Source organism: Desulfobacterales bacterium (assembly GCA_029211065.1).
GTDB lineage: Bacteria > Desulfobacterota > Desulfobacteria > Desulfobacterales > JARGFK01 > JARGFK01.
Genome location: JARGFK010000018.1, coordinates 1 through 55,412 on the forward strand (window position 1 = coordinate 1; position 55,412 = coordinate 55,412).

The 55,412-nt window shown below is 50.6% G+C and carries 47 protein-coding genes; 18 read left to right on the plus strand and 29 right to left on the minus strand.

Annotated elements, in window-relative coordinates:
• Positions 1–61 precede the first annotated feature (61 nt).
• The 14 genes from P1P89_05855 to P1P89_05920 form a co-directional block, all read right to left on the minus strand.
• Positions 62–4,153 (minus strand): DUF6531 domain-containing protein, encoded by a 4,092-nt coding sequence (locus P1P89_05855; GenBank protein ID MDF1591023.1) that lies wholly within the window; start codon positions 4,151–4,153, stop codon positions 62–64.
• A gap of 1,288 nt (positions 4,154–5,441) precedes the next feature.
• A complete protein-coding gene (locus P1P89_05860) occupies positions 5,442–6,479 on the minus strand; it encodes a radical SAM protein (GenBank protein MDF1591024.1) in 1,038 nt (345 codons plus the stop codon).
• Positions 6,480–6,554: 75 nt separating this feature from the next.
• Positions 6,555–7,247 carry a ribonuclease III gene (gene rnc, locus P1P89_05865; protein ID MDF1591025.1) on the minus strand — a complete coding sequence of 231 codons (693 nt, stop codon included), beginning with the start codon at positions 7,245–7,247 and terminating at the stop codon, positions 6,555–6,557.
• 65 nt (positions 7,248–7,312) lie between these two features.
• Positions 7,313–8,173 (minus strand): PHP domain-containing protein, encoded by an 861-nt coding sequence (locus P1P89_05870; GenBank protein MDF1591026.1) that lies wholly within the window; start codon positions 8,171–8,173, stop codon positions 7,313–7,315.
• 7 nt (positions 8,174–8,180) lie between these two features.
• Positions 8,181–8,543 (minus strand): RNA polymerase-binding protein DksA, encoded by a 363-nt coding sequence (gene dksA, locus P1P89_05875; GenBank protein ID MDF1591027.1) that lies wholly within the window; start codon positions 8,541–8,543, stop codon positions 8,181–8,183.
• A gap of 370 nt (positions 8,544–8,913) precedes the next feature.
• Positions 8,914–9,270: a hypothetical protein gene (locus tag P1P89_05880; GenBank protein ID MDF1591028.1), complete on the minus strand. Its 357-nt coding sequence runs from the start codon at positions 9,268–9,270 to the stop codon at positions 8,914–8,916.
• Positions 9,248–9,967: a YkgJ family cysteine cluster protein gene (locus P1P89_05885; protein ID MDF1591029.1), complete on the minus strand. Its 720-nt coding sequence runs from the start codon at positions 9,965–9,967 to the stop codon at positions 9,248–9,250. The genes P1P89_05880 and P1P89_05885 overlap by 23 nt, the downstream gene beginning before the upstream one ends.
• Before the next feature lie 148 nt (positions 9,968–10,115).
• Positions 10,116–11,528, minus strand: a complete 1,413-nt coding sequence (gene mnmE / locus P1P89_05890) for a tRNA uridine-5-carboxymethylaminomethyl(34) synthesis GTPase MnmE (GenBank protein ID MDF1591030.1) — start codon at positions 11,526–11,528, stop codon at positions 10,116–10,118.
• Between the two features lie 9 nt (positions 11,529–11,537).
• Positions 11,538–12,365 (minus strand): Jag N-terminal domain-containing protein, encoded by an 828-nt coding sequence (locus tag P1P89_05895; protein ID MDF1591031.1) that lies wholly within the window; start codon positions 12,363–12,365, stop codon positions 11,538–11,540.
• 15 nt (positions 12,366–12,380) lie between these two features.
• Entirely contained in the window at positions 12,381–14,039 is a 1,659-nt protein-coding gene (gene yidC, locus P1P89_05900) for a membrane protein insertase YidC (GenBank protein MDF1591032.1), read from the minus strand.
• A gap of 193 nt (positions 14,040–14,232) precedes the next feature.
• Positions 14,233–14,460 (minus strand): membrane protein insertion efficiency factor YidD, encoded by a 228-nt coding sequence (gene yidD, locus P1P89_05905; protein ID MDF1591033.1) that lies wholly within the window; start codon positions 14,458–14,460, stop codon positions 14,233–14,235.
• Positions 14,461–15,031: 571 nt separating this feature from the next.
• Entirely contained in the window at positions 15,032–15,166 is a 135-nt protein-coding gene (gene rpmH / locus P1P89_05910; GenBank protein MDF1591034.1) for a 50S ribosomal protein L34, read from the minus strand.
• Positions 15,167–15,329: 163 nt separating this feature from the next.
• Complete coding sequence (locus P1P89_05915; protein MDF1591035.1) at positions 15,330–16,892, minus strand: Rne/Rng family ribonuclease; 1,563 nt, start codon at positions 16,890–16,892, stop codon at positions 15,330–15,332.
• 80 nt (positions 16,893–16,972) lie between these two features.
• Positions 16,973–19,492: a TIGR03960 family B12-binding radical SAM protein gene (locus P1P89_05920; GenBank protein ID MDF1591036.1), complete on the minus strand. Its 2,520-nt coding sequence runs from the start codon at positions 19,490–19,492 to the stop codon at positions 16,973–16,975.
• Between the two features lie 292 nt (positions 19,493–19,784).
• Here P1P89_05920 and P1P89_05925 point away from each other — a divergent pair, with 292 nt between their 5' ends.
• The 3 genes from P1P89_05925 to P1P89_05935 are packed head-to-tail and all read left to right on the plus strand — an operon-like array spanning position 19,785 to position 23,997.
• Positions 19,785–21,281, plus strand: a complete 1,497-nt coding sequence (locus P1P89_05925) for a Do family serine endopeptidase (GenBank protein ID MDF1591037.1) — start codon at positions 19,785–19,787, stop codon at positions 21,279–21,281.
• 49 nt (positions 21,282–21,330) lie between these two features.
• Positions 21,331–22,713 carry an asparagine--tRNA ligase gene (gene asnS / locus P1P89_05930; protein ID MDF1591038.1) on the plus strand — a complete coding sequence of 461 codons (1,383 nt, stop codon included), beginning with the start codon at positions 21,331–21,333 and terminating at the stop codon, positions 22,711–22,713.
• Between the two features lie 9 nt (positions 22,714–22,722).
• The gene (locus tag P1P89_05935) at positions 22,723–23,997 is read left to right on the plus strand and encodes a four-carbon acid sugar kinase family protein (protein MDF1591039.1); all 1,275 of its coding nucleotides are present in this window, start codon (positions 22,723–22,725) and stop codon (positions 23,995–23,997) included.
• Positions 23,998–24,000: 3 nt separating this feature from the next.
• Here the strand turns inward: P1P89_05935 and P1P89_05940 are convergent, their stop codons facing one another.
• The 3 genes from P1P89_05940 to P1P89_05950 all read right to left on the minus strand — a co-directional run bounded on the left by P1P89_05940 (position 24,001) and on the right by P1P89_05950 (position 27,145).
• Positions 24,001–24,603, minus strand: coding sequence for a hypothetical protein (locus tag P1P89_05940; GenBank protein MDF1591040.1), 603 nt, complete (start codon positions 24,601–24,603; stop codon positions 24,001–24,003).
• A 7-nt stretch (positions 24,604–24,610) separates the two neighbouring features.
• A complete protein-coding gene (locus P1P89_05945) occupies positions 24,611–25,654 on the minus strand; it encodes a ParM/StbA family protein (protein MDF1591041.1) in 1,044 nt (347 codons plus the stop codon).
• Between the two features lie 240 nt (positions 25,655–25,894).
• Complete coding sequence (locus P1P89_05950; GenBank protein MDF1591042.1) at positions 25,895–27,145, minus strand: acetyl-CoA C-acyltransferase; 1,251 nt, start codon at positions 27,143–27,145, stop codon at positions 25,895–25,897.
• 306 nt (positions 27,146–27,451) lie between these two features.
• On the opposite strand from P1P89_05950, the gene P1P89_05955 reads away from it, so the two are divergent.
• The 7 genes from P1P89_05955 to P1P89_05985 all read left to right on the plus strand — a co-directional run bounded on the left by P1P89_05955 (position 27,452) and on the right by P1P89_05985 (position 34,519).
• On the plus strand, positions 27,452–28,126 hold the full coding sequence (locus P1P89_05955) for a FadR/GntR family transcriptional regulator (protein MDF1591043.1): 675 nt from the start codon (positions 27,452–27,454) through the stop codon (positions 28,124–28,126).
• Between the two features lie 34 nt (positions 28,127–28,160).
• Positions 28,161–29,327 (plus strand): iron-containing alcohol dehydrogenase, encoded by a 1,167-nt coding sequence (locus tag P1P89_05960; protein MDF1591044.1) that lies wholly within the window; start codon positions 28,161–28,163, stop codon positions 29,325–29,327.
• An 11-nt stretch (positions 29,328–29,338) separates the two neighbouring features.
• Positions 29,339–30,193 carry a 3-methyl-2-oxobutanoate hydroxymethyltransferase gene (panB, locus tag P1P89_05965; protein MDF1591045.1) on the plus strand — a complete coding sequence of 285 codons (855 nt, stop codon included), beginning with the start codon at positions 29,339–29,341 and terminating at the stop codon, positions 30,191–30,193.
• A 107-nt stretch (positions 30,194–30,300) separates the two neighbouring features.
• A complete protein-coding gene (locus P1P89_05970; protein ID MDF1591046.1) occupies positions 30,301–31,290 on the plus strand; it encodes a TAXI family TRAP transporter solute-binding subunit in 990 nt (329 codons plus the stop codon).
• 108 nt (positions 31,291–31,398) lie between these two features.
• Entirely contained in the window at positions 31,399–33,318 is a 1,920-nt protein-coding gene (locus tag P1P89_05975; GenBank protein ID MDF1591047.1) for a TRAP transporter fused permease subunit, read from the plus strand.
• A 605-nt stretch (positions 33,319–33,923) separates the two neighbouring features.
• Complete coding sequence (locus P1P89_05980; GenBank protein MDF1591048.1) at positions 33,924–34,178, plus strand: type II toxin-antitoxin system HicA family toxin; 255 nt, start codon at positions 33,924–33,926, stop codon at positions 34,176–34,178.
• Positions 34,178–34,519 (plus strand): type II toxin-antitoxin system HicB family antitoxin, encoded by a 342-nt coding sequence (locus P1P89_05985; protein ID MDF1591049.1) that lies wholly within the window; start codon positions 34,178–34,180, stop codon positions 34,517–34,519. Before P1P89_05980 ends, P1P89_05985 begins: the two co-directional genes overlap by 1 nt.
• A 128-nt stretch (positions 34,520–34,647) precedes the next feature.
• On the opposite strand, the gene P1P89_05990 is transcribed toward P1P89_05985, so the two are convergent.
• From P1P89_05990 to P1P89_06005, 4 genes are all read right to left on the minus strand, one after another.
• Entirely contained in the window at positions 34,648–35,547 is a 900-nt protein-coding gene (locus tag P1P89_05990; GenBank protein MDF1591050.1) for an NAD(P)-dependent oxidoreductase, read from the minus strand.
• A 376-nt stretch (positions 35,548–35,923) separates the two neighbouring features.
• Complete coding sequence (locus P1P89_05995) at positions 35,924–38,071, minus strand: adenylate/guanylate cyclase domain-containing protein (protein ID MDF1591051.1); 2,148 nt, start codon at positions 38,069–38,071, stop codon at positions 35,924–35,926.
• 5 nt (positions 38,072–38,076) lie between these two features.
• On the minus strand, positions 38,077–39,030 hold the full coding sequence (locus P1P89_06000) for a M48 family metalloprotease (protein ID MDF1591052.1): 954 nt from the start codon (positions 39,028–39,030) through the stop codon (positions 38,077–38,079).
• A complete protein-coding gene (locus P1P89_06005; GenBank protein MDF1591053.1) occupies positions 39,027–39,518 on the minus strand; it encodes an SH3 domain-containing protein in 492 nt (163 codons plus the stop codon). Before P1P89_06005 ends, P1P89_06000 begins: the two co-directional genes overlap by 4 nt.
• Before the next feature lie 254 nt (positions 39,519–39,772).
• On the opposite strand from P1P89_06005, the gene P1P89_06010 reads away from it, so the two are divergent.
• From P1P89_06010 to P1P89_06020, 3 genes are all read left to right on the plus strand, one after another.
• Positions 39,773–40,744, plus strand: coding sequence for a TRAP transporter substrate-binding protein (locus tag P1P89_06010; protein ID MDF1591054.1), 972 nt, complete (start codon positions 39,773–39,775; stop codon positions 40,742–40,744).
• 66 nt (positions 40,745–40,810) lie between these two features.
• Entirely contained in the window at positions 40,811–41,344 is a 534-nt protein-coding gene (locus P1P89_06015) for a TRAP transporter small permease (GenBank protein MDF1591055.1), read from the plus strand.
• Positions 41,341–42,624: a TRAP transporter large permease gene (locus tag P1P89_06020; protein ID MDF1591056.1), complete on the plus strand. Its 1,284-nt coding sequence runs from the start codon at positions 41,341–41,343 to the stop codon at positions 42,622–42,624. The genes P1P89_06015 and P1P89_06020 overlap by 4 nt, the downstream gene beginning before the upstream one ends.
• Positions 42,625–42,701: 77 nt before the next feature.
• Here the strand turns inward: P1P89_06020 and P1P89_06025 are convergent, their stop codons facing one another.
• The 6 genes from P1P89_06025 to P1P89_06050 form a co-directional block, all read right to left on the minus strand.
• Entirely contained in the window at positions 42,702–44,255 is a 1,554-nt protein-coding gene (locus P1P89_06025; protein ID MDF1591057.1) for an FGGY family carbohydrate kinase, read from the minus strand.
• A 59-nt stretch (positions 44,256–44,314) separates the two neighbouring features.
• Positions 44,315–44,974 carry an aspartate/glutamate racemase family protein gene (locus tag P1P89_06030; protein ID MDF1591058.1) on the minus strand — a complete coding sequence of 220 codons (660 nt, stop codon included), beginning with the start codon at positions 44,972–44,974 and terminating at the stop codon, positions 44,315–44,317.
• An 18-nt stretch (positions 44,975–44,992) separates the two neighbouring features.
• The gene (locus tag P1P89_06035; GenBank protein MDF1591059.1) at positions 44,993–45,991 is read right to left on the minus strand and encodes a 4-hydroxythreonine-4-phosphate dehydrogenase PdxA; all 999 of its coding nucleotides are present in this window, start codon (positions 45,989–45,991) and stop codon (positions 44,993–44,995) included.
• A 41-nt stretch (positions 45,992–46,032) separates the two neighbouring features.
• The gene (locus P1P89_06040; protein MDF1591060.1) at positions 46,033–46,857 is read right to left on the minus strand and encodes a sugar phosphate isomerase/epimerase; all 825 of its coding nucleotides are present in this window, start codon (positions 46,855–46,857) and stop codon (positions 46,033–46,035) included.
• The gene (locus P1P89_06045) at positions 46,854–47,522 is read right to left on the minus strand and encodes a GntR family transcriptional regulator (GenBank protein ID MDF1591061.1); all 669 of its coding nucleotides are present in this window, start codon (positions 47,520–47,522) and stop codon (positions 46,854–46,856) included. The genes P1P89_06040 and P1P89_06045 overlap by 4 nt, the downstream gene beginning before the upstream one ends.
• 284 nt (positions 47,523–47,806) lie before the next feature.
• Entirely contained in the window at positions 47,807–48,193 is a 387-nt protein-coding gene (locus P1P89_06050) for a cupin domain-containing protein (protein ID MDF1591062.1), read from the minus strand.
• A gap of 275 nt (positions 48,194–48,468) precedes the next feature.
• On the opposite strand from P1P89_06050, the gene larE reads away from it, so the two are divergent.
• The 4 genes from larE to P1P89_06070 all read left to right on the plus strand — a co-directional run bounded on the left by larE (position 48,469) and on the right by P1P89_06070 (position 51,579).
• Complete coding sequence (larE, locus tag P1P89_06055; GenBank protein MDF1591063.1) at positions 48,469–49,266, plus strand: ATP-dependent sacrificial sulfur transferase LarE; 798 nt, start codon at positions 48,469–48,471, stop codon at positions 49,264–49,266.
• A 292-nt stretch (positions 49,267–49,558) separates the two neighbouring features.
• Positions 49,559–50,332, plus strand: coding sequence for a hydroxypyruvate isomerase (hyi, locus tag P1P89_06060; protein MDF1591064.1), 774 nt, complete (start codon positions 49,559–49,561; stop codon positions 50,330–50,332).
• A gap of 14 nt (positions 50,333–50,346) precedes the next feature.
• The gene (locus P1P89_06065) at positions 50,347–51,243 is read left to right on the plus strand and encodes a 2-hydroxy-3-oxopropionate reductase (protein MDF1591065.1); all 897 of its coding nucleotides are present in this window, start codon (positions 50,347–50,349) and stop codon (positions 51,241–51,243) included.
• Positions 51,244–51,372: 129 nt separating this feature from the next.
• Positions 51,373–51,579 (plus strand): DUF2892 domain-containing protein, encoded by a 207-nt coding sequence (locus P1P89_06070; protein ID MDF1591066.1) that lies wholly within the window; start codon positions 51,373–51,375, stop codon positions 51,577–51,579.
• A 102-nt stretch (positions 51,580–51,681) separates the two neighbouring features.
• Here the strand turns inward: P1P89_06070 and nrdD are convergent, their stop codons facing one another.
• Both nrdD and P1P89_06080 read right to left on the minus strand, forming a co-directional pair.
• Positions 51,682–52,023 (minus strand): anaerobic ribonucleoside-triphosphate reductase, encoded by a 342-nt coding sequence (gene nrdD / locus P1P89_06075; protein ID MDF1591067.1) that lies wholly within the window; start codon positions 52,021–52,023, stop codon positions 51,682–51,684.
• 411 nt (positions 52,024–52,434) lie between these two features.
• Complete coding sequence (locus P1P89_06080) at positions 52,435–52,650, minus strand: dodecin family protein (protein ID MDF1591068.1); 216 nt, start codon at positions 52,648–52,650, stop codon at positions 52,435–52,437.
• A 627-nt stretch (positions 52,651–53,277) separates the two neighbouring features.
• On the opposite strand from P1P89_06080, the gene P1P89_06085 reads away from it, so the two are divergent.
• Positions 53,278–55,329 (plus strand): hypothetical protein, encoded by a 2,052-nt coding sequence (locus P1P89_06085; GenBank protein ID MDF1591069.1) that lies wholly within the window; start codon positions 53,278–53,280, stop codon positions 55,327–55,329.
• Positions 55,330–55,412 lie beyond the last annotated feature (83 nt).

The window sequence follows — 55,412 nt, forward strand, 5'->3', positions numbered from 1 at the left end:
CCCCGAAATCACCGGGTATCATCCAGGAAATTTTATATTTGCTATAAGCCAATCGCTTAAGTTAACGACATTGACTTTGAATTGTTAAATGAAACATGTCCTCTCCGGCCATACACTTAAAAAGTAAGTGCTTTGCAGTCACGCCACCAAAAAAGAGGAAACCTCCGTATTCCGTTCCTGTGAATACATATGAACCTGAAGGGCAAGCGTCATTACATTCGCAAAATAAACCCGCAAAATCTGTAAAGTTGATGGAGTTGTTTTTGACGTAGACAAAAAGATTTGCCCCGCCACCCAGCCCAACCGGATCCGGCGTCAAGTATCTGCCTGTAGCAGGGTTATAGTACCGATGGTAGTTATAGTAGAGGCCTGTTTCATGATCATAATACTGGCCGGGGAATCTAAACTCATTTCCCACTACATTGGCGGTAATATTCACTTCCCCGAACGGCAGATAATCCGCCTGCCAGACCACCTCGGCATTTTCATCGGTCACCACCTGTGGCGTTCCCAGGTGGTCCAGGTGATAAAAGACCAGTCGGCTTGTTTTTGACGCGGTTGAAATGGAAAAAGCCGTCCGGGCTGCCGTTGCAGTGTCCTGCCCCTTCCTGTTTTTTTTGCCCTTGCTGATTACCCGGATGGTGTCAACGCCGCTGATCAGAAATGCATCCGCTTCCCCTTCGACAAGCATCTCAACTCCGTCGCCCGGCTGCAGCGTGCCGGATACCCGGGCGCGGTCAAACTTGGCCATCAGGTTCGGGATGCCGTCGCTGTCAAAATCTTCCACCTGTACCCTGTCCGCATAAACCGTACCATTTAAGGTGAGGGTTGCCGGATCAACTTCGGCCACATCAAAATCTTCCGGCAGCTGGATGAACGCCGTGACCCAGTTGCCGTGACTGTCGAGGTTCAGGGTGTCCGGATCAATGTCAACCAAAGCTTCAACTACCTGTTTACCACTTTTTATCCCGGCCAGCAAGCGGCCGTCCAGCCAGATGTATTCGTTGACGATGTTGCCTTTGCCGTCTGCCTCGGCCATCAGGTTGCCCTGCTGGTCATACAGATAAATGATTTGTTGGCCGACTGCCGTTTTAACCACCCGCTGGCCCAGGGCGTTATAGACATATTCTCCCAAAACAGAACCATTATCCGCAGCTCGGATCAGCCGGTTGTTCTGGTTGTAGGAAAGGCTCCTGGTTCCCATGGCGGTGGGATTACCATTGGCGTCGTAGGTATAGGGCAGGCCGCCGGCGTCGGAAAGCCTGCTGGTTCCGGGAACGTAATTATAAATATCCACCGTGCCGTTGAGGTTTTTGCTGAGGCGGTTTCCCACATTATCGTAAATGTAGCTGATGGAACCATAGATCCCTTCTGCAGTGATCAGGCGGTTTAGCGGATCATAACCGAACGACTGGCTGCGGGCGGGATCCAGCAGGTTGTCAATGTGGATGATATTGCCGCCCGGGTCATAGGTGAGGCTGCGGTTATAAACATTTTCCGTTTGGGCGGTTGTCGGCCGGTAAAGCTGATCAAAGCTGCCTAATAAGCCAAGGCCGTTTCCAAAGCTCAAGGCGGTTATGGGACCAAACGGCAAATGGATGATTTCATTTGCGAGAACGGTTTCCGCCTCTTCAAAGATACTGGCAGCCTCTATGACCTGACCGGCGGCATCATACCGGTAACGGACCCTGCGGTTGTTGGGATAGGTGATTTCGCGAATTCTCCCGGCCGAGCTGTGGGCATAAAGGGTCGTGTGTTCAAATCCGTTTACCGTCCGGGTCTCCCGGATCAGACGTCCTGCAAAATCGTATCCGTATGATACGGCGCCGGACGGATCCCGGATGCCGGTAAGACGCCCCATGCCGTTTTGACCCTGATCATAAGAAAAGAATACGTTCTGGTCTGGATCCGGGTAATAAATGGCGGTCAGGCGATTTAAGGCATCATAGGTGTATTGAACCGTAATGCCCCTGGCATCGGTTTTGGAAATCAGGTTGTCGGCATTGTCATAGGCATAGGTGGCGGCGTTGGTGTCCGGCGAGTCGGTTTTAAGCAACCGGCCCGGATCATCCTGCTCGTAGACGGTGCGGTGGCCTTCGGCGTCCGTAACCGCAGCAAGATTATCGTTTCCGTCATAGTCATAGACCGTTTGAACGCCCCCGGGCCGGGTGACGGCCCTCAGGCGGTTCAGGCTGTCGTGGTTATAAAAGGTGGTTTTTGCAGCCGGGTCGGTGACGGCCTGGATATTGCCGCCGGCATCATAACTGTATTCGGTATAGGTGTTGTCCGGGTTGATCTCCTTCCAGAGCTTGCCGGGGTGCTGCGGTCCCTGGTAGCTAAAACGCCTGAAATAAAGCCGCTCGCCATCAAAAGCATGGATGCTTTGCTCTGCGATGTTTCCCTGCTGATCGTATCCGTAAAACAAATAATTTCCCAGGGGATCCTGGGCATTCGTGAGCCGGCCGTATACACTATCATAGACAAAGGCTGTAGACACACCGTCAGGATCGATGGATTCATGGAGGCTTCCTGCGGTGTCATAGCTAAATTCGGCGACAGCATTGTCTGCTTCCCGGGTGATGGAGGTAATGCGTCCGCGGCCGTCATAGGTCAAAAGGGTGGTATTGCCGTTTTCATCCGTGATACGGCCGGCCTGGCCGGCGCCGTCATAATCGGAATAACTGACGGCGCCGGTCAGGGGCCGGGTCACGGCAAGGAGGTCGCCCGAGGCGGCATTGTAAGAAAAGGCGATGGTGTCCTGGCTGCCGGGCAGGGGGCCGTCAATGGTCAGGACCTGACCCTTGCTGTTATACGTATAGGCGGTGGTGCGATCAAAGAGAACCACATAGCCGGCAGCATCCCGGGTAAACCCGCGCTCGATCAGCCGGTAGACCCGGCGGGTGGGGTTTTCATTCGGTGTTTCGTCGCCGTCACTGTCATAGTCCCAGATGGTGACCTTGCTGCCGCTTCCAAGGAGGCTGGTCTCGGTCCGGCTGAGTCTGGCGTCGATATCCGGGTGATACGTGTAGAAAATGGTTTTTTCATCCGAATTGCCCACGGCTTTTTTGAAGATGCGGGCATTGCCGCGGCTGTCAAAATCGTCAAACTGGTCGATCCGGCCGCCGGCGTATGCCACTTCGATGGCCCGGCCCAGGTTGTCATATTCGATGCGCGTGACTTCATCGCCGCAGTCGGCGCAGCCGGAAGGACCGCTGATATCCGTGACTTTTTTGCGACCGTCGATATCCCAGATGGCGTAGGTGCGGGCAATGCCGTAGGCGTCGGTCACCCGGACTTCGTTATTGCTGACGTAATGGATGCTGACGCCCTTGCCGTCCCGGGTAAAATTGCTAACGGCCCTGTCCTGGCTGTCATAGGTCCAGGAAGACAGCAGATGCCCCAGCTTGTCTTTTTTGGCGGTGAGGTTGTGATTGCCGGGATTTACATATTCATAATTGTAGCCGGAGCCGTCGGCATAGGTGACGGATATCAGGTTGCCGCTGGCGTCATATCCATAGTGCACCCAGATGCCATTGCCTACAGCTGGGGTTGTCGGGCCGGATATGGATTCTATCCTGCCATTACCGTCGTAATTAAAGGTGAGGGTCCGCCCGCCGGCTTCATCGACAACGGATGCCAGGCGGCCTGCGGCATCATAGGTCAGCAATCGATGCTTGCCGGAAGGTTCTTCAATCCGAATAAGATATCGGCCTGAATTCCACATAAATCGGCGCCCATCCAGCCGGTACCAGACAAAGTTGCCGTTTTCCAGCTGCACATGGGATCGTTCCTTGAAAGCGCCGCCATGATCCGTAAAGTAAACGCCGCGGCCGGTCTCATCGATAATTCTCAGGTATGAAACGCCGTTATATACAATCCCTGTATTTAAAATAGCGCGGTAGTTGTGAATCCAGCCGTAGCCGCTGCCAACCAGGGTAGTGGAGCGGCTGTTGTAATATCGTGTAAATTCAAAATGCTGGCCACCCGGGGAGGGAAAACTCAAGTCTGTCTGGGATTCAAAGTTGTTGCCGTTGTATATCGATATGGGATTGCCGACTTTTTCTTTTTCACATACAGGATATTTAGCATCAGGATCTTTGCCGAAGTCAACATTCAGGGGCGCATACTGCTTGGGCGCGTAACTTGAAAGCAACTGTTCAGGACAACAGCCCGCCGCCTTCTGTTCAGGGGTGCGCGAATCGCCGAAGGGACCCCAATTCGTTATACAGCCGGGTTCCGATCCAGAATTAAACAAGGCTATTAACCCATCCGATTGTTGCAAACAAGTTGGGCACATAGGACCACAACAGGCGGTACTTACATTCCAACATATTTGAGAACCAATATAAGTGCCGTCACAACGGTACTTTTGAAAACGGCGTTCTATATTAACACCAAAACCTGCTCGCGTGCCGCAAGGATATTCTTCGCATCTGGGATAGCCGCCAAACGAAACGGCTTTTAGACGATAAGCAGGCTCAATGACTGTGAACGCGGTAACTGATGTCGTATAGGTGTTTATGGCGATTTGAATTGAACCGGTATTGCCATAAGAATCGACCACCTGAATTGTAGGATTGTTTGCACAATTGGGATTAGAAGTCGGTGCGGTATAGGCTGTACTTTGCCCCGAGGCGACACTTAAGGTCCCCCCACCGCTTTCAATGCTCCATGTATAGGTGTTGCCGGTTTGATAGTTCATGATGGACAGAACCTGCTGTTCACCCGGGGTCATTTTTGTTTGGCCGCTGATGATGGGTGCTTCTACGGCGATGGCGACTTGTCCAGGAAGGATTAAAATTAAAAGGGTGGCGAACAGGAAGGAAAGCGCACGTTTGCAGAAATGTTTTTCGAGTTTAAAATGATCCATGGTTCTCACCATCCTCCTTTTAAACTAAAAATGTTAACTGCTAATTAAAAGTAATGGTGGTGAAGGAGAGGGGTACAGATACGTCCACAAATATTAGCAAGGTTCGGGCCAAAATTTGACTACCCATTAACAATTCATCAAACAAACGATATAACTCGTTTAAAAAATAAAACATAATGTACTTTTAGAAAACGGCGGCATCCGGTTGTGATAGCTTGAATATCGGGAAAATTGAGAATTAGGCCCATGTTATGCACAAAAAAATGTGCACGCCATGCACATAATTTTGTGCATAATCATTTTTGACCGCCTGTATCAGTTTTCTGGATGTAATGATGTAATTTGGTGGGGACGTCTGTGGGGAAAAAGCTTTGTATGCTTATAACGTTTAGAATTATTAATAAAGCATATTTTAACCCGTGCGATGAAGATTCATAAGATTCCTCTTTGGGTGAATGTTGAAATGTTTCACGTGAAACAGGCAAAAGCCGAAAATGGATTGGGCAATTTTATATGGCAGGGCGCACAATTTTTTGTGCAACTATAAAGGCGTGCTTTAAGCGGCGCTATCCTAAACGACCTTTAATTCATTTTCGGCCAGGGAATTGTCCGTAACCATAGCGATGGACTGCAAACCAAACTCTTTTTTAAGCGTCATAATATTCTGGTTGCGAATCCCCTGAAGACGGGACAGGCTGCGGGGGTGAATCTGTATGCTAATGGATTCGGGACTGTTTTTTAAATTTTGCAGCAGCGACCGGGCTTTGTCCAGAAAAAAGTCGGCATATACAAGCTGGCCGAAGGCCGGGTGATAGGGGCCGGCCAGGATATTTGTGCCGGCGTCAAGCTCTTCCGAAGACTGCAGACCCATGCGGATGACCGGAATACCGCGGGCTTCAAAAATCCGGTAGAATTTTTTGGCGAGGGAAACAGCCGCTTCCAGTGATAGGGGTTGATATTCCCCCCTTTGGAACAGCCGGGCCAGGGGGCTGTTTTTAAGGACCACGGTGGGATAGATGCGGACAAAGTCGGGTGAGAGATCAACTGTTTTTTGTGCACTTTTGACGGCGCGGGCTTCATTGTCACCGGGAAGGCCCAACATGAGCTGCAGGCCGATTTGGTATTTTTTCTCCTTCAGCAGCTCCACCGCCTTTTGCGTGTTTTTTGCCGTGTGCCCACGGTTGGAAAGTGTCAGCACGCTGTCATCCATGGACTGGACCCCGAGCTCGATGGCGGAGATGGGAAAAGCTTTCAGCCAGTTGAGCCGGACGGCATCAATGGTGTCCGGCCGGGTGGAAAAACGGATGCTGTCCACTTTGCCGGCCCGGACAAATGCGGCGGCTTCTTCCAGCAACATCCGGACATTTTTTTCCGCAAGGCCCAGAAAATTTCCACCGTAAAAGGCGATTTGAACGTTTTTTCGCGTTTTGTTCTTATAGGCGACAAACGAATTCACCTGTTCGCAAAGGGATTCCGCACTCGGCAGAGATGGTTTTTCACCAGTGATGGCTGTCTGATCGCAGAACACGCAGCGGTTGGGGCAGCCGGCATGGGGCAAAAAAACAGGGATGATAAATGGTTTTTTAGTTTTGCGGCTGCCGGTATTCATTTTCGTTTCTCTTGAACCCTGGACCCCTCGGCGCTTTGAATCCTTTCAGGGTCATCCACTCTTTTGGGTGTGATCCTAACTGGTTAACATTTCCAGGGCCAGCCGCGCGGCTTCCTGTTCGGCCGCCTTTTTGCTCTTGCCGATGCCGTCGGCCTGCAGGGAAGCAAATGCCACCCGGGCGGTGAAGGTTTTGTCATGATCCGGGCCGTTTTCATCAACCAAATGGTAGGTGGGGGTTTCGCTGTGGATTTGCTGCACCAATTCCTGGAGCCGGGTTTTAAAATCAGGAATGGCGGTCGGCCGGGCGATGGTTTCAAACAGATCGGCGAAGCGGGCTTCAATGATTTGAAATGCGGCTGAAAATCCGCCGTCCAGGTAGATTGCGGCCAGCAGGGCCTCAAAGGCGTTGGCCAGGATCGATTTTTTCTTGCGGCCCAGGGTCTGCAGCTCGCCCTTTCCAAGCTGAATATAATTTCCCAGGTTTATGGCAACGGCAAAGGCCGCCAGGCGGGACTCGTTGACAATCCCGGCCCGCAGGCGCGAAAGTTCGCCTTCTTTCAGCTCCGGATTGCGCTGCATGAGGATATGCCCCACCACCAGGTTCAGAACTGCATCTCCTAAAAACTCCAGCCGTTCGTTATCGCGCAGGCCTGTATCAGGCTGTTCATTGGCATAGGAGCTGTGCCGCAGGGCCTCTTGGAGCAGATTCTTGTCCTTGAATTCATAGGAAATTGTCTGTTCAATCAGGTGTAGATCGCTCTCTTCCATAGTACCGCACATACGTTTATTTTGTGAATACAGGCATCAGGGGGAAACGGTTAAATCAAAAAGCGTTATCGATGGAGATTTTGCTGCAGTTTTTCGTAAATCTCATAAGGTACGAAAAAATCACCCCTTCCGATGCCCATTTGAATTTCGGGTTTGAGGCTGCCATGAAAGTCCGTGCCGCCGGTCATGAGCAGACCGTGCTTTTGGGCCAGCTCCATACACTGGGCGGTATATTCCGGCGGATGGTCCGGATAATACACTTCCAGCCCTTTGAGTCCCATGGCTTTCATCATGATCACCAGATCTTCAAGTTCTTTTTCGCTTTCGGTCTCCAGCAGATAAGGATGCGCTAAAACCGGAAGGCCGCCGGCGCTGCTTATGAGCGAGATGGCCTGGGACGTATCGACCCGGAATTTGTCTACATAAGCGGGTCTCCCTTTTCCCAGATAATTGTCAAAAGCATCGTTAATGGAGCGGGCGTATCCTTTTTTTACCATCAGGCGGGCAATATGGGGCCTTCCCAATAGTCCGTCTCCGGCGATGCGGTTCACTTCCTCAAGGGTAATATCCAGGCCGAGCTTGTTCAGGCGTTCGATGATGCGTGGATTTCGGTTGTTGCGGGCATCCTGCAATTGAAAGAGTATCTGGTTTAAAAGCGGATCCTCGGGGCGAACGCCGTAACCCAGAATATGAAAACTTCCGGGGCAACGGAATGGCGGGGGTGGGGTTGCACTGATTTCAACTCCGGTCAGGAATCGAACCGAGGGCGGAATGCCGATGCGAAACGATTCCTTGACACCGTCCAGGGTGTCATGATCGGTAATGGCGATTGCACCAAGTTCGAGTTCGTGGGCCAGTGTAAGGATTTGGGCCGGGGTCGACGTGCCATCGGATACAGTGGTGTGAATATGAAGGTCAATCCTCACACAGTGGTTACAATCCAAGGGCTTTCTCTAACGCCTCCTCTTTGGTTTTGCAATCAATGCACTGTGTCGTGACCGATCTGGCCTTAAGCCGCTTTACGGTAATTTCTTCACCACAGGATTCGCACATACCAAAGGTGCCGTCGTCAATCCGTTCAAGGGCCTTTTTGATTTTTTTGATCAACTTGCTTTCACGGTCTCTGATGCGCAGCATGAAATTGCGGTCCGCCTCGAGGGAAGCGCGATCGGTGGGATCCGGGAAATTTTCCTTGGGGGCCGTCATTCCGGAAACCGTATCATCCGCCTGACTCAATAGTTGTTCCAGCTGATGGGTTAAAAGTTTTTTAAAGTAGTTTAAATCTTTCTTTTTCATAAGCAGCCTTTTCAAAAATGAGAATTATCTGATTGACGCGTTGGTGTCGGCATTTCTCAGCTGATGCGCCTGCCCAAAACAACCTTTAAGATACATGATGCATTTGCCGACCAAAGCATACAGCCGGGACGCCAAGATTAAATTTGAAAAAGGATCATTACATATTAGCACCAAAAGTAAAAATTTGTAACATATGTTAAATTTTATGTAAAGGATTAAATAGCCTATCATCAAGGTCAAGGCCGATCTCAAAAATTTTCTTTTGGAAAGGATTCAAGACCCCTGCAGTCCCGTCAGGGCGAGGCAGGGTTTGCGTTCGCTGTTGCGGTTCAGGGTCTGTGTCCGGCACCGGTCCCGTCAGCCGTTAATGTCAGCGGGGTTTTTCCAAATGCCCTTCTTTTCGCAGCAGATCCTGATACCAGCAGCTAAATTCGAACATTCCCACGAACCGTTCGTCGCTGTTGATGATTCCCAGACAGATCTCCAGAACACCCCGACCATATGCATTGCTGTATTGCTCAAGGGGTCGCGATTGTAAAAATTCTCTGACCAGCATTTGAGACGTTCGCTTGGTGGGGTCACGACGGATATCGATGGGGTCTTTGGGCTCCTGAAAAGGATCCCAGCGGTCATATCCCTTTTTGAGGATGTGCTGCTGGCGCCGGGGGGACATGCTGTTAAAAATGGCCTTTTTTCTCTCCTCCTCATCCGGATTGTGCGGGGTCATTGTTTCCTCCTTTTTTCCGGCTGTTTCCATCCGTTTCTGGTGTTTCTATCGGCGAAAGGCCTAAATAGTCCTCATCAAAAACCGTCAGCAGTGCCATGGAAACCGGCAGGAGCATGTCGGCCATTTTTATATGCCGGGAACCGAGCGCTTTAACCAGTGCTGCCGAGATATCAAAAAGCTTGCGGTGTATAACGTCCAGATTGACGGTCGGATACGCGGACCCCTTGACAAAGCCGGACTTGCCGCAGGTGTGACCGGTTCCCTGGATGGAAGTGGGGATGCCGTAAAGCCGGCATGTAATCGGCCGGAACGCATACAGGCCGCACCGGTTTTTTTCGTCCAGCAAGGGGCAGCGGATCCGTTCTTCAGCCACCTGGGTCAAAACGTCGGCTTCAGCCGCTCCCCTTTCCAGGGCCTGGAGCGCCCGTCGTTTGATCTGATAAACGGAGCGATCGGCCCGGTTGGCGATTTCCAGGAGGGTGTCTTTTTCCGGACCACTGAATATTCGATTAAAGTGATGATTCAGATATAACGCCTCGATCAGCGTCAGATCAAAAAGCGCATGGCAGCAGTCGGCGCATTCTATCTTGCAGGTCACACAATCGCTGTGTTCCTTCTTGACACGGCTGAATGTGCTGTCAGTCATTTCAACAAGGGTTTCATATTGGTTAAAAAAGGGCTGTAACGTTTTACGCATAAAAGAAAAACCTCGCTTTCTGATAATTCGCCGGAGTCGTTATCTTTATAAATATAGCTCAAGGATATCGGAATGCAAGTTCCCGGCGGGTTTTAATTGAGATAAGATGTTAGATGTAAACGGAACCCTGAATGTTTCACGTGAAACATCACTTGCCGATGCAAAAACGGCTGAAAATTTGATCCAGAATGTCCTCTTTAACATTGATCCCGATTATATCGGCCAGGGCATCTGCTGCTTCCTGAAGATCAATGACAACAAGCTCCAGAGGGGTGTCTGCCTTGAGGGCTTCCAAAGCATTGCGGATCGCCAGCAGGCCTTTGTCCAGAAGCTGCTTATGACGCAGGTTGGGGATCATCTTTATTCGAAGATCCAGACGAGCGTCCCCCATGGAAACCGATGCAATCAAATCTTTAAGGCGGTCAATGCCTTGATTGTAAAGGGCTGAAATCCGGACCCGGGGCAGGAACTGCCAGCTTTCCGGCAGGCGGGCCGGATCAGGGTCCGTAACCAGATCCTGTTTGTTTAAAACCAGAATGACATTTTTGGTTTTAACAGACTCAAATATCTGAAGGTCTTCACTTTTCAGTGGTACGCTGGCGTCGACCATAAATAGGACCAGGTCGCTCTTGCTGATATAGTCACGGGTTTTTTGAATCCCAAGCACTTCCACCGGGTCCAGGGTTTCATGCAGGCCGGCGGTATCGGCAATTATTACCGGAATGCCATGAATGTTGAGGGTTTCTTCGATAAAATCGCGGGTTGTACCAGGAATCGGGCTGACAATAACCCGGTCTTTTTGAATCAGGCGGTTCATCAGGCTGGATTTGCCCACATTGGGCCGGCCGGCCACCGCCAGATTCAAACCGTCCCTGAGGATATGCGCGTGGCGGTAATGTGCCACCAGTTCTGATAGCGGTTTTACAACGGCTCCCTGCAAGGTTTCAATTACAATACGGATTTCAACCGGTTCGACATCATCTGGAAAATCGATGGCCGCTTCCATCAAAGTCATGACGCCCAGCAGCGCGTTTCTTGCAGCCCCAATACATTCCTTGAATTCACCCTTAATATGGGCGGAAGCGATTTCAAGGGCATCTTCGGTACGGGCATTGATGATATCAATGACAGCTTCGGCCTGGGTCAGATCGATGCGGCCGTTAAGAAATGCCCGTCTGGTAAATTCGCCCGGCTCGGCAAGGCGGACGCCTTGGCGCAAAAGCAGTTCCATAATAGCACGAAAAACAGTCATGCCGGAATGGGTATTGATTTCAGCCACATCCTCTCCGGTATATGAGCGGGGGGCGCGCATGACGGACAGGAGAACTTCATCCAGGGTACGCCCTGTTTCGGGATCTACAATATGGCCAAGATAGAGTCGATGGGATTCCAATATAGCCGGATTGTCAAAGGACGATCCGGCAGATCGGGCTGCATTTTTGCCAGTTTTAACAAAAATGGTCGAAGTTATGGATACAGCATCCGGTCCAGAGATTTTAATAATACCGATACCGGCGCTGCCCGGCGGGGTAGCAATGGCAGCAATGGTGGAAGGGTCCATGGTTTCGGTTTAGGTCGATTTTTTCTTTTGAGTGTTTTTCTTGGGAAAAATCATCAGCTTGCGATATAAGCCCTCTCCGATACTCTGGGTCCGAACCGCCATGTCGTCTTTTAGGGCCACATGGACGATTCTGCGATCATGGGCGTTCATCTGACCGGCAGAAGCGGCTTTGCCGGTGTGCTTCACTTTTTCTGCCAGGCGACCGGCCAGCTGTATCAGATTGTTTTTTCGATTTTTCAAATAGTCTTCAATATCTACCTGGACGCGAATGCGGTCATCGTTTTGCCGGTTGACGATTTTTTCAACCAGATATTGCATGGCGTCAAGTGTCTGGCCGCGTTTGCCGATCAGTATGGCTGAATTGCCGCCGCTGATATTAAACAGGGTGTGTTCGGGATCCGTTTCAATGGAAATGGAGGCCCCTGTGGTGATGGTGTCGACGATCTGCTGAAGTGCGTCCTTGCCTGCCTGCAGGGCGGCTTCATCCGGCGGCGAAGGGGTTTTATCCAGCGGCGGGGTGGTTATATCCGGTTCAATTTCGGCAGCAATTTCAATGGGTGGAGGCGCAGCCGTTATTTCAGGGTCTGGGTTATCTTTTGGAATATCCTTCTGATCCGACGGTGGCGGTGTGCGCACCTTTTTGGGTTTGTTTGGTGCGCTGTCCGGTACTGTGACGCGAATACGCGCTTTTTTGGCGCCCACCAGGCCGAAGATCCCGGTGGATCCATAGGAAATTACACTGTATTTAAGCTTATCTGCAGGGATGCTCAGATTTTTGCTTGCATTCTTAATAGCGATTTCAAGATCTTTACCTTCAAATTCCATCTGTGAGGGCATGCTATTCCTCCCTGATTAAGCAGTTTTTTTGGTGATGTAATATTGCTGCGCCATTGAAAGGATGTTGTTGATAAGCCAGTACAACACCAGCCCCGATGAAAAGTTAATAAAAATAAAAGTAAAAATGACCGGCATGAACATCATCATTTTGGCCTGCATCGGATCGCCCGGCGTGGGTGTCATTTTCTGCTGCAGCAGCATGGAGGCCCCCATTACTATGGTTAAAACCGGAATCCCGTATGGCGGCTCCATAAAAGGAATTGAAAAGCTGAAACTGAACAACCGGTCTGGTGCGGACAGATCGTTGATCCAGCCCACAAAAGGGGCATGTCGCAGTTCAATGGCCTCGTATAGCATCCGGTACAGGGCAAAAAATACCGGAATCTGGGCCACCATCGGCAAGCAGCCGCCCATGGGGTTGATCTTGTAGACCCGGTAAAGCGCCATAACCTCTTCGTTCATCTTTTTTTTGTCGTGCTTGTATTTTTCCCTGAGTTCGGTCATCAACGGTTGAAGTTTTTTCATTTCATTCATGGACTTGTAGCTTTTGGTTCCCAGGGGCCAGAGGAGGATTTTGATGAATAACGTCAGGATGATGATGTCAACGCCGTAATTGGGAATCAGTCGGTACAATTGATTCATCAGCCACAGGCAGGGTTTGGCGATAAAGTCAAACCAGCCGAAGTTAACGGCCTTGTCCAGGTCGAAACCAAACTGTCTTAAAATGCGCATGCTTTTGGGGCCCAGAAAGAGCTGGTATTCGAACCGCTGTTGGGTTCCGGATGGTATTACGCTGACCGGCTGACGGTACTGGGTTTCCAGCAGGTTATTTTCTTTTTGAATAAGATGCATACCGGCCTCAACATCGGTGATCTGGGGGATAATGCTTTCCATGAAATAGCGGTCCTGGACAGCCACCCACTTTAGCTTACCGGTATAAGTGTTTTTGTCTTTGATTTTTTTAATTGCGATATTTTCAAGCTTGTTGTTGATCAGTGCGCTGGGGCCGCTGAAGCCGTAGCGCTCTTCTTTTTCAGGCAGCAGCGTCATCAGGGAAAGCGTCAGGCTGTCTGTGATGGTCCGGGGGGAAGCGTTCTGGATCGTAACCGTCAGCCCGATGCGATAGGTCTCCGGTGAAAACAGGTAGGTCTTTTCAACAGTGATTCCCTCATCCGTTACATATACAAATGAAACGCTCTGGGGGCTGCTGGTGGCATCTATCATTTCAGCCGGGGTTTGGGCGGCAAAAATGGCGTGATCAATACCCCCCAGACTTTTTCCGGCAAACCCGGTCAGGATCGTGCCGGATTCCAGCCCGGCTGGAACCAGGTTCATGTAGGGAGAATCTTCCTCAACCCGCTTCCGATAGTTTTTCAAAACAAAGCTTTTAAAAGCAGCCCCTTTTTCGGAAATCTCAACGGCATAGAAAGGCGATTGAACCGTGATTGTTTTGGCTTGGGAACGGGGTGTAAGCTCGGCCGGTTTTGCCGCGGGAACCGCGGGGGTGATGATCGGCTCAACCGCTGGTGCGGCGGGTGTGGCGGGGGCGGATTGATCCGACGGAGCCGTCGTTTTCTGCTGCTGCGGTGCTTCTTTATCTACAAAAAGGGCCTGCCAGGCAAAAAAAACAAGAAAAGAAAGTGCTATGGCGATTAACAAACGTGATTGTTCCATGATTTTCTCCTGCTATTCAGAAGGAATATAAAAATTACATCTGGTATATATTAAAATTAGGGCTTAGCAAAGGGGGATAATTCTTTTGCGGGGTGTAACACATCCGATTGCAGGATTTTTAAACTGCTGCAATTTTCGGCGTTGCGGTCGCACCGTTCAAAGGATATGGATTAACACCGGGCCTGGCTGCCGGTTAAGGAATCGGGTCGATTCCGCCGGAATGAAAAGGGTGGCACCTCAAAAGCCGTTTAAGGGCAAGGTAGCCCCCCCTGGCCAGACCATACTGCGCCAGCGCTTCGTAAGCATAATTTGAACAGGTCGGGTAAAAACGACAGGCAGGCGTCAGGACAGGCGACACGATGTACTGATAGGCTTTTATGAGCAATAAAAACAGCCTGACGATGATTTTGTTAATTACCAAGGTTCCTCGGTATCCTGTCGAAGACATTCTGCAGGGACGAAACCGCCTGGCCGGAAGTTAGATCGACGGCTTCTTTTTTGGCGATAATAACGATATCCCAGCCACCTTTTAATTTATGCCTGTTTAGCCGAAAGAATGCACGCGACATCCGTTTGATTCTGTTGCGCGTCGCAGCGTTGCCAACCTTTTTTGTTACGGTGATGCCAAGACGGGACCTGTTAGAGCGTCCGGGACCATACGAAGCAATGAAGTGATTATTCTGAATTTTCGTTCCTGTCTGCTGCAACCGAAGAAAATCGGATCGCTTTAAAATCCTGTCCGTCTTGGTAAAAAAAAAGCGCAAAAGATTTTAGCCCGCTGTACCCCTATAGTTAAAGTTTTATCCCGCTCTGCCGCCCGGTTCAGCCACTGAATTGGGGGAAAGTCCCAAAAATTAATTTGATTGCTCAAATAAAACAGGTACCTTCTGTTTTAGTGCAAAGCAGAGTGGTATCCCACATACTCAAAATGATGATATTTCGTGTTAACGAACCGAAATAACTAAATATTTTCGCTATAGCGACAAAGCTATTTATACCGCTAACCGCATCCGGCCTTTGGCCCGGCGACGGCTAATGACCCGCCTGCCCCCTTTGGTGGACATCCGTTTTAGGAAGCCATGGGTTCGGGCACGCTTTATTTTGCTTGGCTGATAGGTTTGTTTCATATCTAAATCCCCTTACGAGCGTATGTTTATACTTAAGTCATAAAATTTTTTATAGTGTTCTCCGGAACACCGTTTCAGTCAAACCGTGGAAATAAAGCATAAACGATTTATGATGTCAAGGAACAAATTATGGGTTCTTATGGTTTCCGGCCGGCCGTCATTATTAAGAAAGGGTCATCTCCATGATATCAAATTCTTCCATATGAAACTGGGGTTCGGGAAAGATAACGATCTGTTTGCCGGTCTTTTGCTCCAGGGCCGTGATGGCATGGTTTTCTTCCCTCAGCATCAGCTCCGCAATATTGGGATTGACGCGCAGCGTCAGCCGGGCGCCGAGCGATTCCATGGCCTCGCGGCGGAGTTCCCGGTAAATATTGTAAGAAATCGATTCTTTGGAAATCAAATATCCCTCGCCTTCGCAGTAAAAACAGGGCTCGCACAGCAGCCGGTTGAGGGGCTTGCGGATCCGTTTTCGGGTCATCTGAATCAGGCCCAGCTCCGACATGGGCAGTACGTTGGTTTTGCTGCGATCCTTTTTCAATGCTTCGATCAGGGATTGAAAGACTTTTTCCTGGTTGCTTTTTTTGCTCATGTCAATGAAATCGATAATAATTATACCGCCGATATCGCGCAGACGGATTTGATAGGCAATTTCCTTAACAGCCTCCAGATTGGTCTTTAATATGGTTTCATCGAGGTTGTGCTTGCCGACATATCTGCCGGTATTCACGTCAATGGCCACCAGCGCCTCGGTTTGTTCAATCATGAGATACCCACCGGACTTCAGCCAGACCTTTCTTTTCAGCGCCCTGGAAATATCCCCTTCAATATTGTAAACATCAAATATCGGTTCTGTGCCTTCATATAACTCAACGGAATCTTTCAGGCTGGGGCTGAACTCATCCAGAAAGGCGAGCACGGATTCATATCCCTGCCGCGAATCTATAACCAACCGTTCGGCTTCATGTATCAGCAAATCCCTTACCGCCCGCAGAATCACATTTAGCTCTGAGTGCATAAGGGCTTGCGCCGGCGCGGTTTTATATTTTTTTTGGATGTTTTTCCACAGGTTGTTGAGAAACTCCATTTCATACGCCAGTTTTTCGGCCTGAATTCCTTCACTGGCGGTTCTGACTATGTAGCCGAGATTATCCTTTCGCAGGGTCTGAGTCAGATCTTTTAAACGGAGCCGTTCGGTTTCATAAATAATTCGCCGGGAAATCCCGATGTGGTCCGAGTCCGGTACCAGCACCAGATAGCGACCCGGAAGCGACACATAAGACGTGACCCGGGCCCCTTTGGTTCCCAGGGGCGCCTTGGCGACTTGAACCAGGATTTCCTGTCCCTCTTTAATCAGATCTTCAATGGAAAAATCCTTTTTATCAAAGCCGCCCGGGGAGGGCTCTGGCGAAATCTCTACAGCAGAGGAATCATTGGCCGAAGGCGCTTCCTCCGTTGTTTCGGATGTGAATAATTGTTCCTCCATCCGGTTAAAGTGATGGCCGTTGATATCATTTACATACAGAAACGCGGCCTGATTTAGTCCGATATCCACAAAAGCGGCCTGCATTCCCGGAAGAACCCGCTGAACCCTGCCCTTATAAAAATTCCCGGCGATATTGGACTCATCTTTCCGCTCGATAAAAAGTTCCACAATCGTTCCATCCTCCAGGAGGGCAACACGGGTTTCATGCGGGGCAACATTAATTACAATTTTTTTATACATACGGATCGGGTCCCTTTTGTAAAAGCCAATCGGATACATTATACGTCAAATACCCCATCGTTTGCAATTAATTTTATGATCTAATTCGTGACAATCTTGACGCATCTGGCCAGTTTAATGGCTTCCGGGGTGATGGTGAAAATTTCAGAAACAGCTTCAAAGGGCCGGATTGTTTTACCGGGTTCCGATTTAAGCGTCAGCTGGAGTTTAACGTCTGAAAGGAACTCAACCTTTACAACCGTTTTTTTCAGATCGATTTGTATCCGGTTTCCTTTCCGGTTCAGCCGTTCAAGGATAACTTCGGGCTTATCATTAAAATATTGTAATTTCGCTCTATCAAAAGAACCCTCTTTTAATGTCAGCTGATATGTGATCGATTGAATAGCGGCCCGGTCGGCTTTTGCAGGGGCCGGCCGGCAGCCCAGGGCCTCAAGCCCCTCGGGAAGATGTGAATTCAGAGCGGTTGGTATCTCATCCGGTTTTACAGGTGCTCGAACCGTTACGGACATGATTTCTGCAAGACTTTCAAGGCCGATGGGAAGCGGGTCTTCAAAAGAAACTTTCGGCATGGGGTGAAACCCCTGGGAGTATTTCAGCGGCAGGTTGACCCGGCGGATAGCGCGCAGAAAGATGTTGACCATCTCGAGATGTCCGAAATATCTGGCCGGTCCCTTTTTGGCGTAGGTCAACTGGAAAGTTTGAAACGCCGGCTCTTCGAAGGGGGCGGCCGGAGCAGGCAGCGCCGGGGGCGTCGGGCAGCTTGTAAAAACGATCGGGGCCACCCGGTCAAAATCGCAGACGCCGCAGCTGTTACAGGCTCCCTTGCGGCAGTCCGGGGTCGGCTCGGCTGCAAGCGCCTTTTGCCACTCCGCTTTTAAATAATCCTTTGAAGGGCCGCAATCTATATGATCCCAGGGAAGGGGTTCGTCAATGTCCCTTGTACGGGTGGTGTAAAAATCGGCATCCACCTGGGCATCCTCAATAGCCTTCTGCCAGGAATGAAATTGAAACAAATCGCTCCAGCCGTCAAACCGACATCCCCGCCGGTAGGCGGCTGTCAACAGCCGGGAAAGTCGCCGGTCGCCCCGGGACCAGAGCCCCTCGATGGCGCTGACCTCCGGATTCTGCCATTTAAAATGGATGCCGGATAAGTGGAGCTGGTCCTTGAGCATACGGATTTTTTCGTTGGACTCCGTCAGAGAAAGCTGGGTTGACCATTGAAACGGGGTGTGGGGCTTGGGTATAAATGTGGTGATGCTGACGTTGATGGCGCCCTTCCTCAGCTTCGCGCCTGTGGGCGATTTAATTAGGCGCAGCGCCTTTACCAGTTCCACCAGTTCGCGCAGATCCCCTGGGGTTTCGGTGGGAAGCCCGATCATGAAATATAATTTAATGACCCGCCATCCCAGACCGAAGGCGTCCTTTACCGTACGGATGATTTCATCGTTTAGAATGTTCTTGTTGATGACGTCTCTGAGCCGTTGGCTGCCGGCTTCCGGCGCTATGGTAAATCCGGTTTTGCGGACCCGCTTGATCAGTTTCATCAACTCCGGCGTCAAGGTGCCTGCCCGAATCGACGGAAGGGAGACAGCCGTATGATTCTGCTCGCAGCGGTCCATCAGGTGCTGCAATAGGGCTTGGATACAGCTGTGGTCGCCGGTACTCAAGGAGAGTAGCGATAAATCCTCATACCCGGTGGCAGCCAGCGATGCCTCGGAAAGCGCTACCAGCGTTTCGGTCTTTCTTTCGCGAACCGGGCGATAGGTCATTCCGGCCTGGCAAAAGCGGCAGCCCCGGGTGCAGCCCCGGGAAATTTCCAGCCGCAAGCGGTCATGAACCGGCCGTCCGAAGGGGAGGATCGGCTTTTGGGGAAATGCGGCGCTATCTAGGTCCGATACAATGGCGCGACGGACTTTTGTATAGTCCGGAAACCTGGCTATCAGGGTCTGAAACCCGGATGCGTCATATACCGGTGAGAAAAAAGAAGGAATATAGACGCCTTCGATGGCAGACCACATTTTTAAAAGGGTTTGTTTGTCACCGGACCCATCTTCTTTCCATAAAAGCCAGGCCTCGGCCATTTCTAAAACAGCTTCTTCTCCATCTCCCACCAGAATGGCATCAAAAAAGTCGGCCACCGGTTCCGGGTTCACCATGCTGGGGCCGCCGGCAATAATTAACGGATAGGAAAGGTCCCGCTGGTCTGCATTAAAGGGAATTCCGGCAAGGTCAAGCATGGCGAGCATATTGGTGTAGTTCAGCTCATAGAGAAGGCTGAAGCCGATGATATTAAACCGGCGCAGCGGCCACCCGCTTTCAAGGGTTTGCAGCGCAGCGCCGGATGATTTTAAAAGCGCCGCCATGTCCGGGGCCGGCGCAAAAACCCGTTCAGCTGCAATCTGGGGCTGCCGGTTCAAGATGTGGTAAAGGATCTGGAGACCGAAGTGGGAGGTGCCGATTTCATACATGTCCGGAAAAGCCAGCGCAATTTTTAGCTTTATACCGGCGAGATCTTTATGGATGCTGTTTACTTCCGATCCTAAATACCGGCTGGGCCGTTCCACCAGGGGCAGAATATCTTCTATACGGTTGTTGTTCATACTATTATTTCTTTTCAATCTGTATTTGTTTTAAGGGGCTGCCCATTAATTCCCCCCAAAAGGGAATTGGGCGCCTTGAAACGGAATTGTCCGGCGGCTGAATCTGAATGTAGTTTTGACAACCGCTCTAACCCGCTTCTGTTTTTATTAACTTTAGGCTCGAATAACAGGGATTCAAGTTAAAATAAAGAATTTGATATTTTTTCTGACATTCAATTGCAGTTGCGATAATCGCTTTGATGATTTATGGTTCATAAAAGCAGCAAAAATTGAAGAACCCTGCAGTCCCGCCATGGCGGGACGGGGAATGCGCTCGCTGCTGCGGTTCAAGTCGATATGCATCAAATACAGACGGAAACATAATGACATTAAAGAAATCGTTTATCGTATGAAATCGCAAAACATATATACACAGATCATTTTGGCGCTGATGATCGTCATGGTGCTCTTTATGGCCAGGCCGTCCATCGGCAGCGGCACGGAATATCAGCGTGAAACCCCTGTAGTCAATGCCGTACGCAAGGTCAGCCCGGCGGTTGTAAACATAAGCTCCCGGTACGAAGTACGCAAGCGCGCCAATCCTTTTTCCGGATTCGGGATGGACCCTTTTTTTGATTCTTTTTTCAAGGATTTTTTTGATCCCGGCTTTGAGCAGCGCTACCAGCGCAGCAGCCTGGGATCGGGCGTCATCATTGACGGCAAAAGGGGTTTTATCCTGACCAATGCCCATGTCATTGAAAAAACCGGGACGATCAAGGTGGTGTTAAATGATGAACGGGAGTTTGAGGCGCAAATTATCGGTGCAGATCCCGACTCTGATCTGGCGGTCCTGCGGATTGAGTCAAAAACGCCGCTGCCGGCCATTGAAATGGGAAACTCGGATGATTTAATGATCGGCGAGACCGTGATTGCCATCGGCAATCCGTTTGGGTTTTCCCACACCGTCACAACAGGCGTCATCAGCGCCCTGAGTCGAAGCATCCGAACGGACGACCGCGTATTTCAGGACTTTATCCAAACAGATGCATCCATCAATCCGGGAAACAGCGGCGGGCCCCTGCTGAACATCAACGGGGACCTAATCGGAATCAACACGGCCATCTATGCCAAGGCCCAGGGGATCGGCTTTGCCATACCCATCAACAAGGCCAGACGGATTATCTCCGACCTGATCCGGCACGGCGAAGTGATCCCGGCCTGGATCGGCATCGTTGTCCAGGATATCGACAATAAGCTTGCAAAATACCTCAACATTCCGGTAAGCAAAGGCGTGCTTGTCAAGGAAGTGGAAAAAAACAGCCCGGCCGGGGAGGCGGGAATCCGGGAAGGTGATATTATCCTTTCGTTGGGAAACAAAAAACTCCAGAGTAGTCAGGATTTTCAGTCGGCCATGAACGATTTTGCCAGCGGCGACACCCTTCAGATAGATCTGCAGCGCGGCGGCAAGGAGCAGCGTGTTTCCGTCAAAGCGGCTGTTTTTCCCATGGGTCAGGCAAAGGCCCTGATCGGCAAGCTGCTGGGTGTGGCCGTGGAAAATATAGGCACCGGCCGTCGCCACCCAAACCGGACAACAGCTACGGAAGGGGTTGTGATTTCAGAGCTGCAGCCGCAGTCGTATCTGGCCCGGATCGGGGCCCGGCCGGGGGATGTCATTCGCCGGCTGGACGATATCCCCATCAAGGACATCAAGGACTTTGAAAAAGCGATGATAAAATATCGGAACAAATCATCTGTTGTGATGCTGCTGCAAAGGGATAGCGAACTTTATTATATAACGGTTAAGCTGTAATATAAAAGAGAAGGTAATAGAACACGACGTTATTTAAAAGGAGACAGGTATGCAGCGAACTAAAATATCCCAATTGCTTCAGGCGAAAGACCCTGCCACAGATGTTCTGATCAAGGGCTGGGTCAGAACCCGGCGGGATTCAAAAGCGTTTTCTTTTATTGAACTCAATGACGGCTCCTGCTTGAAAAACATGCAGGTAATTGCCGGCAGCGCTCTGGAAAATTATAATGAGGTTGTTAAACTGACAACCGGCTCGGCTGTCGCGGTCAAGGGCAAACTGGTGGCGTCCCAGGGGGCAGGGCAGCGTTGGGAAATTCAAGCCGACGGGGTGGAGGTCTTGAGCCTGGCCCCGGAGTCGTTCCCGCTCCAGAAAAAGCGTCACAGTGACGAGTTTTTAAGAAATATTGCGCATTTACGCCCCCGGACCAATAAGTACGGGGCCACCTTCCGCATTCGCTCGGCCTTGTCCCATGCCATTCATCGCTTTTTTCAGGACAGAGGCTTTTCCTATATTCATACCCCCATCCTTACCGGTTCGGACTGCGAAGGGGCCGGTGAACTGTTTAAGGTGACGACCCTGGATTTGGTCCACCCACCCCTTAAAGACGGACAAACCGACTTTTCCCGTGATTTTTTCGGCCGGCCGGCCAATTTGACGGTTTCCGGCCAGCTGTCGGCGGAGATGTTTGCGCTGGCCCTGGGCGATGTATATACCTTTGGCCCGACGTTTCGGGCTGAAAATTCCAATACCCGGCGGCATGTGGCTGAATTTTGGATGGTGGAGCCGGAAATGGCCTTTTGCGATCTACAGGGAAACATGGACCTGGGCGAAGAAATGATAAAAGAATTGACGGCCGCCATCCTGGAGACATGTTCAGAAGATTTGGATCTTTTTGCCAGGTTCGTTGATAAAGAGCTGATGAAGATCCTGGAAAATATTGTTTCTTCAGAATTTGTCCGGCTGCCCTATCGTGAGGCAATCGATATTTTAACCGGCGCCAAGGAGAAATTTGAATTTGAAATATCCTATGGAAAGGACCTGCAGTCGGAGCATGAAAACTTTCTGACGGAGCGGCAGTTTAAAAAACCGGTGATCATTTATGATTATCCCAAAGAGATCAAACCGTTTTACATGCGCCTGAACAGCGACAATGCCACTGTGGCGGCAATGGATGTGCTGGTCCCGTCTGTGGGTGAGATCATCGGCGGCAGCCAGCGTGAAGAACGTCTGGATGTTCTGGAGGCCCGCATGGATAGCGCCGGCCTTCCCAAAGCGGACTACTGGTGGTATCTGGACTCGCGTCGCTACGGGACGGTTGAACACAGCGGCTTCGGCATGGGGTTTGAACGGCTGCTGATGCTCTTGACGGGCATCCGCAATATTCGCGATGTGATACCCTTTCCCCGAACGCCCAGCAGTATCGAATTCTGAGAGGAAGTTATGCCAATTCTTTTAGGCGCCATCGGCGACGATTTTACCGGGTCTACGGATCTGGCCCTGATGCTGTCCAAAAACGGCATGCCGGCCGTTCAATACATCGGCGTGCCCGCCGATGCAATTGCGGCAGGGGATATGCCGGCAGCGGTCATCGCCTTGAAATCCCGAACCGTTCCGAAGGCGGAAGCCGTCTCCCAATCGTTGGCAGCCTGCAGCTGGCTTCTGGCGCAGGGCGCCCGGCAAATATTTTTTAAATACTGCTCGACTTTTGATTCCACTGAAAAGGGAAATATCGGACCGGTGGCCGAGGCCCTGTTAAATTTTTTAGGCGACAAAGCCACTATCGTCTGCCCCGCTTTTCCGGCCAATCACCGCACGGTTTACCAGGGCCATCTTTTTGTGGGAGATCGGCTTCTGAGCGAATCCAGCATGCGGGATCACCCCCTGACCCCCATGACGGATGCCAACCTGGTTCGATTCCTGGGCCGACAGCTGGGACGGCCGGAGTCGGCCGGGTTGATTTCCATTCAAACCGTGGAAGCGGGCCCAGCGGCCATTCAGGAGAAATTAACGGTTTTAGCTGATCAAGGAACCCGGTTTGCCGTTGCGGATGCGATATCAGAGAAACATCTGATGGATATCGGAGCGGCCTGCGCAAACTTAAAGCTGATTACCGGCGGATCGGGTGTGGCCTTGGGACTGCCCGACAATTTCCGCAAAGCAGGACTATTAAGGGATATGCGCGGGCTGGCGGCGCTGCCCCGGATAGAAGGACCCGCGGTCGTTATCGCCGGCAGCTGTTCGTCCGCCACCCGGGGGCAGGTCCGCCGCATGGCCCGCACATGTCCTGCCTTTAAAATAGATCCCGTGAGATTGGCCCAGGGGAAACAGCGGGTGGAATCGGTGCTTGCCTGGGCCTCGGAGGCCATGGTCAAGGGACCGGTCTTGATTTATTCGTCAGCTGAACCGGATGAGGTTGCCGACGCCCAGAAACGTTTGGGAACGGAGCGGGCCGGAGAGCTTATCGAGCGGGCATTCGCGGAAATAGCCCGGCAGTTGGCGGCGGGGAGTGTTCAGAAACTGATTGTTGCCGGCGGCGAGACCGCCGGGGCGGTGGTGGCGGCCCTGGGCATTCAAGCGCTTTATATTGGACCGGAAATCGAACCGGGTGTGCCCTGGACTTTTTGCAAAGCACCCGAGACAATTTGTCTGGCATTAAAATCCGGCAATTTCGGCGGAGAGAATTTTTTTGAAAAGGCGCTGGGAATGCTGCCCTGAATATCAGTCTGGTTCGTGGATGCCGTTGATGTCCCGGCAAAGCGTCCCTTTGGGTGTAATTACATGAATGTATCGATTGCGGGCGGTTATGAGGTTTTCTGGTCGCATCAGAAAGTTTTTGGCCGCCACGAAACTGGAAGCTTCAAAAATCTGATAAAATAGTGTGTCGGTCAGGGTTACCTCATAATACTCCTTTTTGAAGACAACCTGATCGGCCTGTGACTGACTTTTGAACCGTTCGTAGGTTTCCGGCTTGAGTTGGTTTCGGTACTGGCCGCGATGTAGAGAGAATTTTTCCGTGGCCTCAGACCATGTCGTGTAGGTAAGCTTTTCCCCGGACAGAAAAACTTCATAACGGCCGTCTATCACCCGGTAGCATCCCATGGTGATGGGCTCGGTACAGATCAGATGGCCCGTATCCTCGGCCTCATGAACACAGGTAACGGACAGCAGCGCCTCCATGGCTTGCAGCTGGGTATTGAAAACATAACGCAGAAAAGGTGTCGTTGGACGCCATGTTTCATAGTCGGACCAAAAGTCTTTGGCCTGACTGAGCCGGTGGATACGGACCGCCTGGTTGTCTTTTTCATAAAATGATCCGGACATTCTATTCCTAGTCGATCTTATCTGATTTGGCGGGCGGGTCTATATTTCCCCACAGGTACTGCGCATATTTGAAGTAGCCCTGGACGTTGTTCAGGCGGGCATCGATATGGGTTTCTACGGGCATAATGTTGCCGGCAATCAGCGGCTGTAAAAATTTAGCCAGCTCCATGGCGCCGCCGCCGCTGATAATGATGGCATCAATATCCCAGTCATCGGCCCATAGTCGGGAGACGTCGCTGGCAATGATGCTGGCCGCGTGGGAAAACACCGAATCTTTGAGTTTTGAGATATTATATTCCTTTCCCCGGATTTTGATGAAACCCGTTCCGATGGCATCGTAAAGGCGATACAGCTCGATGTTCACCTTGCTTTCTTCCCGGAGCTTTTTGGCGATCACGCCAAAGCTTTTGGCAATCCCGGTATCGGTTGTGCTGCTGCCCCGTTCGACATACTGCAGACCGTCAAAAATACAAAAATCGGTGGTTCGGAACCCGATGTCGATGACGCCGATTTTTTGTTTGGCCAGTTCACGATTGGTAATCTTTCCGCTTTCGTTCATCAGCACGTTAAAAATACTGCCAAGCGGCTGGGGAATTATCCGTAAATTGTTGATATTGAGGCGCCTGGATTCACTGGCGCCATCGTTCTTTTGATAGCTGATTTCGTGGTTCCCCTTGAGCATTTTGGCAAAACGCTGGTGATACTCGCGGTAATAACCCACCGGCAGCCCGGTAACAATGTTCACAGGGGCATAGGTATCAAACAGATAGCCCATAGCGGTCAGGGCCAGGACCTTACAAAAGTCGGTGAGAAGCTTTTCCTGGTCCAGTGTGAATTGCCGCGTGTTGGAATGATGCTCGGCAAAATCCCCCACAAAGTAACTCTGTCCGTCCAGCAAGACATGCATGCAGGGCCCGGCCTCGCTTTTTACGATGGGCAAACTGAACTGGATATCCGTGGCCTCCCCCAGTATGGATTTGAATAGGACAAATTCCTTACCATCCGTGGCCTTGGTAAAACCGAATCCGATATCAATCCCTGCGACTTCCATTTTAAACTTCCCCCGTTAGATTTAATGGATTAGAATTTACACCCCTCACATGGTGTAATAACCAAAGACAGGCATCATATTGAGAGGCAACCGGTTACGGTGATTTTAAAGAAGAAATATCAAGAGTAGGGTGGAGTGTCAATCGACATTTTCAACGGATTGTTCAGCATCCCCTCCCGATTCAACTTCTTCAATAAACAGAAATTGAAATGATTTCTATGCGCCGGACCCGGTTGGGTGCTAGAGCATCTCGATGGCACAGGCCATGGAGACGCCGCCGCCGCCGCAAAGTGTTGCCAGGCCCAACGACTTGTTCCTTTTTTTCAAGGCATACATCAATGTGACGATGATGCGGGCGCCGGTTGCGCCCACCGGATGGCCCAAACCGATGCCGGACCCGTTGACATTGGTGAGGCTGCGATTTAAGCTCAGCTCCCGCTCGCAGCCGATGTACTGGGCGGCAAAGGCCTCGTTGAGCTCGATCAGTTCAAAATCGTTTATTTGAAGTTTGCCGGCGGCAAGCATCTGTTTGACGGCCGGCACCGGCGACAGCCCCATGACCGACGGGTGGCAGGCGCCCCGGCCGACAGCCTTTATTTTGGCCAGCGGTGTGATGTTCAGGTCTTTCGCTTTTTGGGCCGACAGAATGATGAGTCCGGCTGAGCCGTCGTTGATGCCGCTGGAATTTCCGGCCGTCACCTTTCCGATTTTCGGCACAAAGGCCGGCGGCAGTTTTTCAAGCTGCTCCAGGGTGAGCCCCGGCCGGAAGTGTTCGTCTTTGTCAAACACAATCGGTTCTTTTCTTTTTTGGGGTATCATAACCGGTACAATCTCATCCTTAAAAGATCCGTCCCGGGTCGCTCTTTCAGCTTCATTGTTGCTTCGCAGGGCGAAAAGGTCCATTTCCCGGCGGCTGATGTTCATGTACTGGGCGATAAATTCCGCCGTGTGCCCCATGAGATAGGGCTTTCCTTTAAAAAGACTCAACGGCGGCTCATTTGCATTGACCGGCCCGTCCTCGGGATGGGGAATGATGTGCGAGCCGCAGTGCAGGGCATGGATCATGGCGTCCACCAAGACCTGGTCCTGGAGCCGGCAGCCCCAGCGGGCGGCCGGCACCGTGTAAGGCGCACCGGACATATGTTCAACGCCGCCGGCCAGAATGACATCGGCCATTTCCGCCCGGATCATGGCCATGCCTGAAATGACCGCTTCCATGCCGGAGATGCATACCCGGTTGATGGTTGCCGCTGTAACCGTATCCGGAATGCCTGCCAGAAGCGCGCCGACACGGGCCACGTTCAGGGAGTCGGCCGGTTCCATGCAGCAGCCGTAGCGGACATCATCGATCAGGGCCGGATCGATTCCTGCCCGCTCAACCGCTGCTTTCATGGTGACACTGGCCAGGGTCGCGGCGTTGCTGTCGCGCAGGGTTCCGCCAAAGGCGCCGATGGCGGTCCGGCAGGCCGATGCAATGACGATGTCTTTCATGGATCACTCCTTTAAAAAAGGTAAAGGGTCGTTTGGTCTTTCTCACACCAGACAGGTATTGATTATATATTCAAACACCTAAAGCGATTATCAGAAAATCGGATGCAGGTGTCAAGCCATAAAATACTAAAATATCTTGAACCAATTTGTAAATTGGTATCAAATAAATCTTGGCAAAATTTTAGTTGACATACGATTTATATGGAGATATCTGAAATGAACCAATTTAAAATTGGTATGTAAAAAACGATTGACTTGATCTGTTGAATGAATGGTAACAGCCTTTGAATGACCGGGATGACGGACATGAAAAGCAGAAATAATGAGCAGTCAGTTCAGCGTCTGCGGGAGTTGCTGCAGAGCGGGCGATACCCGCAAGAGGGCCGCCTGCCCCCGGAACGGGAGCTGTCGGTGGAGCTGGGCATTTCACGGGCTGCCTTGCGAAAAGCGTTGTCGGTTCTGGAAGCGGAAAATTTGATCTGGCGGCATGTGGGGCGGGGAACATTTGTCGGCTCCCGAACCACGGGGAAGCACGAGGCCCGGTTCATGGTCGCCGAGATTACCAACCCGGCAGAAATCATGGAAGTCAGAATGGTTTTTGAGCCCAAAACGGCTGCTATCGCAGCGCTGCGGGCGACCCCCGGCAACCTTGAAAAGATCACCAATGCGCTGATTAAGTCCGAGGCGGCAACAGACCCGCTCTCTTTTGAGGTGTGGGACGGCGCCCTGCACCGGGCGATTGCCGCATCAACCGGAAATTCGCTTTTGGTTTCACTGTTTGAAGCGATCAACAGTTTGCGCGAAGACAAACTCTGGGGGCGGCTGAAAGAAGCCAGCTTTAATCGCGAGCGGCATCAATTCTATTGCCGGCAGCACCGCAAGATGGTGGCGGCCATTGCCGACCGCGATGCGGCTGAAGCCGAACGGATGATGCGCATGCACCTGGAAGCCGTTCAGAAAAATTTACTGGGAAACCTTTAAACAAATTTGAGCCTATTGATAACTAAGGAGAAGCATGATGTTTGAAACAATACCATTTAAAACACCGTCGACTTTTTTCGGGATGGATACGATCCATCAGATCGGCGGTGAAGCAAAAAAACTGGGCGCGGGGAAAGTCTTGATCGTTACCGGTCCGTCGGTCAAAAAAGCCGGAATTTTAGATAAAGTCCTGTCGTTTTTGAACAAAGAAAGCCTGGCGGTGGAAGTCAATATACAGGAACGCGATACACCCGAGCCGGCCACCGATGTGGTTGAAGGGACGGCTGAACTTGCTAAAAAAGGAAATTTTGACGTGATTATCGGCCTGGGCGGCGGCAGTATTCTGGATGTGGCTAAAATGGCTTCCGCATTAATGACCAATCCGGGCAAAACCAGAGATTATTTCGGCAAGGAAAAGGTTTCGATGCGGGGAAAGCCGACGATCATGGTTCCCACAACAGCCGGAACCGGGGCCGAGATGACCAAGCACGCTATTTTTCTGGATAGGGAGAGCGACGTCAAAAAGGCGGTGGCCTCCAATAATCTGCTGCCGAATGTCGCCATTATCGACCCGATGCTGACAGTATCCTGCCCGGCGCATGTTACCGCCAGTTCCGGCATCGACGCCTTCATCCATGCGGCCGAACCGTTCATATCCAAAAACGCCAATGCGGTTACGGAGATCATTGCCCTGGAAGCCGTCCGGATCATCACCCGGTGGCTGGGACCGGCTTACGCCGATGGAAAGGATCTTGATGCCCGCTATTACATGTCTCTGGGGAGTATGATGTCCGGCATGGTCCTTAACAACTCCGGCACCAGTCTGGTGCATGCCCTGTCCTATCCCATCGGCGGCGAATACCACAGCCCCCACGGTGTGACCTTGAGTGCGCTGCTGGCCACCTGTTTTGAATATGCCATTGTCGCCCGGCAGGATAAAATGGTCCGGCTGGCCGAAGCCATGGGAGAAAACGTGGAAGGGCTTTCCGCGCGGGAAGCCGCAATGCTGGCCCCGGAAGCCATCCGCGAACTCGTGGCCAGTGTCCGGCTGCCCAATTCGCTGACGGAACTGGGCGTAAAGGACCGGTCCAACCTGCAGTACTGGGCCGAGGAAGCCCACAAGGAGCAGCGGCTCTTGTCGCGCTCGCCGATCAATCTGTCGGTGGAAGATATCAAGGAAATTTACGAAAAAGCTTTTTAAAGGAGAATAAGATGAGCAAGAAGAAAAAATCAGTTCATGATTTTTTAAAGATGAAACAGTCCGGAGAGAAAATAACCTTTCTGACCGCCTATGATTACCCCACGGCCCAGTTTGCCGAAGCAGCCGGATTGGACATGCTGTTGGTGGGCGATTCCCTGGGGATGTGCGTCTATGGCTATAAGGGAACCGTTCCGGTGGTAATGGATCAGATGGTCCGGCATGCCGATGCCGTCCGGCGCGGCGCGCCCAATACGTTTGTGATCGGCGACATGCCGTTTATGAGCTATCAGAGCTCGACGGATAAAGCCGTTGAAAATGCCGGACGTTTTTTGAAAGAGGCTGACTGCGACGCCATCAAACTGGAGGGCGGGGTTCGGATCGCCTCAAAAATCCAGGCGATTGTAGATGCCGGCATTGTGGTAATGGGTCACATCGGCCTGACGCCGCAAAGCTCCGGGCAGCTGGGGGGCCACAAGGCCCAGGGACGCACGGCCGAGGCTGCGAAACTGGTGGTGGAGGATGCCCTGGCGGTTGAAGCGGCCGGCGCCCAGATGATCCTGCTGGAAGCCGTTCCGCCGGAACTGGGCGCGTACATTACAAAAAGGCTGAAAATCCCGGCGCTGTCCATCGGGGCCGGGCCGGACTGCGACGGCCAGCTGCTGATCGTGTCGGACATGATCGGGCAGTTCCAGGCCTTTACACCGAAATTTGTCAAGAAATACGGCCAGGTGGCGGAGATGGTCACCGGCGCTATGAAAGTCTACTGTGAAGAGGTGCGCGCTGGAAAGTTCCCGGCCGAGGAGCACTGCTACCGCATGCTGGCGGGCGAAGATGAGAAGTTTTTTAAATTAGTGGGAAAAGAATAGATAAGTACCAACCCTTGGCGGTCATTTCACGCCGGACGGGCGTCACGTGCGGCCGGTGGATGCAAATGGCTAAACCGAAAAATCTTTATCTAAAGGAGGAAAGACATATGAAGTGGCTATCAGGCAAAAGCAAACAACACAAAGGTCTGTTGCTGGTCGCGGTTCTGGCCATGGTTCTCTTGCTGGCCGGACCGGTTGCAGCCCAGGAAAAAATGAACATTTCCTTTGGCGGATCGACCCCCGGCGGCATGATGTATTATCTTGTGGGGGGTGCCGGGACCATCATCACACGGGAGCTTCCCCAGTACAACATTACCCAGGTTTCCACGGGCGGTTCCACCGAGAACTGTAAGCGCCTGGTGAAGGGGGAGCTGGATATGGGGATTGTCTATGGACCCCATGTCTATATGGCGCTGAACAATCAGGGGCCGTTTGAAAAAGATCCCAAAGGCACCATGCTGCGAGGTGTTGCCAAGATTTATGCCGGTGCATCTTATGCCGTAACACTGCCGGGTTCCGGAATTAAAAGCATGAATGACCTCATCGGCAAGACGGTTGCACTGGGACCGCCGGGCTCCGGTACGGTTTTTAACAGCGAGAATGTCCTGCGGGCCCTGGGGTTGCTGGAAAAAATCAAGCCGCGCATGATGTCTTTTGCCGATGCCGGCCGTGCAGTTGAAAACAGACAGATTGATGCCTTCTTCCAGTCCTCGGCGCCGGCGGGCGCCGTAACGACGCTGGCGGAGACAAAGGGCGCCTATGTGATTCCGTTTACGGACGCGGAAATGGCAAAAATTATTAAGGACTATCCGTTTTACTACACCGGCATCATGAAAAAAGGGGTCTATAAAAATGTCCCGGAAACACAGATGCCCTATCTGACCGTCTATTGGGTAGCCCATGAGCGGGTGCCGGAAAAGGCCATCTATGACATCACCAACCTGGTCTTCCAGCCGAAGATCTTTAAGGAATTGGGCGATGCCCACAAGGGCTGGAAACAGATGGAGCCGGATACCAAACTGTTCCTCAAGCTGGGTGCGCCCATGCATCCGGGTGCTGAAAAATATTACAAAGAAAAAGGTCAGTGGCAGGAATAATCATAACCGCCACGAAGACGCTGCCGCAGCACCTGCTGCGGCAGTGTTTTTGTTACTGTTGAACAGGCCGGGGTTCTGTATCAATATCTTAGTTCTGGAGATCTATTCATGTTAACGTTGGACTGGATGACTGAGGTCAGGGGAAAAAATCGAACGATCAAGGGGGTCTGGGCTGTTTTATATTCAAGCGCAGCCATATTCATGGCTGTCTGGTATATGTATACGTCCGGTTTTGGTGTGATATCTACGGAAACCAATCGGGGTTTCTATCTGCTGTTCACATCGGTACTCGTTTACCTGCTGTTTCCGGCATCCCGCTGGGCGCCGAAGAACAGACCCAGCGTTTATGATATCGTTTGTGTGATACTGGTTTCGGTTTCCATCGGCTACTGGATCGATCAGTACATGCCCTACGCCATGTTCCGGGTAACCAATCCCAGTTTCTGGGATTTAACCATGGGGGTGATTGCCATCGTCATGATCCTTGAAACGGCCCGCCGCGCCCTGGGGATTGTCATGGTGATTCTGTCCGTTATTTTCCTGTCGCAGATCTATTTTGGCCCCTATCTTCCGGGAAAGTTGAGCCATGCCGGCATGTCCCCGGGCCGGATCATTGAATTCACGTTCAGTACCCAGGAGGCCATGTTTGGGGTGATCACCGCGACCTTTGCAACGTTTGTGTTCCCCTTTATGATTTTCGGCGCGTTTCTGGAAAGAAGCGGCGCCGGCGGGTTCTTTATGGAACTGGCCAAGGCGCTGACCGGCAAATGGAGAGGCGGGCCAGCCAAGATCGCGACCGTCACCTCGGCTTTATTTGGTTCCATTTCCGGGTCTTCGGTGGCGAATGTAGTGGCCACCGGTACGTTTACCATTCCCATGATGAAACGGATCGGGTTTCGGCCTAAGGTGGCCGGCGCCATCGAAGCCATTGCCTCCACCGGCGGACAGTTTATGCCGCCGATCATGGGGGCCGGGGTATTTATTCTGGCCACCCTGATCGAAGTTGATTATTTAAAAATTGCCCTGATAAATGTTATCCCGGCCCTGCTGTATTTTATTTTTGTCTTATATATGGTGGACCTGGAAGCCCTGCGTTCGGGACTGCAAGGGCTGCCGGCAAAGGAAATTCCCAAAGTGGCGGCGGTGCTAAAGGCGGGGTGGCATTTTTTTATGCCCATCGTTATTGTGCTGGGGCTTTTATTTTACGGATTCTCACCGGAAGTCGGCGCATTCTGGGGGACCGCATCGGCCCTTATTCTCTCTTGGCGACGGAAAGACACCCGGATGGGCGCCGGCGATATTCTGCTGGCGCTCCGTTCCGGCGCTTCCGCCAATAATTCGGCCGGTGCGGCCATCGGCGCCTTGGGGATTATCATCGGCGGGATTGTGCTGTCCGGCTTGGGATTGAAATTTTCGGCGATACTGGTTGAGGCGGCCGGAGGGAGCCTGTTGCTGTGCGTGATCATGGTGATGATTATTTCCATCATTATCGGGATGGGCAGCAGCACCACCGGCTCTTATATCATTCTTTCGGTCGTGGCTGCGCCGGCATTGATTCAATTGGATGTACCGCCCATTGCCGCCCATCTGGTGGTTTTTTACGCAGCCTGCCTTTCCAACATCACACCGCCGGTATGTGTGTCGGCTTTTGCGGCTGCCGCACTTGCCAAAGCCGACCCCATGGAAACCGGTTTTGCCGCGTTGAAATTCGGATTTGCCCTGATTTTTCTACCCTTCGGTTTTGTGTATCTTCCCCCTCTTTTGCTGGGGGGATCCGCGTTTGATGTCGTTTATGTTTCGGTGATGCTGCTGGTGGGTTTCATGTCGCTTGCCATGGCGCTTCAGGGTGCTGATTTTATTGAATCAAAGATAAAGCCATGGCGGCGCGTGGTGTTCGGGGTCGTTGCCATATGCCTGCTGCTGCCGCTGCCCAAATGGGTCAATCTCGTGGGGTTGATTCTGCTGGCGGCGGCATGGTTGCCGGGGTTTAAGGTTTACCGAAAACGTTTGTCAGAAGCAAAGGTGTAGATTGCCGACTGAGGTGACTACCAACAGTTGTCAAAATTGCATTCGGTGGAGTTCACATCTTTATTTTTTCCAGGCAAACGGGTCTATTAAAGATCTTTGCAATGCCTTTGCCGAGACCGCGAATTTAAAGCTGATGCATCTATTTGGGGGAGATGATTTGAAACCACGATCAGTCACCTTGGTGAAACAGCCTGAATTTATGATTGAAGGCAGTAAGCGTGAATCGCGCTACTTCAACGATTTCGCGACAATATCAATGATGAAATAGTTGAAAATTCTACTGTAACCTCGACCAGGGTCTCTTTATATACAAAAGGATCTGACTGCGTTTAAAGAACCAACACATAAGATTTTACAACTATTTGAAATCATAAATTACTTGCCTGAATCGATCCCCGGTTGAAATGATTTTTTTTGATGATTTGATTCCCGCGTCAGAATTATTTGCCCAGCCGGCCTTGTCAATCCTATCCGTATTGCAGTAAGGGTTGTGTCCGTTTTTGAGTCTTCGGTCAGGGAATTTGCTTTATCCAGGACTGTTCCGTTAGGTTTCAAATATTTAATCCAACCCTTGACATGATATCAATTTATGATACTATATAGCCATGAATAAAAAACAACGGCAGACACTGGCGAAAATATTCGAAAAACCTGAACGCTCAGATATTTCTTGGAATGATATCGAGGGATTATTCAAGGCGCTGGGAGCCGAAGTGTCCGAAGGCAGAGGTTCTCGGGTCAGGGTAGCGCTAAAGGAGATAAGAGCTATTTTCCATAGACCTCATCCGCAACGAGTGTCCAACAAATCGACTATTCGGTCTGTCCGTAGATTCCTCATAGAAACGGGGGTGAATCAATAATGGAATATAAAGGTTATTTTGCTAAAGTGGAATTCGATGACGAAGCTAATATTTTTCACGGCGAAGTCATCAATTTAAGAGATGTTATCACTTTTGAAGGCGGAACAGTTGATGAACTGAGAAAAGCCTTTCATGATTCAGTTGATGATTATTTAGAATTTTGTGCCGAACGTGGAGAAGACCCTGATAAACCATACTCCGGTAAATTTGTGGTCCGTGTCGAACCTGAACTACACAAGTGTATTGCAATAGAAGCAAGGAGAAAAGGCGCAAGTATAAATTCATTAGTTAGTGAAGCGTTGACAAAGGCTTTAGAAGAAACCACTCAAGATCCGCTTTAATATTTTCGGAACTAATATTGCGGATACAAACCGTAAGGCGTTTAAAGGGTCTGATTCAAATTAAGAATGACCAAAACAAGTATGTCGCGGTGGAAGGGACTCACATCTCTAAGGAGATGACAACACCATTAAACCTGCTCATTTGATTTGACTTCTGTTTGCGCCAGGGCTTCCAGCACGGTCATGACGCAGCAGGAATCCATATCGCCTTTTCCCTGGGTTTTGGCTGCCCGCAGGATGTCCCAGGTGATGGCCGTGGCCGGCAGCGAGACGCCGCACTCATCCGCCAGCTTCATGACGCTGCTTAAATCCTTGTACATGTTGCTGGTTGAAAAGCCGGGGGAAAAATCCCGGCGAACCATGCGCGGACCCCTTGTTTCCATGGCCCCGGTTCTGGCCCCGCCGACGGAGGTAATGTCAATCACCTTCTGGGGATCGATCCCGGCTTTGGCCGCCAGGACCAGGGCTTCTGAAACCGCTTCAATGGCCACCCCCAGAATCAGGTTGTTGATCAGTTTAAGCGTGGTGCCCATGCCGTTTTCCCCGGCATATACAATCTTGGCCGCCATTTTTTCAAATATCGGCAGAGAGGCATTAAACGTTTCCATCGGCCCCCCCACCATGATTCCCAGTTTGCCGCCGGCTGCCACCTTGGGGTTGCCGGTGACCGGCGCATCCAGCATGCGAACGCCTTTGGCGCGGGCCCGTTCGGCGATCAGGCGGGACATTTCCGGGGCGATGCTGCCCATATCAATGAGTATCAGTCCTGCATGGGCGCCTTCCAGGATGCCGTTCGGCCCACAAGAAACCGCTTCCGATGCGGCTGAATCCGTTACCATGGTAATAACGACGTCGGAATTTTGAGCCAATGCTTTGGGGGAATCGGCCCAGGTCGCGCCGGTCGACAACAGCGCCTGCGCTTTTTCTTTTGTTCGATTCCAAACCATCAACGGATGCCCGGCCTCCAGTAAAAGCCGGGCCATATGCTGCCCCATGAGACCGATGCCGACAAATCCGATGCGTTTCATTTTAGATTTCTCCTTAGATAAAATTGTGAAGTCAGGGGACTATAAAAAAGTGCGGGCCGCCTGTCAAGCTGCTATCTATGATTCCGCATAGAGAAACTGATTATCAGGGTCCGGTCAGAACTATACGCTTTTTCGTCCTCTATTATTTTAGAAAATACAAATTTCAAATACCAAATTTCGAACAATTCCCCAAAATTCAATCTTCAATGACCAAAACTTTCAAGGACAGACATTGTTTTGGTTTTCGAATTTTGGTCATTGGAGATTATTTGATATTTGGAATTTGGTGTTTGGAATTTCAAGAAGTGAGTGAAATACCATCAAAGCAAATCCCCTCCGGACTTATACCAAGGTCAGTCTCTTTGGGGTCGGCTATTTACTTGGCGGTCATCACCCAGACCCCCTGCCAGTTTTCGGGTTCGGCCGCCAGCAGTTCCTCGCATTTTTTGTAATAGGCGGCTGCCGGGGGATCTGAATCCTGAATGGCATGAAAAACCGCGCGGGCCTCTCTAAAACGGCCCTGGTAAAAAAAATCGAGGCCCCTGGCAAATTCATCCAATAGGGCTTTCCTGGGAGGGTATGCATCGGGAAACATGGGCTCGTAAACCGTCACAGACCCTTTACGCCCCACAACGGCAACCCGGGCAAGCTCTCTAACGGCAAAGGTATTGCCGATCAGCTCCCGGGTGGCATGGGAAATCATGGTGTACGTTCCGAATTCTTTGTTGGTTCCTTCCAGTCGTGCGGCCAGGTTGACGGCATCGCCCAGCATGGTGTAGTCAAAGCGGGTTCGTGATCCCATGTTGCCCACAACGACCTGGCCGGTGTTGATGCCGATGCGCATGTGCATATCTTTGCCGATCCGTTCTCTAAATTCCGGGCGCAGTTCCGCCAGCCGGGCCTGACAGCGAAGGGCGGTCTGGATGACGCGAACAGCGTGGTCCGGCACGTCGAGCGGCGCATTCCAGAAGGCAATGATGGCGTCGCCTTCGTACTTGTCCACCGTGCCGCCCTCTTCATGAATAATATCGGTCATGGCCGAAAGGTAGTCGTTCAGCAGCTGGGTCAGGGCTTCCGGCTCCAAGCCTTCCGAAATAGAGGTAAACCCCTGCAGGTCGGAAAAAAAGATGGACAGCCTTTTTCGCTCGCCGCCCAGTTTCAAGCGGTCAGGGTTCTGGAGCAGCTGTTCAATAACGGTCGGGCTGAGGTACTGCTGAAAAGCATTTTTTATAAACCGCTTCTGGCGTCCTTCCGTGACATAATTAAGGACCAGCGCCAGAACAATCGCCAGAATCACGGCCGTTTCCGGGGCAATTATCGGAAGCCAGAAGTCATAAGTATAAGCGCCCAGGGATAAACCGATGGGCGCGGCCAGAAACAGGATGCCGACCGTTACCATGCCGCGCAAACTGGAGAAAGCCGATGTCAACCCCGCGCTGGATAAGGCGAGGATGATAATAAAAATTGAAACCAGAACCGGCGAAGTTGTTCGAATAAAATCGCCGGACAGAAAGTTGTCGAGCATGGTGGCATGAATTTCCACGCCGCTATAGACACCGCCGACGGCTGCCGAGCGAAGATCGTATAGACCGGGGGCCGTAAATCCAAAAAGGACATATTTATCCTTAAGAGCGTGCGGGTCCTGAATGGTCGGCGCTTCGCCATTTATAATTCGAATTTCGGACTGCAAAACCGCGGCGGCGCTGTAGGCCTGGTGGGTACCGGAAGGGCCGCGAAAGCGCAAAATGGCATTACCCTTATCGTCGATGGGAATGGACTTTTTTGCAATTGTGAGGCGGCCGGGTTGAATGGATGAGGCTGTTTGGGGATTGGCTGCCAGATAGGGGCTGATTCCCAGTGCGGGGAGGATATGGTTATCGAAAATGGCGAAGGGCTTAACCCGACGGTAAATGCCGTCCGGATCGGGTTCTGACTGGATATTGCCCAATATCGCTGCGCTCTTTGCCAGTTCAGGAATCGGAAAGGATGCCCGAAAAAAAGATATTTTTTCAGGCCGGTTGGTCTTGAGCCAGTCCTGCAGTCCGTTGATATTCCAGATCGGCGCGGGAATCTCCGGCGGCCAACTGGTCATGCTCCCTGAGGATTGACCCAGAAAAACCGCGCCTGCAAACCGGCCGAACCCTTTCGCTGCATCGCTAAAGGCGTTGTCGTCCGATACCCCGTATTTGGAAGGTTCGGTAAATTGCACATCAAATGCGACTGCTTTGGCGCCGCTGCGTCTACAGTAGTTGACAATGGCGCTGTAGAGCTCCCGGGGCCAGGGCCACGTGAGCCCGTTTTCGCGAAAAGCCCAGTCCAGACTGTTCTGGTCCAATAAAATCAGGCGGATATCATCGGTGGCCGTACCGGGTTCGGCCAAAAGGCGACTGCGCCAATCCCAGGTTTTGGCTTCCCAGGAGTTCAGCCAGCCAACGGCCCAAAAGGCAAGCGTTATCATTGCGGCAACCAGGCCGACGGCCAGACTCTGCAAATGTTTGGGGCCGACGGTGATGTGTTGTGCCATTTATGTCAGATGCCTCCCAGGGATTCGGAAAAGCGCTGCTGTCTCGCACCGGAATTCGCAACCGTCCGGTAAGGTCCGATACTTTTCTGGATGTCGGCCATGCGGCTGACCGGCGAAGGATGGGTCTTGGCAAAATCTGACCCCCCTGGGCGGAGTCTGTCCTGCATGATTTTAAGCATTTCCACCAGTCCGTTGGGATCGTATCCCACCCGCTGAAGAATTGTTACCGCGGCTTGATCCGCCTGTTGTTCGAATTCGCGCGAGTAGCCGTTATTGATCAGGGTCGTGGTAATATCCGTGATGGAGCCTTCAAACGTACCGACCAGATCGGCAAGATCCTGACCACTGAAAGTTTTGGTTCCCTCAACGGCAAGGGTTGTCAGGGCGGCCGTGACCCTGGATTTTTTGATCGCCTGGAGTCCATGCCTGGATTGAACATGGCCGATTTCATGTGCCAATACCGCAGCCACCGCATCTTCATCCCGGCAGCACCTGAGCAGACCGCGCGTAATAAAAATAAAACCCCCGGAGGTTGCAAAGGCATTGATTTCATCGGAATCCAGAACTAAAAAATGATAACCGCCGAAAGTTTCCGGAAGGTCTGAAGCCCGTGCCAGGGTCTGCCCCAGCAAATTGACATAGCGGGTGGCCGCGAGATTATGATAGGGCTTGTATTTGTTGACGATAACCGCACCGACGGTCCGGCCGATATAATATTCCTGTTCCGGGGTGAAGTCCTGAAAACTGCGGGCAACGGCCTTGGCGCTTTTTTGTATGGATGCCGCCTGGGACTGGTCAATTGTGCCGGTGGCAACCCCGACGGCTGTGCCGATCTGGGCGACGGTATCCAGGCTTTCACAGCCGGCAAGCAAGAGGGCGGTTAAAACGATTATAACCAGACCGACAAGACCGATCTGGTTAATAGCGTTTAAACGCCTGGAGCTATAGATGGATTTCATTTGACACCTCCTTTGGGAGACAACTTGCCGTCAATAAGAAATTGTTCGATCTGGTTCTGGGAAACCACCATTTGTTCCATCTGGTTTATCAAGGCATAATCTAATTGCGGGTTTTTGGTTTTAAATTCTCCTTCAACCTGTTCGCTGAACCCTTTACCGGCCAGGGCCAGTTCGCTGCTGCTGGCGGCCTGGGAAACATCGGCAGCGCCGGGTTTGAGGATGATTTTTTTAAACGTCAGGGCGGACGAATGCAGCCAGCCCTCAACTTTTTTTGCAGATGAACGGACTTTGATCCAGGCTTCCGTTTTTTCAAGAACGGCAACCTTCTCGGCGTAATTAAGCTCGGCTACAATTTTCCCTAAAAACGACGGCGAATTGCGTAACTGTCCTTTTTTAATCTGAATGCTCATCAGGTTGGCCGCGGTTGCAATGGCCGAAGTCAGGCAGATAACCAAAGCGACAATCCATGCGTTTTTGCATCGATTCATTTTATTTAAGACCTCCCTTTCTCATGGAATTCAGCATCAGTTTATCGTGGTTTAAGGTCATTGTCAAAGCGATGTTGCATCCCTATTCAAAGGATGAAAAATTAAATCCAGCATCGTTATAAAAAAGCTTGACATATTGTGTTTGGTATACAATATTCCAAACAACAATGGGTTTTATCTTGGGGTATGATATAGGGATAGATACCAATGCAAGACATGGGGTTTGACTATTAACCAAAAGGAGGTAAATCATCATGAAAAAAGGTTTAATAATACTGTGTGTGGCAGTTCTGGCGTTGGGTCTGGTTCAAACCGCCAGCGCCCTGGAAATTGTTTTTGCCATCAGTGCTGCACCGGGATCGACTCAGTATATTACGGCCGAAGAGTTTACGCGTCGGGCAAATGACCTGCTCGGTGACAAGGCCAAGGTGACATTTTACGGCTCAGGCCAGCTGGGTGATGATAAAGACCTGATGCAGAAACTGAAACTCGGTACCGTCCATCTGTCCATGCCTTCCTCGATCATGTCTTCGATTGCCGGTGAAGCAGGCCTTTTTGACATGCCGTTTCTAATCAAAGATCGTGCGCATCTGAACCGTATTGAACATAAGGTTTTCTGGCCGATGATTGCGCCGGCCATTGAAAAGAAAGGTTACAAGGTTCTCGGTTTCTGGGAAAACGGCATCCGGCACATTACCAACAATGTCAGGCCTATTGTAACGCCGGAAGACCTAAAAGGGGTAAAGATCCGAACCCCCAAAAGCACCTGGCGTGTCAAAATGTTCACGGCCTGGGGGGCAAATCCGACGCCGATGGCCTTTTCAGAAGTCTTTGTGGGGCTGCAGACCGGTGTCATCGACGGCCAGGAAAACCCGTTTACCAATATCTATGCGGCTAAGTTTCAGGAAGTACAAAAATATCTGTCAGTCACCGCGCATGTTTACACCCCTTCTTTTTTAACAACGGGCGCCGGACCGTGGGCCAAGCTTCCGGCGAATGTGCGTACGATTCTCGAAAAAACCGCACGGGATGTCCAGGGCTGGATGTACGCCATGGGAGCCCAGGACGATCAAACCCTCCTGGAAAAACTGGGGGCCAACATGAAGGTGAACACAGCCGATCGCGCTGCCTTTGTCAAGGCCAGCATGCCCATCTATGATGAATTCGCCAAAGAGATTTCTTCCGGCAAGGCGATGATCGACCTGGCACTCAAACTGGCCGACTGATTAAGAATCCCCATTAGCCGCCGGCCTCCGATCCCGGAGGCCGGTAAACTCACAGGGATGTAGGGTATGTTTAACAAGCTGAACCGATGGTTTGGGCGGCTCCTGGAGGCTGTGTCAATCACTATACTGATCAGCCTTGCGTTTATTGTGGTGCTGGCCGTAGTGTTCCGATACAGCGGTTCTTCGCTGGTCTGGTACGACGAAGTCGCCTCGGTTCAGTTGGCCTGGCTGACGTATTACGGGGCGGCCCTGGCAGCTCTTAAACGCGGACACCTGGGCTTTTCTGGCTTGTTCCTGAAACTGCCGGTAGGAATCAGGTCCATCTGTTTTGTAATTGCCGAGATGTTCGTCATCGGTTTTTTTTGTGTAATCGGCTGGGCAGGATGGCATCTGCTGGGAGTCTTTGGAGAAGAAACCCTGGTCAGTATTGCATGGGTTCCCTTGAAATTTACCCAATCCGTCATCCCCATTGGTGCGGCTCTGTTTATCCTGGCTGAACTTTTCAGCATCCCGGATGCCTGGCGAAATGCCATGGCCGGCACCGATTATGAGCAGCGGGCGATCGAAACGGCTGTTAAAGAAGCGGAGAATGCATCATGATCGTTACGCTGTTGATTATTGGCATGTTGTTTCTCGTGATGATCAATGTGCCCATTGCGGTCGCTCTCGGAATCACGGCAATAGCCGGCATGGTAATTTCTAAAGGGTTTGACAGCATCTTCAACGCCGGCCTGACGATGTTTGCCGGGGCCACCAATTTTCCCCTGCTGGCTATACCCTTGTTTATTCTGGCCGGTGCGCTCATGAATACCACCAGCATCTCGCGGCGGCTTATCAACCTGACGTCTGCACTGATCGGTTTTGTCCGGGGCGGTCTGGCAATGGTCAATGTCGGCGTATCCATGTTCTTTGCGGAAATTTCAGGATCGGCCGTTGCCGACGTTGCCGCTCTGGGGTCGGTGTTGATTCCCGCGATGAAACGACGGGGATACACCGCAAAATTTTCAGCAGCGGTAACCTCATCGTCGGCATCCATAGCTATTATTATCCCGCCGTCGATTGCCATGATTATATACGGCGCCCTGTCAGACACGTCCATCGTTCAGCTGTTTGTTGCCGGCATCATTCCCGGAGTCATCGGCGGTTTTTCAATGATGGGATATTGCTACTGGTATGCGCTGCGCCACGATCTCCCCCGTGAAGAAGCGTTTAGTCTTGCCCGCTTGTGGAAAGCATTTAAAGAGGCCGGATGGGCTCTGATGCTGCCGGTTATTATCCTCGGCGGGATCTTCGGCGGCATCGTAACGGCCACTGAAGGTGCCGGTCTGGCGGTGATTGCGGCGCTTTTCATTGGGGGGGTGCTTTACCGGGAGCTTAACCTGGAGCATCTATGGAAAGCCATGATAGAAGGGGTCATGCAGACAGCAGTAGTGATGCTCCTAGTGGCCACATCGGCCGTGCTCGGCCTTTATCTAACGGAAGCCCAGGTTCCTCAAGCATTTGCCCGGTGGGTGATCAGTATCAGCGGTAATAAATATGCCGTGCTGGCATTGCTAAACTGCATGCTCTTTGTGGTCGGAATGTTTTTACACGGTGCTGCGGCGATTATTCTGGTGGTTCCGATTGTGATGCCGCTGATTAACCAGATCGGGGTCGATCCGGTTCAATTCGGACTGATCATGACGCTCAATATTGCTATTGGACAGCAGACGCCGCCGGTGGCCAGTGTTCTGGTAACCGCATGTTCCATCGCCAAGACCGACATCTGGAAGACGACCAAAGTCAATATCCCCTTTATCGGTGTTCTGCTGATTGTTCTGCTGCTCGTAACCTATGTGCCGGCCGTACCGCTGACGCTGGTTGAGTTCTTTTATCGCTGACACCTGGTACATGATCCAAAAGGGGCAGGCGCAAGCATTGCTAAAAGGACATGTTGGATCTACCGGCCGAGTCGGATTTAACCCCCCTTGTTTATCCATACCTGGGGCAGGTCCATCCTGGCAAGCTCCGCAAAATGATGCTGCACTTCGGTGTAGAGTTTTTTGTACATTGGAAACAGGCGGCTGTATGCATCGTGAGCTTTGGGATTCGGGCGGAACTCATTTCCCGGCACCACTGTTTTATTGATGGCCGTTTTAAAATCCGAATAAACATTGATACTGATTCCAGCCAACACAGCCGCACCCAGAACTTCGGTGTGGCTTTGGGTCAGGCTGACCACATGTTTTCCCAGCACATCCGCAATAATCTGATTCCAGACACCGCTGGTGGCCGCAGCGCCGCCAATCCGCAGCGTCTGGATATCAAGCCCGCAATCGGTTTCAAGGATTTCAATCACGTGCCGGATCGCAAAAGCCGGTCCTTCCAGTACGGAGCGTAAAAAGTCATTGCGGTTATGGCCTAACGTAATGCCGAAGAAAACCCCACGGGCGTATGGGTCCCAAATAGGGGTCCGCTCTCCGGATATATATGGCAAAAACAACAGGCCCTTACTTCCCGGCGGCGACAAGGCGGCCTGGGCCGTCAGCAAATCGTATACATCCCGGCCGGAGGCGGCAGCGGCGGCCTGCTCCATCTGTCCAAATGTATCCCTGACCCATCGCAGCGATGAACCCACACCGTTAATGGCGCCGATGGAAAGCCAGCGCTGTGGAAGGACATGGGCGCAGTTCATGAAACGGTTGTCAAAACGGGGTTCTCCCAGAGGTGATGATACCCGGGCAGCGGTTCCCATGATGACAAAACAGTCACCGGGCTGCATTACACCGGAACCGATAGAGGCGCCGATGGTATCCATGCATCCCGCCGTAACGGGGGTACCAGGCCTCAAGCCGGTCAGGGCGGCGGCGGCACTTACGTTGCCGGCGATTTCCTGGGACGGCAGGGGGGTGGGGAGCTTATCGACTGATATTTCCAGTGCTTCTAAAAAAGGTTCATGCCATTTCATCTTGCGGATGTCAAAAAGAAGGGTCGTGCAGGCCCGGGAGTAGTCTATGGTGAATTCACCGGTTAATCGCGCCACCAGATACCCCCCCGGCACCATGAGTTTATGGGCCTTTTCAAATGTTTCAGGCTCATGGTGCTTTAACCACAAAATGGTCGGCAGCGAGTAGGCGCCCGGCGCCACAGGGTTGCCGGTAACGCTGAACACCTGATCAGGGTCAAGTGTCTGGCGAATCCGTTCCACTTCAGGCAGAGCGCGTTGATCCCACAGCATGATGGCCGATCGCAGCGGCCGACCGATACGGTCAACCGCAATCAGGCCGTTGGTGCAGCCGACACCCACCGCAAGGATATCATCGGCTGAAATGCCACTGATGGCCTTGCGAATTGCCTGGATCGTTGCCTGCCACCAGGCTTCAGCATCTTGTTCAGCCTGTCCCGGCAGGGTGTTGATCATTTTATATTCACTATATCCCGTTCCCACCAGTTTTCCATCAAGGGTAAACACTCCTGCTTTGGATCCGGTTCCGCCGATATCGATCCCCAGTAAGAACGGTCCTTGTATCATAAATGCGTCATTCCTCAGTTTATAAAAGGATCAAAACATTGCAGCAATAAAGCGCTTCATCATGAGTGGTTTAAAATTTGGTTTATTTTAGGGGCAATAAAATCCAGGCTGGAAAAGACGCGGTTTTTAACGGACTCTTCCATACGCTCCCTGACCCGCAGAATGGAAATCTGAGCCAGCAAGACCCCATCCGTTTCGATCAAGAGTTTTTTGACCGTATTCACCACTTCGGTATCATGACCCTGAATATCGCCCCTATCGAGCTTTTTAAAAGCATCCGGACACAGGCGGGGAATCAGGGTGACGTTCCTGCCCAGCTTTTGGCAGACTTCTTCAAACAGGAGCCTGGAGGGCTTTTCGGTGGTGGGATTGGTCATGAGCAGGCCGATACGTTTATAATTTTTTACGGCATATGCCATCATGGGCTCATCGATTTTCAAGACCGGAATATGCACCTTTTTGCGCACGTCGTTGACGCCAGGCGAAAGGGATGAACAACTTACCACCGCCAGAGAGGCGCCGGCTTTTTCGGTGGAAAGCACCATGGCTGTCAGCCAGTCGAGAATTTCCGGGCTTATCTTGCCGGCAGCGGTCAGTTCACGCAGAATGCCTTCGTCCAGCACATGGACAATTTCGGCATCCGGGCATTGCGTGGCAACTACTGTCTGAATGGCATCAATCACCAGGCGGGTCGAATGGACAAGTCCTACCAGGGGCATCGTTTAGCCTCGCTCATATTATTGTTTTTCTGCCAGCTGACAAGCAATTTTAAAGGCCCTGATCATTGCCTCCGGGTTGGCCCTACCCTCACCGGCTCTGCCGAAAGCCGTACCGTGCGCCGGGGTGGTAATCGGCACCGGCATCCCCCCATGAAGCGTCACGCCCTTATCAAAACCCAGCAGTTTCGTGGCGATTTGGCCCTGGTCGTGATACATTGAAACAACACCGCGAAAACCCTCCCGTTTAACCCTTAAAAAAATCGTATCCGCCGGAAACGGTCCCGCAACATCCATTCCGTTTTCACGGGCCGTTTGAATGGCCGGAACAATGATCTCGATCTCTTCCCTTCCGCACTTTCCATTTTCGCCGGCATGGGGGTTTAACGCCGTTACGGCAATGCGCGGGGCTTCGATCCCGAACCGCTTCAACTGATCATTCAGCAAACTGATGGTTTCAATAATACGCTTGCCGGTGATCAGAGAGCTGACATCTTTCAGCGGCACGTGGGACGTCACCCGAGTCGTCCACATGTCTTCCAAGACATTGATCTCCCCATGGATATGAGGCCGGTTAAAGCGGTCTTTGAACAGCTCGATTTCAGCGTGATAAGGACAGCCCCCCAACCCCATGGCTTCCTTGTGAAACGGCCCAAAGACAAATCCATCAATTTTTTTGTCCCGAGCGAGTTTTAAGGTAAAATCGAGGGTCTCATAAACAGATTTGCCGGCGGTGGCGCTTATTTTTTTGTAAGTGACCGCTTCCGGTGAAATGGTGGGAAAGTCCAGGACGACCGGCTGTTCTCTATCCCTGGGCAAATCGTCTATCTGTTTGATGATAGGAAATGTAAATTCAGCACCGATTACCTGTTGACCCATTTTGAAAATCCGCTGATCTCCGATGAGCACAATCCGGGCCAATCCATACAATTGCTTTTCAGAGAGAAGTTTTGCAACAATTTCAGGGCCAATGCCGGTCGGATCTCCCAGCAGCAGGCCGATAACAGGTTTTTGTTTCATGAATATTCTCCTTGTGCAGATGGTATTGAAATATTAGCAATTCAGTTGAAATTATATTTTTCGATTAGCGGCAGGATATAATCCGCAGCTTGCCTGGCAGCGGTATCGGCATCCGGCAGGGGGAGGATTTCAATGGCGGCCCAGCCTTTGAATCCGGCTTTTTTCAGGCCGTCAAAAACATTATCAAAATCCAGATGCCCCTGGCCGGGTGCGTGGCGGTTGGAATCGGCCAGGTGGACATATTTTATCTGGGAGCCAAGCCGGGCGAGGGTAGCCCCGATTTTTGCGTCCTCGATATTCATGTGAAAAACGTCGGGCATCAGCCCTGTGTTTGGTCGTTTCACTTTTTTGATTAATTCAGCGCCATCCTCCGACGAATTAATAAAATTAATTTCGTATCGATTCACCGGTTCAACAACAATTGTGACTGCATCTTTAGCCGCGATATCACATAACTGCTGCATGGTTTCGAGAAAAAGTATTTCCGCTTCAGCAGCCTTTTGTCCCGCGCCGATAAACCCCCTCGCTCTTCCCACATTAATCAGTCGACCGAAATTTTTGGCCAGATAGATCAGCCCGGTAAATACCTCAATGACCCGCCGGCGGGCGGCAGGGTCCGGGTGGGTAAAATAAAGGTTCGATTCGGCAAAGACAAGGCCGGTACTGATAGCGCTGACCTCCATCCGGTTTGCTGAAAGCCAGCGAGATAATTTTTCCGGATCGATATCGTCAGCAGATTTTAATGCCAGCTCAACACCGTGATATCCGAAATCTGAGGCCTTTTGAATCGATTCCTCGAAGCCACGCCATACGACAAATGCCGAGGGCGGGGCGTCCGCCCCGGCAATGACTACGGAAAGTTTCACGAACGCCCGACCTTTTCGTAATCATCCAGCTGGTTTAAAATATGTTTTTTCATCAGTGTTTCGGCTAAAGCTTTATCTCTGGTTTTCATGGTATTGATAATTTCAGCATGCTGGCCGACGTAGGACTTCAGCTTGTTCAGCGGCAGACGTAAAATCAGACGCAGGAGTTGAACTTTCGCATCAAGTTTTTCGACAATTTCATATAAATGACGGTTGCCGGTCCGCCGGGCAATTTCAAGGTGGAGCAGGCTGTCTTTTTCAAACAAAGCACCCACGTCGCCGGCGCCGATCAATTCATCACATTCGACAGCCAAGGCTTCCAGTTCCTTAAAATCAGCTTCGGTTGCGCGTTCTGTCAAAAGGCTCACCGCGAGTATTTCCAGCTGTGCGCGGATACATGCGATTTGTTCGGCCTCTTGCGGTTCAAGGGCAACAACCGTTGCATAGCTTCTCGGTTTTATACGGATAAGACCGTATTCCTCTAATCGTTTCAGAGCTTCCCGGATGGGTGTTCGGCTGACACCAAATTGCTGGGCAACCTTTTCTTCCGGGATTTTTTCGCCGCCGCGAATTTCACCCGATAAAATCAGACGTTTAATATACTGATAAACCTGTTCCGACAGGCTTTGACGCTGGATCGCATAGATGGTTTTATCGATCTTCATGTTGTTTTAAGTCCTCATCCATGATCGGGAACACAAATAGCTTTAATAAAAAAATATCGTTTAGAATATTGTATACCAAACACAATATGTCAAGCTTTTTAAATCAATTTACATGCTTTTAAAAGATATAATTTAAGTTTTCAATCAATATGCAGGGCTAAGCTGCGCTCAAGGATATGTTTAGGCAAAAAGAAATTGCGGGTGCGTTGCGGTTCCGGGAGACCACCGGTACATTTAAGCCTGGACGCTATCTCCGGCGCCTTAAAGGATATCAGCGAAACTGTTTACTCGGAAAAGGCATCTTCTTCATAGATAACATAAGAGTCGGGACCAGTCGGTTTTGAAAAAATGGATGCCGTTACCAAATCCGTTTCACCGGTGTTTCGGACCTGGTGCTTGGAATTTGCCGGGAACAGGACGGCATCCCCCTTTTTAAATGTTGTCGAATGTCCATCAACCCAGGCCTCGCCTTGACCATCAAGGATTAGTATCACTTCTTCAATATCTTTATGGCTGTGAAGCGGTTTTACAACAGATTTAGGAAAGCAGTTCATTATCGCGATACTCAACGATTCAGCCCCGATGGTTTCCGGGGTGACGATCCAGCGGAGATCGCGACCGCTTAAATGCATGGGTTCGATGTCATCCAGACTGGCTTTTCTTACGGCCATCACATTTCCCTCCTATCAGATTTAACGGATATAGGTCCTTTAGCGTTTGTGAAAAGTTTAAACAAAATGGACGTATTTCTTAAAAGGCCGAGCATTCTGAAATGGTTCAACCTGATGTTTCAGTAAAACTATCTGCAGCAAACTTTTTTTTCAACATTAAATTGAAAAGATCGTTAGCCCGGCTATGGGAATGATTTCATCTGTACATTTCAGATCCACTGTGTTAATTTTTTTATAATTTACTTTGTTTGGGTATAGACAACAAAGGACACAGAATGAACAAATATCAAAACCTGCAAAAGCTGTTGAAGGATATGGGGCGGGTCATGATCGCTTATTCCGGCGGCGTGGACAGCACCCTGCTTTTAAGGGTCGCCAAAGACGTATTGGGTGAAAATGTTTTGGCCGTAACGGCGCTGTCGGCAACCACTCCGGAAATAGAACGCAAAGACGCTGTCCGGCTTGCCCGGTTCATGGGGGTGGAGCACATTTTGCTGGAATCAAAGGAGCTGGATATTTCTGATTTTAAGAAAAATCCGCTGGACAAGTGTTATATCTGCAAAAATCACCGTTTCGGCGCCTTGGTTACTTTGGCCAGGAAAAGAAAAATTAACTATGTCCTGGACGGGGCCAATCTGGATGACCACAAAGATTTTCGTCCCGGCATGCGGGCGACCCGGGAACTGGGGATCCGGAGCCCTTTAAGCGAGGTCAAGCTTACCAAGGCGGAAATCCGCCGAATCTCAAAAAAATTAAAACTTCCCACCTGGGATAAACCCTCGCTGGCGTGTCTGGCGTCCCGGATTCCCTATGGCCAGCCCATTAGCGCTGAGAAGCTCAAGCAGGTGGATGCCGGGGAAAACTATATACGCAAACTGGGGCTGTCCAGAGAGGTAAGGGTGCGACACGAAGGTGAAACCGCCCGGATCGAGGTGGCAGCGGGAGACATTGCCCGAATTGCAACCCCCGGCGTAAGAAAGCGCGTGGGGGTCTATTTTAAAAAGCTGGGGTTTAAATTTGTTGCCCTGGACCTTAGCGGCTATCGTATGGGAAGCCTGAATCCCAAAAAATAGATGTATGATTTGCCGGCAATCCCTTCGGCCCGGCGCTTTATGCTGAAGGGCTCAAATGGAGCTGTTGATGAGTCGTCCCGGGGAGGGTTCACTTGCCGTAGATGTGAATTGTTCTTTTAAGCACGGATTGAATCCGTTTACCCCTTACCCGAAAAACGTATCCGACTTTCAGCCATGTTTCAATGTCGGCTTGTGCTTTGACAAATAAAAGCGTTTCACATATAGAGAAAACATCGAGCAAAAAGTCCAGCACTTCATCTTTTCAATTCTTGTCCCTTTGGAGGACGTTTCAATGCCCCGATTCAGCGCAAATTTGAGCATGCTGTTCACGGAAGTTGATTTTATGGATCGCTTTAAATTGGCTGCCAAAGCCGGTTTTAAAGCCGTGGAATATTTGTTTCCTTATGCCTGGCCGTCCGAACAGCTGGCGGATGCGTTAAAGCAAAATGGGTTAAAACAGGTGCTTTACAATCTGCCCGCCGGTAAGTGGGAGGCCGGCGAGCGGGGGATTGCGGGCTTTCCGGATCGGATTGATGAATTCAAATCCGGCGTTGAGCAGGCAATCCCTTATGCCAAGGCGCTCGGATGCCCACGGCTGAATTGTCTGGTCGGCATTGTTCCTTCCGGGGTTCGCCCGGAGGTATTTCGTGAGACGCTGGTTAAGAACTTAAGGTTTGCCGCAGCAGCACTTGAAAAGGAGAAGATTCAGCTGCTGGTGGAGATGCTCAATACTAAGGACGTGCCCGGTTTTTATCTGTCTCGGACAGCAGATGCGCTGGCATTGGTGGACGAGGTCGATCATCCCAATCTCTGGCTGCAGTATGATATCTATCACATGCAAATCATGGAGGGCAACCTGACCCAAACGATCAAGTCGCATCTTGAGCGGATTGCGCACATGCAGCTGGCAGATGTTCCGGGGCGACATGAACCCGGCACCGGCGAAATTAATTTTACAAAGCTGTTTCTGTCGATTGATCAGGCCGGTTATGCGGGCTGGATCGGGTGTGAATATATCCCCAGTCGGCAAACAGAGGAGACGCTCACATTTATAAAAAATAGGTAGCAAAGGAGGAAAAAATGGCGGATATCGGATTTATTGGACTGGGAATAATGGGAAAACCGATGGCAGGACATCTGGTTGCGGCCGGCCATACGGTTCGGGTTTATGATCATCATAATCCACCGGTTAAGGAGCTGTCTGGAAAAGGTGCGGTGGCTTGCGGCAGTTCCGCTGAAGTTGCGGAAAAAGCGGATATCATCATTATCATCGTCCCGGACACCCCCGATGTGGAGGCGGTTCTGTTCGGACCCAAGGGTGTGGCTGAGACGGTCAGAAAAGGTTCAATCGTTGTGGATATGAGCTCCATTTCGCCGATTGCCACAAAGGAGTTTGCCGAAAAGCTTGCAGCCAAAGGCGTTGAAATGCTGGATGCGCCGGTGTCCGGAGGACAGGTCGGCGCTGAAAATGCGACCCTGTCCATTATGGTCGGCGGGAAAGCGGACGTGTTTGCCAAAATTAAACCATACTTTGAACTGATGGGTAAAAATATTGTTCACATCGGCCCCAGCGGCGACGGTCAGACCTGTAAAGTGGCCAATCAGATCGTGGTGGCTTTGACCATTGAGGCCGTGGGTGAAGCGCTGCTCCTGGCGGCTAAAGCCGGGGCCGACCCGGCCAAAGTAAGGGAAGCGCTTTTAGGGGGGTTTGCCCAAAGCCGCATCCTTGACCTGCATGGTCAGCGTATGATCGCGCGCACGTTTAAACCGGGATTCAGGATCCGTTTGCACCAGAAAGATTTAAACCTGGCGCTGCAGACGGCACGAAGCCTGGGACTGAGCCTGCCGAATACCGCCACGGCCCAGGAGCTGTTTAATGCCGTGGCTGCGCAGGAGAAGGGCGCAGACTTGGATCATTCCGCCATGGTGCTGGCGCTGGAAAAGCTTGCCAACTATGCGGTTGACGGTTCGAAGTGACTGGATCTGTAACTTTTTAAAATTTTCGGGTTCTATATATCAATAAACAGTGACAAGGAGCGTTCCAATACCGATATATGAATATCAGTGTGGATCCTGTCAGCATTCTTTTGAAAAAAGGAGTCTGCGATGATGACGATAGATCGTTTGGTAATGATGGTTGCGGGTATCTTTATACTGATCAGCTTACTGCTGTCTCTAATTCACAGCCATAACTGGCTGTGGTTTACGGCGTTTGTCGGCGCAAATCTGATTCAGGCGTCTATTACCGGGTTTTGTCCGATGGCCAAAATTTTAAAGGCGCTGGGCGTAAAAACCGGTACAGCTTTCAACTAAAATTTGAGACCTTTGCAAAACGCCCTCATTTCCTCAATTTCGGAGCCTTCCTTGTGGAATGCAAAACCTACTATTCCAAAGGGTAAAACTCAAATTTTAATCCTATTTGGCAATATCAAAGGTTTTCCGATTGTTAAACTCTGCCTGCTTTCCTTCATTCCATTGCGAAACCGGCCTTAAATAACCGACTACCCGGCTGTAGACCTCACATTTTTGATAATTTGTCAAAATGGGATTTTTTTCATGGCAGGCATCGCACTTGGTAAAATACTGCTCCGGTTGGGGTTCGTATACTGCGCCGCCTAAAACCATAAAACCTTCCGGCACCAGGGATACGTCAACTTTTACATCACGACTGCAATCGTGGCATTTACCCTCAAAACCGATAACGGACTTGTCGGGATTTTCGTCAAACAGTTTGTGTAATTTTTCTGCATCAATCATAACTTTTCCCCTCCTTCAGCTAATGGCAACGCAAGCTTTCTGATGATGAAGTTGAATGGGTTGCACGGTGCAATTGCGATCTGATCCAAATTAGAACGACCTGTCTTTTGGGCAAAACGCCTCACAAAATTTTCGATAAGACTAAAAAAATGAATATAAGAAACAACCAAGTTATATATAAGTAATACAACATATCCTACTCGTCAAGAATAAAAATACAATATATAGTACTTAAGGCCGACATCCAGCGGTTTCAGGGAGGCATTCCAATGGGAAAAAATGAATCGGAAAATATTTATAAAAACGGCGATAATCTATTGGGAAGGGAGTGATGGTATCCGGGAGGGAACTCTGGCAGCCGCCGCTTAAAACTCCCAGCGACGACTGCCAGAGCGTGTTGTTCATAACAAACTATTTATCTGATCCATACTTAAACGACAGTTTTACTCTGGCGCGGTAGGCAATAACCTTACCCTTTTCGACTTTCATATCCAACTTGGTGACTTCAGCAATCCGCAATTCTCTCAAACTTTTTGACGCTGTTTCGACAGCATTCTTTGCGGCGTCCTCCCACGATTTTGCGCTCGTTCCTACCAGATCGACAATCTTGTATACACTGTCAGTCATGTTATCCTCCTTTCATTCTGGGTTATCATAAGAATCTTCCGGTTATATGGGCCTGATCCCCACTTTATGTATGATGGCACTATAGGTGCGCATTCAGTGCCGGTGTTAATGGGTGGCGTCTATATATACCAACCCAAAATTTTTAGGATATGGGAAACGATTCTAAATCAGCCGGTCATTTTTTCAGTTAAAAATAGAAAAAAACCGATATCCAGAAACAAGTGTGGAGTGGCAGTTGAAACAGAAACTGATAATTATACAGCTTGAACCCAAAATGAACGCGAATAGAAGACATCAAAAGGATATACAAAACTATAACGGAACAGCCCCTAAAGTCAAGTTCCAACTTCTGGTCCGATTTATTCCCCTGCGTTAAGAATTGCCCGGCAAAAGAAAGCACCCGGTGCGTTCAAGTTCAAGGTTTGATTTGTAAATTACTTTCGAAAAATCGGGGCAAAGACACCCGGCTCCGTAAAAGGTGTTGAAGCGCATTTTTTCTTTATATTGTTGTGTCAGCCTGTTGGGTATGCTATATATTGTGCATAATTCTTTTTAGCGATATGTACAGATTAGGCCAGCATCCTTTTGTCCATGCTCTACTAATAAAGAAAGGAATGTTATAGGGCGATGGAGAATGTTCATCAATTTCCACCTCTAATAGACCGTATTACCCAAAGAGAAGACCTTTGCGACGGGAAAAAGGTCAAAAAAAAACGCCTGATCAACAAGCTGAACGCCATTAATTTTAAAGGCGGCACTCTCCTGGTTAATCTGCGCCATATAAAGTACAACCACACGATAATCCGAATTGCCATGCCGCTGCCATGTCTGGGAGATGAACTGGTATGTGCCTGGGCGGAAACAGCTGGAAACGAACATGATTCGGGGTCCTATCAACTTTTGGACATTCTTGTGCCGGACGGTCCCAAAGTAATACTGGTAAAATCAGAATCGGCAAGTATTAATAATGAAGGCGTCCGGATGCTTCTGCCGGATACCAGCCGCTCAATCGGTTTGCGAAAAGTGAAACGACACCCGTGCATAGATGTCAAAGCGCAGCTGATACAGAACAGTGCCTGCTTCACCGGGGAATTGCTTGAATTCAGCCCGATGTCCTTTAACGTCGAAATCGATACCTCGCCGCTTCAAACGTTTCAGTGGATTAACCCGGAACTGCCGCTAAATGTGATGTTTTTTGACGAATGCCAAACCTTTTATACCGGCAGTTGCCGTATTATCAATCAGATCGATGGGCGTACAACTAAAAGTTTTATACTGGAACCGACTGAAAATGAAATCCGTCGATTCAAGCCGAAAGAATTTCGCAGCACCCGTCAGCAATTAGTCCCTTTGCCGAATATGATATTCCGGCACCCCATGACCCAAAAGCTGGAAAACCTGAAAGTCTTTGATATTTCCGGTTCCGGCTTTGCCGTTGAAGAAAACAGAGACCATTCGGTTCTGCTGCCGGGGATGATTATAACCGAAGCAAAACTGGATTTTGCCGGCAGTTTTACGATCACCTGTAAAGCCCAGGTTGTTTACCGAAAGAAAAATGAAGAAGCGAAAGAAAAAGACCATCTTCTGAGATGCGGTCTGGCCCTTCTGGATATGGATATTGAAGAACACCGCAAACTTCTATCGCTTTTGCACCAGGCGGCCGACAGACGTTCTTATCTGAGCGGCTTCATCGACATGGATGCTCTCTGGGATTTCTTTTTTGAATCAGGTTTTATTTATCCCCAAAAATATAACTTTTTTAAGGAAAATAGAGACAACATAAAGGAAACCTACCAAAGGCTGTATACGTCCAATCCTACGATTGCCCGGCATTTCACCTATCAGGATAAAGGACGTATTATGGGGCATATGGCGATGCTCCGGTTCTATAACAAGTCCTGGTTGATTCAGCACCATGCCGCCAGTGTTTCAGCCTCCCCCAGGGCAGGGCTTTCAGTATTAAACCAGATCGGTCGTTTTATAAATGATTCTCATCGGCTATGCTCAGCAAATATGAATTTTGTATTCTGTTACTTCAGACCTGAAAACAAGTTTCCGGAAAGAATTTTCGGAGGGGTCAGCAGGGGCATCAACGATCCCAAAGGGTGTTCAGTGGATACGTTTGCCTATTTTCATTACCGCAATACGGAAAATCATGGCTTTGAAGAAGGCGATGGATGGACCCTGACAAGAACCGAACCCGGCGATTTAAAGGAACTGGCGCATTATTATGAATTTACATCCGGCGGCCTGATGCTGGCGGGATTGGAACTTGAAGCCAACCTGGTGGACATGGGTGAGCTTAGCGAGGAATACAGAAAGCTGGGGTTTAAAAGGGAGCGGGTTCTTTATTCTTTAAAAAAAGGGAGCAGTCTCAAAGCGGTTATCATGGTCAATATTTCCGATATCGGTCTGAATCTTTCTGATTTGACACGCTGTATCCAGGTGTTTGTCATCGATTCGGATCAACTTCCCAGAGATATTTTCTACCGGGTATTATCCGAACTTTCCTCAAATTTTGGGACGGAAGAAATACCCGTGCTGGTCTATCCGGTTTCTTATGCTGAAAATCAGTCCATTCTTTTTGAAAAACGCTATAATCTCTGGGTTTTGAATATGAAAAATACGGATGATTATTTTAGGCAATTAAAAAAAATATTTAGTAACATTCAGTGTTAAAAAAGAGAAGGGTTGATGTGAAACCGGCTTAATTATTCTGTGATATTATTAGCTGTTTGATTGAAAACTAAATGGGTATTTTT

Coding starts and splice junctions, on each gene's coding strand:
- P1P89_05880 (MDF1591028.1), bottom strand. CDS start 9,270: ATGACCCCGCACAATCCGGATGAGGAGGAGAGAAAAAAGGCCATTTTT.
- rpmH (MDF1591034.1), bottom strand. CDS start 15,166: ATGAAACAAACCTATCAGCCAAGCAAAATAAAGCGTGCCCGAACCCAT.
- nrdD (MDF1591067.1), bottom strand. CDS start 52,023: ATGATTGATGCAGAAAAATTACACAAACTGTTTGACGAAAATCCCGAC.
- panB (MDF1591045.1), top strand. CDS start 29,339: ATGAGCAAGAAGAAAAAATCAGTTCATGATTTTTTAAAGATGAAACAG.
- P1P89_05995 (MDF1591051.1), bottom strand. CDS start 38,071: ATGGCACAACACATCACCGTCGGCCCCAAACATTTGCAGAGTCTGGCC.
- P1P89_05990 (MDF1591050.1), bottom strand. CDS start 35,547: ATGAAACGCATCGGATTTGTCGGCATCGGTCTCATGGGGCAGCATATG.
- P1P89_06000 (MDF1591052.1), bottom strand. CDS start 39,030: ATGAAATCCATCTATAGCTCCAGGCGTTTAAACGCTATTAACCAGATC.
- P1P89_06035 (MDF1591059.1), bottom strand. CDS start 45,991: ATGAAACAAAAACCTGTTATCGGCCTGCTGCTGGGAGATCCGACCGGC.
- hyi (MDF1591064.1), top strand. CDS start 49,559: ATGCCCCGATTCAGCGCAAATTTGAGCATGCTGTTCACGGAAGTTGAT.
- larE (MDF1591063.1), top strand. CDS start 48,469: ATGAACAAATATCAAAACCTGCAAAAGCTGTTGAAGGATATGGGGCGG.
- P1P89_06050 (MDF1591062.1), bottom strand. CDS start 48,193: ATGGCCGTAAGAAAAGCCAGTCTGGATGACATCGAACCCATGCATTTA.
- P1P89_05975 (MDF1591047.1), top strand. CDS start 31,399: ATGTTAACGTTGGACTGGATGACTGAGGTCAGGGGAAAAAATCGAACG.
- dksA (MDF1591027.1), bottom strand. CDS start 8,543: ATGAAAAAGAAAGATTTAAACTACTTTAAAAAACTTTTAACCCATCAG.
- mnmE (MDF1591030.1), bottom strand. CDS start 11,528: ATGGACCCTTCCACCATTGCTGCCATTGCTACCCCGCCGGGCAGCGCC.
- P1P89_05915 (MDF1591035.1), bottom strand. CDS start 16,892: ATGTATAAAAAAATTGTAATTAATGTTGCCCCGCATGAAACCCGTGTT.
- P1P89_06085 (MDF1591069.1), top strand. CDS start 53,278: ATGGAGAATGTTCATCAATTTCCACCTCTAATAGACCGTATTACCCAA.
- P1P89_05985 (MDF1591049.1), top strand. CDS start 34,178: ATGGAATATAAAGGTTATTTTGCTAAAGTGGAATTCGATGACGAAGCT.
- P1P89_06070 (MDF1591066.1), top strand. CDS start 51,373: ATGATGACGATAGATCGTTTGGTAATGATGGTTGCGGGTATCTTTATA.
- P1P89_06015 (MDF1591055.1), top strand. CDS start 40,811: ATGTTTAACAAGCTGAACCGATGGTTTGGGCGGCTCCTGGAGGCTGTG.
- yidC (MDF1591032.1), bottom strand. CDS start 14,039: ATGGAACAATCACGTTTGTTAATCGCCATAGCACTTTCTTTTCTTGTT.
- P1P89_05935 (MDF1591039.1), top strand. CDS start 22,723: ATGCCAATTCTTTTAGGCGCCATCGGCGACGATTTTACCGGGTCTACG.
- P1P89_05980 (MDF1591048.1), top strand. CDS start 33,924: ATGAATAAAAAACAACGGCAGACACTGGCGAAAATATTCGAAAAACCT.
- P1P89_05955 (MDF1591043.1), top strand. CDS start 27,452: ATGAAAAGCAGAAATAATGAGCAGTCAGTTCAGCGTCTGCGGGAGTTG.
- P1P89_05925 (MDF1591037.1), top strand. CDS start 19,785: ATGGCGGGACGGGGAATGCGCTCGCTGCTGCGGTTCAAGTCGATATGC.
- P1P89_06010 (MDF1591054.1), top strand. CDS start 39,773: ATGAAAAAAGGTTTAATAATACTGTGTGTGGCAGTTCTGGCGTTGGGT.
- P1P89_05895 (MDF1591031.1), bottom strand. CDS start 12,365: ATGCCCTCACAGATGGAATTTGAAGGTAAAGATCTTGAAATCGCTATT.
- P1P89_06065 (MDF1591065.1), top strand. CDS start 50,347: ATGGCGGATATCGGATTTATTGGACTGGGAATAATGGGAAAACCGATG.
- P1P89_05860 (MDF1591024.1), bottom strand. CDS start 6,479: ATGAATACCGGCAGCCGCAAAACTAAAAAACCATTTATCATCCCTGTT.
- rnc (MDF1591025.1), bottom strand. CDS start 7,247: ATGGAAGAGAGCGATCTACACCTGATTGAACAGACAATTTCCTATGAA.
- P1P89_06045 (MDF1591061.1), bottom strand. CDS start 47,522: ATGAAGATCGATAAAACCATCTATGCGATCCAGCGTCAAAGCCTGTCG.
- P1P89_06020 (MDF1591056.1), top strand. CDS start 41,341: ATGATCGTTACGCTGTTGATTATTGGCATGTTGTTTCTCGTGATGATC.
- P1P89_05920 (MDF1591036.1), bottom strand. CDS start 19,492: ATGAACAACAACCGTATAGAAGATATTCTGCCCCTGGTGGAACGGCCC.
- P1P89_05940 (MDF1591040.1), bottom strand. CDS start 24,603: ATGTCCGGATCATTTTATGAAAAAGACAACCAGGCGGTCCGTATCCAC.
- P1P89_05950 (MDF1591042.1), bottom strand. CDS start 27,145: ATGAAAGACATCGTCATTGCATCGGCCTGCCGGACCGCCATCGGCGCC.
- P1P89_05945 (MDF1591041.1), bottom strand. CDS start 25,654: ATGGAAGTCGCAGGGATTGATATCGGATTCGGTTTTACCAAGGCCACG.
- P1P89_05885 (MDF1591029.1), bottom strand. CDS start 9,967: ATGCGTAAAACGTTACAGCCCTTTTTTAACCAATATGAAACCCTTGTT.
- P1P89_06080 (MDF1591068.1), bottom strand. CDS start 52,650: ATGACTGACAGTGTATACAAGATTGTCGATCTGGTAGGAACGAGCGCA.
- P1P89_05970 (MDF1591046.1), top strand. CDS start 30,301: ATGAAGTGGCTATCAGGCAAAAGCAAACAACACAAAGGTCTGTTGCTG.
- P1P89_06025 (MDF1591057.1), bottom strand. CDS start 44,255: ATGATACAAGGACCGTTCTTACTGGGGATCGATATCGGCGGAACCGGA.
- P1P89_05960 (MDF1591044.1), top strand. CDS start 28,161: ATGATGTTTGAAACAATACCATTTAAAACACCGTCGACTTTTTTCGGG.
- P1P89_06030 (MDF1591058.1), bottom strand. CDS start 44,974: ATGCCCCTGGTAGGACTTGTCCATTCGACCCGCCTGGTGATTGATGCC.
- P1P89_06005 (MDF1591053.1), bottom strand. CDS start 39,518: ATGAATCGATGCAAAAACGCATGGATTGTCGCTTTGGTTATCTGCCTG.
- asnS (MDF1591038.1), top strand. CDS start 21,331: ATGCAGCGAACTAAAATATCCCAATTGCTTCAGGCGAAAGACCCTGCC.